The following is a 57,280-nucleotide window of genomic DNA, read 5'->3' as shown; positions in this document are numbered from 1 at the left end:
AACGCCGCCCTGCTCAACGACCTGCCCGGCGAGCGCAACGTCACGCTCGGCTGCCTGGCCATGGGCATGTCCCCCGCCGAGGTACGGCGCAAGCTCCCGGAGATCATCGCGTTCTCCGGGATCAACCAGCGTGGCGACTTCGCCTCGCTGCCGATGCGCACCTACTCCTCCGGCATGTCGGCCCGGCTGCGCTTCTCCATCGCCGCGGCGAAGCAGCACGACGTGCTGCTGATCGACGAGGCCCTCGCCACCGGCGACAAGGCGTTCCGTAAGCGCAGCGAGGGACGGGTGCGGGAGCTGCGGGAGAGCGCCGGCACCGTGTTCCTGGTCAGCCACCAGCTCTCCTCGGTACGGGACACCTGCGAAAGAACCATCTGGCTCGAATCGGGCGAAATAAGGATGGACGGTCCCACCGACGACGTCATACGCGCCTACAACGAATTCGCCAACGGCAAGTAGAGTCCCGGTGAACGTGCGGCGCCGCGCGGGCCGCGTCGCCCCGCGTGGGGCGACGCGGCCCGCGCGTTATGGTTCATCCCGTCGCCGTCTCGGCGGAACCCCCCGTTCACGTGCCCCACCGATGCCATTCACCACCGAGAGCGAGGACCGGCAATGACGCAGGACCAGACCACCGACCCGGGTACGACGGCACCGGAGACCCCGGTTCCTTGGCGGCCCTCGCGGACGGTGGCCGTGGTACTGGCCGGCGGCACCGGCACCCGGCTCGGCCTCGGCATCCCCAAGCAGCTGCTGAAGATCGCCGGCAAGCCGATCATCGAGCACACGCTGGCTGTCTTCGAGGCGGCGCCGGAGATCGACGAGATCATCGTGCTGATGGCCACCGGCCACGTCGCCGAGGCGCAGCAGATCGTCGACAAGGCCGGTTTCCGCAAGGTCACCAAGGTGATCGAGGGCGGCGACACCCGCAACGCCACCACCCGGGTCGCCCTGGACGCGGTGGGCGAGGCGGACTGCAACATCCTCTTCCACGACGCGGTACGGCCCCTGCTCAGCGGCCGGATCGTCCGGGAGTGCGTGAACGCCCTGTGGACGTACTCGGCGGTCGACGTGGCGATCCCGTCGGCCGACACGATCATCCAGGTCGACGAGAACGAGTGCATCACCGACATCCCCGTCCGGGCCACGCTGCGCCGGGGCCAGACCCCGCAGGCGTTCCGCTCCAGCACCATCCGGGAGGCGTACCGCCGGGCCGAGGGCGACCCGAACTTCGCCGCCACCGACGACTGTGGCGTGGTGCTGCGGTACCTGCCCGAGACCCCGATCAAGGTGATCGACGGCTCGGACGAGAACATCAAGGTCACCCACCCGGTCGACGTGCACCTCGCCGACAAGTTGTTCCAGCTGGCCGCCGCCCAGGTGCCCCGGCTGACCCAGCACCGCTCCTACAGCGACGAGGTCTCCGGCCGCACCATCGTCGTCTTCGGCGGCAGTTACGGCATCGGTCACGACCTCACCGAGCTGGCCCGCCGCCACGGCGCCCAGGTCTTCCCGTTCAGCCGCTCCAGCACCGGCACCCACGTGGAGCGTCCCGAGGACGTCGAGGCCGCGCTGAAGACCGCCTTCGACGCCACCGGCCGGATCGACCACGTCGTGGTCACCGCCGGGATCCTGGAGAAGGGCGCGCTGGCGGAGATGGACCAGGAGACCATCGACCGGGTACTCCAGGTCAACTTCGTCGGCCCGGTGACCGTCGCCCGGCAGTCGCTGCCCTACCTGCAGCACACCAAGGGCCAGCTGCTGCTCTACACCTCCAGCTCGTACACCCGTGGACGGGCGGACTACGCGCTCTACTCGGCGACCAAGGCCGCCCTGGTCAATCTCACCCAGGCGCTCTCCGACGAGTGGGCGGAGTTCGGCGTACGGGTCAACGTGATCAACCCGGAGCGCACCGCGACCCCCATGCGGGCCAAGGCCTTCGGCGCGGAGCCCGAGAACACGCTGCTCGCCGCCGAGACCGTCGCCCAGGCCTCGCTGGACGTGCTGATCTCGGATCTCACCGGCCAGGTGATCGACGTGCGCCGCTCGCCGGGTGAGGCGCCGACCGCCGCGGTGCCGACCCAGGCCAACCGGTCGGCCAGCACCGTTCCCGCCAGCTGACCGACCGACGACCGCGAAGGCGACACCGAGATGCGTGGTGACCTGGTCCGGAAGTTGACCGCACGGGGCCTGGCCACCGGCGGTGCGGTGCTGGCGTTCCTGGTGGTCGCCCTCACCGAGGCGACCGCCTGGGGGCTCTGGCTGGCAATGGCCGCGCTCGCCGCCACGGTCTGGGAGCGCCGGGTACGCCCCGGCGCCGACGGCCTCGCGGAGACCACGCTGCTCGCGGCCGGGGTCCTGGTCGGCTATGCCCGCCAACTGGACGCGGGCTTCGACCCGGCCCTGGCCGCGACCGCGCTGGTACTGCTGGGACTGGTACTGCTCGCCGGTCCGCTGCGCGAGGCGGGGAATCTGGAGATCCGCGCCGCCAACCTGCCGGTACGCACCTGGGTGCCGCAGGTCGCCGCGCGCGGCGCCGACATCGTGGCGGCGTTCCTCGCCGTGCTGGCCGTGGCCGCCCTCGCGGTCCTGCCCAGCGCAGTCGTGTTGGTGGCGAGCCTGCTGATGGCTACCGCCGTCGGTGCGGCCGCCCTCGACCTCGCCCGGCGGCGGCTACGCCCGGGTGCCGGCGGGTCCGCGGTCACCCGGGCGCTCCGCCGGCACCAGCCCGAGTTCGTGCTCCACTTCTCCGCCCCGCCCGGTTCCGAGTACCAGGTCACCATGTGGCTGCCGTACCTGGAACGGATCGGCCGGCCCTTCGTGGTGATGCTCCGGGAACCGGAGTTCCTGGCCACCATCGCGGCGGCCACCACCGCTCCCGTGGTCTACTGCCCCACCCTGCGCACCATGGACGAGGTGCTGGTGCCGAGCCTGCGGGTGGCGTTCTACGTCAACCACGGCGCGAAGAACAGCCACTGCATCCGCTTCACCCACCTCACCCACGTGCAGTTGCATCACGGCGACAGCGACAAGGCCCCCAGCGCCAACCCGGTCTCGGCGATCTTCGACCGGATCTTCGTCGCCGGCGAGGCGGCCGTCGACCGGTACGCCCGGGCCGGGGTCGACATCCCGGCCGAGAAGTTCGTGGTGGTCGGACGACCCCAGGTCGAGGCGATCGAGGTACGCCCGCAGCCGACCCGCGGGCTGACGAACCCGACGGTGCTCTACACCCCCACCTGGACGGGGCACCACGCCGACGCCGACTACTGCTCGCTGCCGGTGGCCGAGACGCTGCTGCGACGGCTGCTGGACCGCGGTGCCACGGTCATCCTGCGGGCCCACCCCTACACCGCGCAGAACCCGGCCTCGGCCCGGCAGTTGGGGCGGCTGCACGATCTGCTCACCGCCGACCGGGCCGCCACCGGCCGGCAGCACCTCTTCGACACCGCAGCGAGCCGGCTGAGCCTGGCCGAGTCGGTCAACCGGGCCGACGCGCTGGTCTCCGACGTCTCCGGAGTCGTCTCCGACTGGCTCTACTCGGGCAAGCCGTACGCGGTCACCGACATGGGCACCGACGGTGACCGGTTCGTCGAGCGGTTCCCGCTGGCCGCCACCGGCTACGTGCTGCGTCGGGACATGGCCGACGTGGACGACGTACTGGATCGGCTGCTCGACAGCGACCCACTCGCCGAGGCCCGCTGGGCGACCCGGCGGCGCTACCTGGGCGACTTCCCCGCCGACTCGTACGCCGAGGTCTTCCTGGCCGCCGCGCGACGCGAGCTGGACCCGGCGGGTTGGACCGCACCGGCGCCCCGCGCCGCCACCGAGGCACCCCTGTCCCCCACCACCTGAGGTCCTGCTGTCGACGCTGATGTGATGATCCTCGTGGTCGGTTATGACAGACGGGTCTCGTAGGCTCCGACCGTGGCAACCAGTCGAGGGCGGATCATGGCGCAGATGCTGGACGCGGCGGAGAACGCTTCGCCGGTCGAGGCGGTCGAGGCGGTCACCCGGAAGCTCGGTGCGGCGCTCGGGGCACGCAGCGTCGCGTTCCTGATCGCGGACCTCAGCGGTCGGGCGCTGGTCCGGCTGGCCCACGTGCCGCTCGACGGCACCGGTGCTGGGCGCCGCCACGGTGACGAGGTCGCCACGGTGATGCCCTTCGACGGCGGCCCCGCCGAGCAGACGCTACGCAGCCAGACGGTGCAGGTCGTCGCGCAGCCTGACGGGTGGCTGGTGTTGGCGCCGGTGACCGACCGGGGTGAGGCGATCGGCCTGCTGGAGATGATCCTGCCGGACGAGCCTCTGCCGCGCACCCTTGATGAGATCGCCCGTACGGCGCACGTGCTGGCGTTCGTGGTGATCGCCAACCGGCGCTACACCGACCTTTTCGAGTGGGGGCAACGCACCACTCCGTTCACCCTGTCTGCGGAGATCCAACGCCGCCTGCTGCCCGGCTCGTTCACCTGTGAGGGCAGTTCGTTCACCCTGTCCGGCTGGCTCGAACCGGCCGCCAGCGTCGGCGGGGACACCTTCGACTTCAGCCTCGCCCGCGACCTGCTGCACTTCAGCGTCACCGACGCGATGGGCCACGGGGTGGCCAGCGCGCTGACGGCCACCCTGGGCGTGGGCAGCCTGCGCAACAGCCGCCGCCGCGCGGCCGGCCTGGTGGAGCAGGCCGACGCCGCGAATGCCGCCGTGGCCGAGCACTCCGCCGTGCCCGGCACGTTCATCACCGCGGTCCTCGGCCGCCTCGACCTGCACACCGGGGTGTGCGCACTGCTCAACGCCGGGCACGTGCCGCCGCTGCTGGTCCGCGACGGAGATACTCGGCCGCTGCCGCTACCGGCCAACTTCCCCCTGGGCATGTTCGCCGGCTCCGAGTACCAGGCCGGCGAGATCGCGTTGCAGCCAGGCGACCGTCTGGTGGTGGTCACCGACGGCATGCGGGAGCGCAACGCCGCCAGCCTGGATCTGCCGGCCGTGTTGCGGTCGATCACCGGTCTGCACCCGCGTGAGGCTGTTCGGGCGTTGGCCGATGCCGTCCTCGAAGTCAGCGGACCGACCCTGGCCGACGATGCCACCCTGCTCATCCTCGACTGGCACGACGGGCACAGCGAGCAACGGCGGACCAGCGCCGGCGCCGACCAGGCGCGGGCCAGCAACCCGCCGCCCGACTGACTACCGGCCTTTAGCGTCGTCGGTGGACGGCACATCCGCTTCGGCGGCCTGCACGGTGTCGTAGACCCGGATCACCCGGTCCACCGAGGTGACCGTCAGGACGCTGTGCACGGCGGGCTGCACCGCGGCGAGACACAACCGACCGTCGACGTCCTGCAAAGCCTTGAACATCACCACCAGCGCGCCCAGCGCGCTGGAATCCATGAACCCCACCCCGGCCAGGTCCACCACGACCTGACGGTCACCGGCGTCAACCAGCCGTTGCAGAGCCTCGCGTAGCTGCGAGGACGTCGCCATGTCCAGCTCGCCGCGCACCTCGAGCACGGTGCACCCCCGGCCGGGCCGGACCGACAACAGCAGATCCACAACAGCCTCCCCACGCCGATGATCCCCGCTCACCCTATTCTGCTGGCGGCGGACCGTCTCGCTGGCGTACGCCGCGTCGATTGACCGTTTCAGCTCAGCAGCCCCGGGTAGTGCTGATCGCAACGGCACCATCGCGCCGTAGGGTGTGACGCAGCAGTCCGGCGGGTGGGCACGGGCCGGGGAGGGGCTACACGATGCGGATGAGCATGACGCTGTCGCTCCCGCGGCAACCGTCCTCGGTGACCCGCGCCCGCCATGTGCTCACCACCGTGCTGAGCCTCACCGACGCCAGCGAGGACTGCCGTGGCCACCTCGCCGTGCTGATCACCGAGGCGTGCGCCAACGCGGTGGTGCACGCCGATCCGGACAGCACCGTCGACATCATCATCATCATCGACGAGGACGTCTGTCTGCTCGAGGTCGGCAACCGCGGCAGTACCCCCAACGGCGGCGGACTCGAAGCCGATCTCCCCGCCCCGCTCACCATCGGTGGCCGGGGACTGCCCCTGATCGCCGCACTCGCCGACACCGCCGCCTTCGTCACCGGGCAACCGGGGCAGGTGCTGCTACGGATGACCAAGCACCTCGCGGACGTACCGGCTGCACCGCTCCGATGAGCGGAGACGGCACGCCGGTTCGGCGCGGCGAGTCGGGGATCAGCTGATCCGGCGGGCGATCTGGAGCATGTTCAGGTAGTGCTTGCGTACCGTCGCCGACGGGCGGGAGTCGATCATGTCCCGGATGCCGGTGAACAACGTCCTGCGTTGCCACGGTGTCGCGGCGATGTGCCCGGAGTAGGTGGAGAGCAGCGCCAGATACTCCTCGGCGGTGTACTCGCGGCTCCAGACGTAGCGGTGCACGGTCGGCGGTGCGAAGAATCCGCTCTCGTCGATCGCGGCCACGTCCGGGGCGGCGATCGCCTCGGGCGGCTTCGGGCCGCCCTGGCCGTCGCCCATGCCGACCTCGTCGTAGATCCGTTCGACCTGGCGGAAGAACTCGTCGCCGCCCGGCGGTGACACATGCTCGGTGGCGACGATCGCGAGGTGCCCGCCGGGACGCAGCAGTTCGGCGGCCCGACCATAGGAGACCTGCGGATCGAGCCAGTGCCACGATGTCGCCGCGAAGACGAGGTCGAACGGCTCCTGGTCACCGGCCGCCCACCGCTCGAAGGGCGACACCACGACGTGTACGTCACCCCGCCCGGCGAGCATGCGACGCGCCACCGCCGCCAGTTCCCGCCCCGGCTCCAGGGAGACGACGCACCAACCGCGCGCCAGCAGCCCACGGGTGGCCTGCCCGGTGCCCGTGCCAACCTCCAGCACCCTGGCTTGCGCGGTTCGCAGACCCGTCGAATCCGCCAGGTCTGCGAACAACCGCTCCGGGTAGCCCGGGCGGGCCCGCTCGTACAGCTCCGCCGCCGTGTCGAAGGTCGTGGCCAGCCCCACGTACGGTTCCTGCGTCATCGCCCAAGTATCGGCGGCGGGTCAGTCGTCGCGGAGGTCGGTGCAGTGGGCGATCGTCGCGTCGTCGGCCGCCACCGCCGCGCGCGCCTCCGCCCCGCGGACCCGATGGATGATCTCGGCGGGTCCGTGCGACGCCAGCACGGCCAGCACCGCTGGCCAGTCGGCGAGCCGGAACCGGTCGACGAGGCGGCTGGCCCCGTTGCTGAGCAGCACGGCACCGGTCAGCTCGGAGATCGGGCACCTTCCGGTGACCGCCTCGTCCGCCGCTCGCGGGTCGTCCTTGGCCACCCAGAAGCCGCCCCGCCGGTTCCGGTTGGCGCGCAGGTCGCGGAGGATCCGACGGTGTTCGTCGCTGCCCTCGGCGACGGCCTGGAGCGCCGGCAGGTAGGACCGGCTGACGACCACCTCCCGGGGGTCGGACACGACGAGCGGTGCGGCGTCCGTCCGGTCGAGCACGAGGACCGAGTCGCCGAGCACCAGGTGATCGACGATCCCGCCGGACACCCGCAGGATGGCCACGGTCGCCGACGGACTGATCGGGTCGGCGACGTCGCAGGTGTCCCGATGCTCGTCCGTCACCTGCTCGATGGCCTCGGCGAGCAGCGCCGGAAGGCTGCGGCCCTGGGCGAGTGGCAGGAGACCGAGGAGGGTGCCGCCCAGGCGGTGGGCGTACCAGGTCACCCCGTGCCGGCAGACCGCGTCAGCGCCGGCGAAACCGCCGGCACCGTCGATCACCACCGCTGCCGTCGGCACGGCACCGACGAAGTCCTCGTTCACCCGGCCGGGCCGGGCCGGGACACTCGTCATCGTCACCCGCATACCCGCTCGCCGCCCTCTCGCCGATCGAGGCGTCGACCGTAACAACCACCGCCCGCCACCGCAGGGCGTACCCGTGCGGCGGTGTTGACCCCTGGCGGTCCGCGAGGGTGGCCGGCGTCGCCGACCACCCTCCTGAGCTGCACGGGTGCGGATTTCAGGTCACGGGCAGGGCTGCCACGCGAGGTGGTACATCGTTTGGATGCTGCCGTCGGTCGAGTCCATGGTGAGGAAGCTGGTCCCCGACGAGCTTCCCCGGCTCAGGCGCAGCTCGGTGTTCATGTTGAGGTTGCGCAACTCGCCGCAGGGGTGCCAGACCACGGAGGCGATCGGCACCTCGTCGGTCACCATCCAGTTGTCGTCGAGCGGCGCGGGGATCGCATGGTTGCTGAAGGTGCTTTGCGACATGCCCTGGAAATAGTAGTTCGCCCGCGTCGAGGCGATGGCGCCCCGGTTGAGCAGCCCGTACCCGCGGTAGTCCACCTTGACGATCGCGAAGGTGTAGCCGGCCGGGGCATGGACCAGCACGTTGAGTTGGCAGTTCCGGCGACCGTCGGTGACCGGAATGCCCGGGCCCGCCTGGACCAGGTAGTCGCTGTAGATGGTGGTGAAGGCGGTGTTGTCCGGGGAGACCGCGACATCGGCGGTGCCCGGCCGGCAGCCGGAGCCGGCCATCGCGACAAGGTCGATCACGACCTTGTCGGTGGGCGGGTCGTCCATGATTCCCTTAGCGGACGCTGGCGCCCCAACGACCAACGATGAAGCGAGTAGCGCAAGCACCACGCCGCCACGCGTCAGCAGTTTTTGCATGAATCCTCCTCCGATACAGGAAACGACGCAACCTGCCGCACAAGCTACGTAAAAACATAGACGCATGTCAACGTAATCTCATTCTCGCCAGATCAAACGCGAGCCGCTTTCAATTCTGCCGAATCTGGCCACCCCGAGCCAACCGGGAGGGACGAAGATCGCACAGTCACCTTGATCAATGCATGGACGGATCACACTCAAAACCCCTACGTAGCAAGGCTTCTGGACCCTGATCTCAACTTACGGCAATCCGATCAAGAGTTCGTAAGCTATTGATCACATAGAAGTGTGCCGATGCTTGCAGATTTTCTTCCCCGTCGCTACCATCCTCTCGCAGAACGCTACCGGAAGCTCCCAACCAACATCCTCGATCCACTGCAATGAGGCAGCAAGCGAAGAGCATCAGGGGCTAAACGGCGATCATGCACGAGTTGAATTCGATGAACATCAACTGCATCCGAGAGGAACGGAATGACAAAGAACCTCGTCGGCGCGAGACACGGGATCTTCGCCTTACTCGGCACGGTTCTCGCGTTGTCCCTGTCCGCGCCGGCCCACGCCGCACCGGCCGGATCCGCCGCACCGCCGGCGAGCGAGATCACCGTCGAGGTGATAGCAGCCAATGGCTCGGGCTGTGCGCCCGGCACCGCCCGGGTGGTCGCCCACCCCGACAACACCGGCTTCCGGATCCGGTACTACGACTTCGTCGCTACGGCCGGCCGGGGCATCGACGCGCCGGCCAGCCGGAAGAACTGCCAGCTCGGCGTGCTCGTCAGCGTGCCGGCGGGCTGGACCATCGCCATCGCCGCGGCCGACTACCGTGGCCGGGCCCGGATCCCCACCGGGGCGACAGGCCGACAGCGCACAAGCTACTACTGGCAGGGTTCGTCCGAGACCAGCCACACAGACGCGACGTTCACCGGGCCGTACAACGGCTTCTGGGGAACCTCGGACGTCGCCCCCGTGCTGGTCTACGTACCCTGCGGACAGCAACGGGTGCTGAACGTCAACACCGAGCTGAGGGTGGACGCCGGCACCGCAAGCTCGAACGTCAGCATGTCGATGACGACGACCGAGGGCGACGTCGACACCCTGTTCAACCTCAATTGGGAGCGGTGCTGATCCCCTGGTCCGGCTCCGGCCTGATGTCACCTGGACATGATCATGTCCAGGTGACATCACAGTTCGAGGAACACTGCCCCCTCGGCGCCGCATCAGCTCGCCGACCGGCGAGCTTCGTCGGCCTGGCGAAGCAGCACGGCCCGCGCGCCTGACGTACCCGACACGGAAGCCCTCGGCCGGTCGGCCGAGGGCTTCCGTGCGTTACGCGTCAATCAGGCCGAGTAGCCGCGGGTCGCGGCCCAGTTGGCGAGATCGATGGTGCTCACCCAGTACGACGGGTACGAGGCGTCGGCCGAGTCGGCGATCCGGACCAGCCGGCCGCCGTCCTCGTAGCCGACCACGGCGACGTAGTGGCCGCCGGGGAAGGAGTGCCAACGACCGGCGGTGTCGGTGACGCTGCCGGCCACGTTCACCACGACGCCCCGCCCGTCGGTGACTGCGGCGACGACGTCCGCCTGGAGCTGGTCCATCTGGGCCGGGGTGGCCGCACCGCCACGGATCATCGTGGTCTCGTAGGGGCTGCCCTCGACGGTGGCGTTCAGGACACGGGTGGTGTCCTCGGCCGAGTTGGTGCCGGCGTACGTGGTGCCGAGCTGGCCCGCCAGGGCATCCTGGCCGCGCTCGACGCCGGCGGCGCTGAGCGCGTTGCGTACGGCGGCGGGGCCGCAGTAGTACCCGTTGATCTGGGCCTGGTGGTCGTACTTGAGGATTTTCGACGCGGGCGGCTTCGGCGCCGCCTTCTTGCTGGTCACATCGGGGTCGGGCGCTGCCGAGGTGGGCTTCGGCGAGGGGGAGGCGGTGGTGCTGGCCGGCGCTGCGCTGCTCGGCGCGGCGCTGCTCGGCGCGGTGGTCGACGGGGTGGCCTCGGCCGGACTCTGGTTGCGCGACGCCGCGGTGTCACCGCGCAGCTCGGCGACGGCGGTCGTGGTGTGCGCGGCGGCCGGGGTCTCCTCGGTGCCGGCGAGCGCGGCACCGATGCCGGTCGCCAGCACGAGCGCGGCGGCTGACGCGGCGGCGATCTGGTACGGACGTTCCGTGGCCAGCCGGCGGAGCTGGCGGGAGAGGGTGTGCTTCACGGGTTCCTCCACAGGACTGAGGGGAGAGCGGCGCACCGGCTCCGGCGGTCGGGTCGGCATCGAGGTACCGACGACCGCCCGGGGTGAGCGGGATGGGCCGTTCCAGGGGTGCGCCCGGGGACACCGGGCGGCGACGGTGACCGGTGGTCAGCTCGCGGCGGCCAGGCCGGCGAGCGCGGACACCGTGGTGCCGTGGAGGCGGGGGAACAACGGGGGGATCACAACGGACTGCACGAGGTTGGAACTCCTTCCGACACCGCCGACCGGGTTAGCTGACGGATTCGGGCGGGAAGTCGCCCTACCGCGAGGATTCGCGGATTCACCCCAGTGGTGCAGTGGGTCCCCGGTTCGTGAGATCACGATTGAGCGGGTCGGTGCGGCGTCGCCTCTTGCGATCGGTTACCGCACCGGACGCGCTGACACTACTGGCCGGTCACGTCGAAGCCAACCTGGCCTGAGCTGCTTAAACATGATCCAGTGGCGCAATTTTCGGGTATCCAGGAACTGGCGTCACTCAATGGCGATCATGGCATTCCAGGCCCATTCGGCGACAACCGGACAAGGTCCGGACAATGCCGACGGAGATTGCTGCGGTAATCGGCCCGACTACGCGTACTGACCGGATTCGACGGCGATGTGACCCGGCTCACTGAATCTCAGCCGAGTCGGGCGGGCCGCCAGCGAGGAACCGCCGTCGGACGACCGACGGTGGCCGGCCGGGGAGCGGGCATCCGGTTCGGCCGGAGCCGCGCCACGGCCGCGTACGCCTCGGCCGACAGGGCACGGGACGCCTCGGTGGCGAACTCCGCCGCCCGCCACAGGTCGCGCTCCCGCTCGGCGGCGGCCCGGTAGGCGGCCAGGCGGCTGTCGCGTACCACCCGGGCGAGGATGACCTCCTGCTCGGCCGGGTGACGCCGGGGGTCCCAGCCGGCCCGGCGCGCCAGCACGTCGCTCAACTGCCGGGCGGTCAGGTCACCGCGCCAGTGGGCGGCCATCGCGGCGCGGTGCAGCCAGCGCTCCCGGGCCGCGTACTCGGCGGGGGTGCGCGACGTGCGCGGGGTGGGCAGCCCGGCGGTGCCGGCCAGCCGGCGAGCCGTGGACTCCGCCTCGTCGTACGCGGCCCAGGCTCGGTCCAACTCCGTCTGGGCGGTCCGCCACGCCGTACGCCGCCGATCGGCGTTCTGCGCGGCGCCGGTCGCCGCCACCGCCACCTCGCCCGCGTAGCGGCGCAGATCGGCCGCCTCGGTCGCGGCGCGCTCCTCGGCCCGGCCGGCGGGCTCCTCGGCCGACCCGGCCGGCTCGGTCGGCTCGGTCGGCTCGGGGCGCGCGACCAGTGCCGTGAGCACGCCGAGCGCGAGCACGAGCAGCACCGACCAGATGGCGGCGGCCCGGGGCACCTCGATCAGGAACTGGTAGAGAACGGTCTTCTCCATGTGGTACCTCGCGGAGGATCGGAACGGCGACGGCGCCGTCCGGCAGCGGATCGTCGTGGCGCGACCACGACAGGGAAGTCGAGCCACCGGCGGGACCGCGCCAGCTGTGGGCGGGCCGGCTCAACGGCTCAGGACGGGTGCGGTGTCCGGATGTCCGGACCTCGACGCGACGGTCGTCGGAATCAGGCGTGCGGAGGGCCGCGAGCCGCCTGGGCATCCAGCACGACAGCGGCCCGGACCGACACGATCTCGGTGCTGGCCGTCCCGAGCACCCTCAGCCCGGGTCGACCGGGAGCCACCGGCGGCGTCGTGGGCGCGCCGGTCTGGTCGGCGCGCGCACCGGCGTCCAGCACGATCGGTGTCGTGGCGCCGGTCAGCTCGTCGGGCGCGGCGGCGTCCCGTCCGGCGCGGGCCGATGGCGGGGTGGTGTCGGCCGCCGACCGGACGGTCCCGGCAACGCCGCGCTGATCGGCGGGCACGGCCCAGGCTGGCCCCGCACTGGCAGGCTCGGCACTGGCGGGCGCGGCCCAGGCTGGCCCAGCGCTGGCGGGCGCGGCCCAGGCGCCGAGGGTGAAGGCAGCAGCGACCGCGAACCCGGTCAGCACCCGCGCGGCCCAGCGCGCCAGCCACCACAGGGGACAGGCGAGCGCGACGGGAAGCACATCGTCACGCTACCGCCACGACCGCCCGATCGCACCGTGCGCGGGCGTGTCGCGCCGTTCGGCGCGCCGTCCACGTCGACGCCGATCTTCGCAGGTCACGCCGCCTGCGGCTCACCGTCCGGGATGGACGGTCCGGTCCTGCTCGGCGTACGTCGTCGGGTCCGCGTCGCCCTGCGGCGCCCGCTGCAGCGGGAGGGCTCCGGCCGGCGATCCAACCGACGCCAGCGGTCGCGGTGCACCACCCGGCGCCGCCCGGGGTGGCGCCAGCCGGCGCATCATCGGCTGTTCCACGTACCGGTGCAGCAGCCCGGCCAGCGCCAGGGTGAGCAGGAGGAACCCGATCACGGCGAGCGGACCCCACCAGCCGGGCAGGCCAGTCCCCCAGTCGCCGGTCAGCCGCAGGATCGTCATGATCACGAAGACGTGCACCAGGTAGAAGGCGAAGGAGACCTCGCCGAGCCAGACCATCGGGCGGGAGCGCAGCGGTGAGCGCCGCCCGTGCACGTCGGCGTCCGCCGCCGCGGCGATGACCAGGACGTACGCCACCGACAGCAGCGCCGACCAGAATTCGGCCCGGATCCAGAGGGAGGCCGCCACCCAGGTCGCGACGAAGATCAGACTGGCCAGGGGCAGCCGAGGGCCCCGCCAGCGCCCGCGCAGCATGAGTTCGGCCGCAGCCACCCCCAGCCAGAACTCCAGCGACCGGACCAGCGGAAACACCTGGGCGAACCACCAGCGGCTCTGCTCCGGCACCAGCGTCTGCCCGGGCCAGAGCGCCACGATCAGCAGCGGCACCGCGATCACCACGGCCCACAGCATCCATGGCCGGGCCCTGCGCACCGCCGGCAGCGCCAGCGGCAGGCACAGGTAGAAGAACAGTTCGCAGGAGAGCGACCAGCTCACGTTGTTGACACTGTAGAAGTAGCCGGGCCGAGGATCCCAGGCCTGCACCAGGAAGAGGTTCTCCAGTGCGGCCACCGGGTTGATCGGGTCGGCGAACCACAGCATCGCCAGCATGGCCAGCACCCAGAGCACCAGGTGGTTCGGGTAGATCTTGGCCAACCGGCGTCGCCAGAACCGTCGCCGGGAGTCACCCGGCCGGGCCGACCAGACCAGCACGAAACCGCTGAGGATGAAGAAGAACTGCACCCCGGACAGGCCGAGGGTGAAGATCTCGCCGACCACCGCCTGGTGGCCCGGCTCGGCGATGATCCGCATGGTGCCGGCATGGAAACCGAAGACCAGCAGCGCGGCGACCCACCGCAGGCCGGTCAGCGACGGCAGGCGGTCGGCGTCCGTACGCCCGGGCGGGGTGGTCGCCGGCGCCGCGAGGGAAGTGCTCGTCATGCCCACCTCCCGGTTCTCGACCACGTCACACGCACGCCCATCTCCTCCCGGCCGCCCGAACGGCAGCCGGATGCGATCTTTCGCGTAACCGGCCTGGTGCGGCCCGCCGGGCACCCTACCCCGGGTAGCCGGCGCACAACCGCTGCCTCTGCCGTCCCTGCCGCACTCCAGAGACGACTGCCGCGGCGTTTGCCCAGTTCAGCCTGACGGGGCGTTCCAGCCATTAAGATCAATGTAAAGTGCGCACCCTCTGACACCGCCCACAGGTACGCCGTACCTTCGTCGAAGGAATGCGCCTTGCGTCTGAAGCATCGACCACGTTCCGCAATCGTCGCCCTCGCTGTAGTGCTGCTCACCCTCCCGGGTTCCGCCTCGGCTGCGGCCGGAAAGACAGACGTCAATTCGACAGCCGCCGCAGCCGGGGTTCTTCGGGTCTACAACAACAACATCGAGAACCTCGTGGTGAACAACTCCGACGGGACGTGCACGCGTATCTCCGGGCCGGATCACCTCACCTCGATACTCGTCGACGACAACGGTCAGAAGGGCACCGCCGGGGTCGTCGCGCCCGACATTCTCATCGTGCAGCAGCTACGCGGCACCGGCCAGACCGAGGCGTACGCGAACCAACTGGCGGCCAAGTTCGGTTACCCTGCGGGCACGTACGGCTCGATCGTGGTCTGGACCGACCCGGAGCCCTGGGGCAGTACGCACAAGTGCAGCGACCAGTCTCTGGGTGACCTCAAGAAGAAGCAGACCAACGCCATCATCTGGAACACCCGGACGCTGAGTCTGTCATCGGGCGACATCTCGAAGTACTGGAGCGCCGGCTGGCTGAAGCCGGGCACGGCCTACAACAACGGCGCGGGTTGCACCTTGTACAAGCCGCCGAGCAACGACGACGGCGCCACCAACGAGCACAAGTGGAAGCGGACCAGCGCCATCGCCGCCCGGTTCACCATCAAGGCGACCGGGACCACGGTCTTCGCCGCCACCATGCACCTTCCGGAGCAGAACCGGCAGAATGCCTGCGGTGGTGCCGGCCACACCGGCATCGCGGGCAGCGGCATCCACATCGGTGCCGACGCGACCAGCCTGATGAATGCTTCGACGATCCGGATCGTCGGTGTCGACGCGAACCGCACGGGCATCGCCGCGAACACCCTGAGCGGATTCGGCATGACCGGTTACGGTGCGAAGCCGACGATGAACTCCAGCAAAATCGACTACCTGTTCATCCGAGGTGACGTGCGGCAGTCCAGCATCGACCACACGGTCTCCGGCACCAAGTCGAATCACCTGGCGCTCTACGGCTTCGTCAACTACTGAGCCTTCGGGCGAGGCGCCCTGGGTGCCCCGACCTTTATCGTCCGGGCACCCAGGGCGAGCGTCAGACCGTCGCGATGACGTTCAGGATCCAGGCCCGACTGTCCGGCACCGTCGCCCAGTTGTCGCCGTTGCCCTCGCAGAGCGTGTCACCGTTTGAAAGCACCCCCACCTGATAGCGCAGTCCGTCCACCAGTTTGAAGAGTGGTCCGCCCGAGTCGCCGAAGCAGACGTTCCCGTTCAGGCCGAGGGTTCGGACCGCCCGGCCGCCCTCTGCGTCAACCGCGTTGATCGACTCGACCCGCTGGGTCGCTCGCCTTACCCGAGACGACGGGTCGCAGATCAGGCACGTCACCCCCCACCCGAAGGCATAGGTGGTGGCGCCCACGGTCGTCGTCGCGGTGGGTAGGCGGACCGTCTGCGCGTTCGCGGATCGCTCGAGCTTCAGCATCGCGATGTCGTGGTTCGTGCGCACCCGGGACGTGGCGACTCTCACCACTCCCCCGCCCGAGTTCCAGTAGATGCTCTTGACCCGCACCGCCAACTCGTCGTTCGGGATCCGGTTGCCATCGTCGTCCTCGATACAGTGCCGGGCGGTGAGCACCCAGTAGTTGTCGACGATAGACCCAGTACAGGCGTAGGTACGATGATCAGGCAGGCCGACGAGCAACGCCGCCAGACCGTCGGCGTCGGTCTGGATCTCGCCGCCGACGATCAGCGGCGCGACACCCGGGTCGGAGTCCGGTTTGGCCCGTGCCGGGCTCGCGCCCAGCGGGATGGCGACCAGCAGGGCGGCGAGCATGACGGCCGCGCGTACGACGCGCTTGCTGGCTTTGCCTGCTCCCCCCGTGGCCTTACACACTGCTGACAATCCCACCATGGACCCTCCATCGATTGAGGTAATTGTTGAGATCCTCGCTCGACACGTTCCGTATCCGCCGCCCTACCCGCTGTCAACATCCCGCAGAAGGGTCACCTCACCCTCCTTGACCGGTACGAACAACAACCTGCACCGTTCCCAGATCGTAGGAACGGCGCTTCACCGTCGTTAACTCGGCACTCATCGGCTGTTCAAAAACTCCACCGCGCCCGGCCACGTCAGGTTCCAGGTTCGTCAACCCGGGTGGCCGAAGGTTTCCGGGTGGTCACAGAGCCGACGCCAACGCCGCTGCTGAGCATCGTCGTGCCGGTGTACGGCGTGGAGGCGTACCTGGGGCAGTGCCTGGACTCCATCCACGCCGACATCCCGGCCGACGAGGCCACGGCGGTCGAAGTGATCGCCGTGGACGACGCCTCGCCGGACCGGTGCGGGCAACTGCTGCGCGAGTACGCCGCCGAGCACCCGAGGCTGCGGGTGCTGCACCTGAGCACGAACGTCGGCCTCGGTCCGGCCCGCAACGCCGGCCTGGACGTGGCCACCGGGCGGTACGTCTGGTTCGTCGACAGCGACGACTGGCTGCCCCCCGGCACGATCGCCGCGGTGCTGAACCGGCTGCGGGCGGACCGCCCCGACGTGATGATGGTCGACCACCTGCGGATGCACGACTGCGGGCGGCAGGAGGTGGACGCCAGCAGCCGACTGCTGCGCGGCACCCCCGGCGTGGCCCGGCTGACCGACCGGCCGCAGCTGCTGCGGGTGCAGCACACCGCCTGGAACAAGGTGGTACGCCGGGCGTTCATGGCCGAGCTGGGCCTGCGCTTCCACCCCGGCTGGTACGAGGACATCCCGTTCAGCCACCCGTTGCTGATCGGCGCGGAACGGATCTCCGTGTTGGACCGGATCTGCTACCTGTACCGCCAGGGCCGTCAGGGTGCCATCACCTCGACCCGCAGCGGCCGGCACTTCGACGCCTTCGAGCAGTACGACCGACTGTTCGCCTGGCTGCGCCAGCGGTATCCCGAGGGGCGCTGGCACGCCGAGCTGTTCGACCTGATGGTTAACCACTTCCTGGTCGTGACAGGCAACGACGATCGGCTGCACCCGCACCTGCGGCGGGACTTCTTCCGCCGGGTCGCCGCGCACTACCGCCGGTACCTGCCGAACGGCGGCTATCCCCGCCCGGGCGGGGTGGCCGGGCTCAAGCACCGGCTGGTCGGCCGGGACAGCTACCTGGCGTACGCGGCGCTGCGGCGGGCCCACCGGATGGCCGGGCGGCTGCGCGGGCCGGACGACACCCCGACGACCGCTGCCGGCACCGCACCGGAGACCCCCACCCAGCACCAGTCATTGGTACGGACGCACGGAAACGGATCGTGATGACGACGCTCAAGATCGGGCCGCACCTGGTCGGCACCGGGGAACGCCCCTTGGTGGTGGCCGAGATGTCCGGCAACCACAACGGTGACCTCGACCGCGCACTGTCCATCGTGGATGCCGTCGCCGCCAGCGGGGCGCACGCGTTGAAGCTCCAGACGTACCGGCCGGACACCATCACGATCGACGTGGACAGCCCGGCCTTCCGCATCTCCGGCGAGCACGAGCTGTGGGGTGGCGAGAACCTCTACCGGCTCTACGAGCGGGCCCACACCCCGTACGAGTGGCACCGACCGATCTTCGAGCGGGCCCGCGACCAGGGGTTGACGGTCTTCTCCTCCCCGTTCGACGCCTCGGCCGTGGCGCTGTTGGAGGAGTTGGACGCGCCCGCGTACAAGATCGCATCGTCGGAGCTGGTCGACCTGCCGCTGATCCGGCTGGTCGCCGCCACCGGCAAGCCGATGGTCATCTCCACCGGGATGGCCACGCTGGCCGAGATCGACGCCGCCGTACGCACCGCCCGTGACGGCGGGGCGGGCGGGATCGTGCTGCTCGCCTGCACCGCCTCCTACCCGGCGCCGCCGGCCGACAGCAACCTGCGCCGCATCCCGGTGCTCTCCGCCGCGTTCGACCTGCCCGTCGGCCTCTCCGACCACACCCCGGGCATCGGCGTGCCGGTCGCCTCGGTGGCGCTCGGGGCCTGCTTCATCGAGAAGCACGTCACCCTGGACCGCGCCGACGGCGGCGTGGACTCCGACTTCTCCCTCAACCCCACCGAGCTGGCGGCCCTGGTGGTCGAGTCGGAGCGGGCGTACGCGGCGCTCGGCGGCCCGGCCGTCGGGCCGACCCCGGCCGAGCGGGAGGGCCTGCGCTTCCGGCGTTCGCTCTACGTGGTGGCGGACGTGCGGGCTGGCGACGAGGTCACCGCCGACAACGTCCGCTCGATCCGCCCGGCCGGCGGTCTCCCCCCAGCCGAGATCGACCAGGTCCTGGGTCGCCACTTCACCGCCGACACGCCTCGCGGCACCCCGCTGAGCTGGAACCTGATCTAACCCCCCTCCCCCTCCCCCTCCCCCTCCCCCCTCCGCGCCGATCTAGGGCTTATCGCCGTTGCTGGAGATCGACTAGCGACGATTCTCCCTAGATCGGCGTCCAGAAGGCGTGGCGACGGCGTGGCGACGGCGGCCGGGACGCGGCGGGGTGGTGGCGTCAGGGAAGGTGTGGGCGGGCGGCGAAGGCGACGGTGACCACCAGGTCGGGCAGGGTCAGGGTGCGCCACAGCCACGAGGAGTCGGGCGGCACCTCCAGGCCGTGCCGCTGCCACCAGGTCGCCACCGGGACGTCGGCGAGCTTGGCCAGGCACTCGGTGCGGGTCCAGCGGGCCCAGAAGTCGGTGCTGCCGAAGCGCCGGGCCAACGCCGGGGGCACCGGTTCGTCCGTGCGTTCGGCGTCGATCGCCACCTGCCAGCCGGGCACCGGCGGGGCGTACCAGCCGACGCAACGTCCGTCGCCCAGGTGGCTGCGGGTGACCGCATCACCCGACTCGGCGGCCGACGCCACCCGCAGATGTCGCGGCGCGGCGGCGAGCAGGACGGACACCGATGGCCCCGCACCACCGTCGGCGCGGGACCATCGCTGCGCCGGCTCAGATCGAAGCGGCACCGTCGACCACGATGACCTGGCCGTTGATGTTGGTCTGCTCGCGCAGCAGCATCCGCACCACCGGCACCACCTCCTCCGGCTCGGTCAGGTGGCCGGTCGGGGTACGGCGCACGATCTGGTCCAGTTGGGTCTGGCCGAGCACCGCCGACATCTCCGAGGCGAAGAAGCCGGGCGCGACGGCGTTGACCAGTACCCGCCCGCCCAACTCGCGCGCCAACGAGCGGGTCGCCGCGTCCATCCCGCCCTTGGTGGCGGAGTACGCGACCAGGCCCGGGAACCCACGCTGCGCACAGATCGAGGTGATGTTGACGATCCGACCGCGCAGTCCCTGGCCCAGCATCCGCCGCACGATCAGCCGGGTGAGCTGCAACGGCGCGGTCAGGTTGGTCTCGATGATCCGGGCGATGTCGCCGGTGGCGGTGTGCACGTGCAGCGAGTCCTGCCCGACAGCGGCGTTGTTGACCAGGCCGTCGATCGGACCGAGGCGTTCCTCCGCCGCCCGGACGAACGCCTGCGCGGCGGCGAGGTCGGTGACGTCGACCGAGCCGACGTGGCACCGGTCCGGCTGGGCCTCGGCGAGCTTGGCCAGCTCGGAGGTGACGGTACGGGCGAAGGCCGCCACCTTGACGCCCGATTCGAGCAGGTCGGTGACGATGGCGAGGCCGAGGCCGCGGGAGCCGCCGGAGACGAGCACCACGGAGGACGGCGGTACGGACAGGGCAGAGGTGGCGAGGTCAGACATCGCTCTTCAGGGTCTCCTTGACGGGAATCTCGGTCAGTAGGCGGATTCGACGCGGCACCGCGTACTCGGGCAGTCGGTCGGCGCACCAGCGCACCAGCGCCGCCTCGTCCGGCCCGTCCCCCGGCGCTACGGGTGCGGCCCCGCCGGTCGGCGGGGGGCCGGCCGGGACGGGCACCACCTCGGCGACGACCATCTGGCCGAGCAGCGGTGCCCTACGGCCGGTGACCCGTGCCCAGGCCACCTGCGGATGGGCCGTGAGCACGTCACGGACTCCGCCGGCGGAGACCTTGCTGCCGCCGACGTTGATCTCGTCCGAGTCGAGTCGCCCGGTGATCAGCACCCGGTCGCCGAGGATCTGCGCCCGGTCACCGGTGCGGACCGGGCCGGCCAACCCGGCGCCGTGGTACGGCGAGGTGATCACCAGTTCTCCGTCGAGCACCCCGATGGTGGGGCGGCCCGGCGTGACCCGGTCCAGCCACCGCACCGGGAACCCGGCCCGCCCGTCGTGCACCACGATGGCCGCGCCGACCTCGGAGGAGGCGTAGATCCAGGAGATCCGGGCCGCCGGGAACAGCTCCCGCAGCCGGTCCAGGATCGCCTGGTCGACCGGCTCACCACCGAGGGTCACCTGGCGCAGCGGTACCCGGGCGAGCCCGGCCGGGTCACGGTGCAGGGCCCGACGCCAGAAGGTCGGCGTGCCGGAGGCGGCGTCCACGCCGTGCGTGGCGGCCAGCGCCGGCCAGTCGTCGAGCTGCTCCGGCTCGACGACCACCAGATGCTGCCCCGCCTGGGTCAGCGACAACGTCACCACCTGCCACCAGGCGTACGTGCCGGGGGCGTACGGGCAGAGCCAGGTCCGGCCGGGTTGGTGGCCGCGGACCGTGGTCAACGATTCGAGGGTGTGCCCGACCCGCTTGGGGCGGCCGGTGGAGCCGGAGGTGAGCAGCCACAGGCGGCCGGGTTCGGCCGGACGCGGCCGGGTGGCCGCCGTCAGCCCAGCCGCCGTCAGCCCAGCCGCCGTCAGCCCAGCCGCCGTCAGCCCAGCCGCCGTCAGCCCAGCCGCCGTCAGCCCAGCCGCCGCCGGGTCGGCCGCCTCGGCGCCGAACTCCGCCACCGTGAACCCGGCGGCGCGCAGCTCGTCACGCATCCCCGTGTCGACCCGGCTGGCGGTGCTGACCAGCAGCTCGGTGCCGTGCACCGCGTGGTGGTGGGCGGCGGCGAGCGCGTGCCGCGCCGAGTGGGCGAGCACCGCGGCGGGGCCGGGCAGGGCCAGCTCCGGCAGATCGCGCCAGGTCAACGTCGCACCAGCGACCACGATCCGGTTGTCGGCGCCCGCCGGGTGGACGGCGGCCTGCCGGGCGGTTCCGACGCTCACTGCCGCTGCAGCTCGACGAGGAAGTCGAGTACGTCGCCGACGGTGGCGATCCGCCGCAACCCGGGAGCGTCGAAGTTCAGCTCCTCCCCCGTCTCGTCCTCCACCCGCAGCGCCAACTCGGAGAAGTCCAGCGACCGGAAGCCGACCTCCCGCAGATCCGCGGCGTCGTCGGCGGGCAGCACCTTGCCCTGGTTCTTCAGCACCTGGGCCATGAGGTCGCGAATCTGCGCACGACTCAATTCTTTCATGCGGCGGAGTGTACAGCCAGGTGAATGGTGATTAGGGTGCCCGGTGACCATGGAAACAGATCCGAAAGCGAGCGGTACGTGCTGCGTGACGCCACCGAGGACGACGTTAACCTGATGTTGTCCTGGCGCAATCAGGAAATCAACCGGCAGGTCAGCAAGACCAGTCACGTCATCACCGTGCAGGAGCACGGACGGTGGTGGTCGGCGGTGCGTGCCGACCCGACCCGCCAACTGCTGACCTACCTCCGCGACGGCGTGCCGAGCGGCGCGGTGACCTTCTTCGACCTGCGGTTGGACGGTCCACGGACCGGCTCCTGGGGGTTCTACCTGGACGGCGACGGCCTGGCCGAGCGGGGCGAGACGTTGCCCGCCTGGCTGGAGGTCATGCGGGAGGCGGTCGACCACGCCTTCGACGTGCTGGAACTGGACCGACTCGACGGCGAGGTGCTCGCCCACAACACGGTGGTACGCCAGATGAACCGGCGGTTCCGTTTCGTCGAGGGAGCTGAGCGGCGAGAGGTACACGACGGCCGGGAAATCACTGTCCTACCCATTTCCCTGGAGCGCGCGAACCGCCGCCGGCGCTGATTGTTCCGATTCCGTCCACGCATTGTTCACGCGATGTTCCGATAATCCGACGCCGCCGACTCGACGCCGCCGACCTGCCGACTCCGTGACCGGAAATGCGGGTCACTGGCGGCGCCACGCGGCCCATTTCCGCGCCGGGTCGCCGCCGAGCCGGACGAAGCCGTGCCGGGTGCCGTCCCAGTCGCCGGGCTCGCCGGGCGCCCACCGCGCGAGGACCACGTCGGCCGTGGCCGGCGGCCGGTCGGCGAACCACGGCACCTCGGTCCAGGTGACCTGGTGGCCGAGGTTGTACCGGACCTGATAGGGCACGCCGGTGGAGACTGCGACCCGATCCACCGGCCGGATGCCGAGGTCGGCCACGGCGGGCACGGGCGTGCCGACGTCGGCCATCGGGCGGATCAGCCGCTCCGCGATCACCTGCGTGGTCGCCACATTGACCACGACCAGGGCGGCCAGCAGGACCGTCCGCGCCCGCCGACGCCGGGCCACCAGCACCAGCAGCAGGCAGCCGACGACCCCGATCGCCGCCCCGACCAGCGGTCGCATCCCCTGCCAGCCGCCAGTCAACGCCGCGAGGTCCGGCGCACTGAAGTCGCCGTGGCGCAGCGCAGCGCCGCCCGCCAGGGCGCGCGCGAGCCGGAGGTGGACCAACGCGCCGCCGACAGCGAGCAGTGCCACCGTGACGGCCGCTGTGCGCAGCAGCGATCGGTACGCCACAGTGAACAGCACGCCGACGCCGACGAGCAGCCAGAACGGGGCGAGCATCTGCACGTACCGGGCGTAGATGGCGTCCGCCACCCGATCCGGCACGCCCGCGAGGACCACCTCCGCGCCGACGGCCACCCCGACGGTGACCACCAGCGCCACCCCGGTCGTCCACCGGCCGGGTTCGTCACCCGGGCGGCGCAGCCTCAGCACCGCGTCGGCACCGCCCAGTCCGGCCAGCCCGAACGTGACGACCATCAGATACCACAGCTGCGTGCCGGTCGAGGCCAGCACCTGTGCCAGTCCCGGGCCGGAGATGACGGCCCACAGGTCATTCCCGGCGGGCGGGTTGCCGAGCAGGTGGACCGTGTCGCCGAGCAGCCGGACCCCGATCTCGTTGGCGAGGGCGGCGACGAACACCGGCAGGACGGCGACCAGTAGCCCGGCCGACCCGAGCCGGCGGCGAACGACCAGCGCCAGCACCAGTCCGGCGTACGCGGCGACGACCACCAGCCCGCGCGAGTGCACCAGGTGGCACGCGCCGGCCAGCGCACCGCCCAGCGCGGCGGCGGCCGGACCGGGCCGCTCGACCAGCCGATGCACCGCCAGCAGCCAGGCCAGCAGCAGCGGGGCGAGCACCGCGTCGGTCATGGCCGCCGCCGAGTGGAACACCGCCGCCGGCACTGTCGCCGCGACCGTGGCCGCCGCCAGGGCGGGCCCCCGCCGAAGCCCCGGCAGCCGGCGGCCGAGCAGGTAGGCCAGTGGCAGGAGCGTCGCGTTCACCGCCGCGTTGACGATCCGGACGATCAGGTAGGTGTCGGCGAAGTCGCGGTCGGGCAGGAAGACCGGAGCGATCAGCAACGGGTAGCCGATTCGGCGCAGCGTCTCGTTCTCGCTGCTGAAACCGCCGGGACCGCCGGCCAGGGCCCGTGCGGTGTGGAGATAGCCGTCCTCGTCGGTGTGCGCGAACGGCATGCCGGCGTGCCGCGCCAGCCAGACCCGCCAGGCCACCCCGAGCAGCCAGCCGAGCACCAGCAGCAGCGGCAGTACCCGTCCCCGGCGCGCCGGCGGCGCGGACCTGCCCGCGTCCGCGGCCCGGATCGCCTCGGCTTCGGCGGTCATCGTCCCTCCCCTGGACCGAGACGGTTCGCGGTCGTGCACGGTCGTGCACGGCGCCGCCGTTCCGGTCGGGTCGAGACCCTAACGGCCTGCTCAGAGCCGCCGGGCCGGCACACCGCAGGACGGTGCGGTGTTCGCCGTACTGCTGCCGGCCATTCACCACCGCACGTGTCGCGGTTAACCCGAGGGCGTGAGCCCGTTAACCCGCCGGGTCTAACGTTCGCACCCGGCCGGCCAAGGCCAGCCGGACAACCGACGAACACGGGAGCAGCAGTTGAGCGAGCTGAGCGGATCGTCCATCCTCGTCACGGGGGGCACGGGTTCCTTCGGCAGGACCTTCCTGCGACACCTCCTCGCCGAGACCGATCCGGCCCGGGTGGTGATCTTCTCCCGTGACGAACTCAAGCAGTACGAGCTGCGCCAGCAGCTCGGCGACGACCCGCGGCTGCGCTGGTTCATCGGCGACATCCGGGACCGGCACCGGCTGACCCGGGCCATGCACGGGGTGGACCACGTCGTGCACGCCGCCGCCCTCAAGCAGGTGGACACGGCCGAGTACAACCCGTCGGAGTTCATCGCCACCAACATCACCGGCTCGCAGCACGTCGTCGACGCCGCGATCGAGGCCGGGGTGAAGAAGGTCGTCGCCCTCTCCACCGACAAGGCGTCCAGCCCGATCAACCTGTACGGCGCGACCAAGCTGGTCGGCGACAAACTGTTCATCTCGGCGAACCACTACGCCGCGCACCACCCGACCCGGTTCGCGGTGGTGCGCTACGGCAACGTGGTCGGCAGTCGTGGTTCGGTGGTGCCGCTGTTCCGTCGACTCGCCACCGAGGGCAAGAGCCTGCCGATCACGGACAAGCGGATGACCCGCTTCTGGATCACCCTGGAGCAGGCGGTGCAGTTCGTCATCGACTCGTTCGACCAGATGCAGGGTGGCGAGCTGTTCGTGCCACGCATCCCCAGCATGCGCATCCTCGATCTGGTCGAGGCGGTCGCCCCGGAGGCCACCACGCACGAGATCGGCATCCGGCCGGGCGAAAAGCTGCACGAGGAGATGATCGCGCCGGACGACAGCCGACGGACCCTGATCGCCAAGGACCGCTTCATCGTGCAGCCGACCATCGCCACCTGGGGTTACCAGCCGCCCGCCGACTGCGAGCCGGTGCCGGACGGCTTCGCCTACCAGTCGGACTCCAACGACGAGTGGCTCAGCGTGGCGCAGTTGCGCGACATGCTCGGCATCGCGGCATGAGCGAGCGCAGCGAGCGAATCATCCGGCTCAGTGCCACGGTGCCTCATGGCGGCACGCAGCGCAGCGGAGTGCCGACATGAGCGCCTTGCTGCCGTACGGCCGACAGTCGGTGACCGACGACGACGTCGCCGCGGTGGTCGCCGCCCTGCGCAGCGACTGGCTCACCACCGGCCCGGAGGTCGCCGCCTTCGAGGCGGACCTGTCCGGCTGGGCCGGCGGTGCCGGGGTGGCCACCGTCTCCAACGGCACGGCCGCGCTGCACGTGGCGTACGCGGCGGCCGGCGTCGGCCCGGGCGACGAGGTGATCGTGCCACCGATGACGTTCGTCGCGACGGCGAGCAGCGCGGTGGCGCTCGGCGCCCGGATCGTCTTCGCCGACGTGGAGGAGGAGACCTTCACTCTCGATCCGGCGGCGGTGGCCGCCGCGACCACCGGCCGGACGAAGGTCGTCGCGGCGGTGGACTACGCCGGCCATCCGGCCGACTACGACGCGCTGCGCACCGCGCTCGACGGCACCGACGCGCTGCTGCTCGCCGACGCCGCGCACTCCATCGGCGGCACCTACCGGGGCCGCCCGGTCGGCACGCTCGCCGACCTGACCACGTTCTCGTTCTTCCCCACCAAGAACCTGACCACCGCCGAGGGTGGTGCGGTCGCCACGACCGATCCGGAGTTGCTCAAGCGGGCCCGCCGGTTCCGCAACATCGGGCTGGTCCGGGAGCGCGACGAGCAGCGCTGGTCCGACGAGGGTGGCTGGCATCAGGAGGTGCACACCTTCGGACTGAACTACCGGCTGCCCGACGTGCTCTGCGCGCTCGGCCGCAGCCAGCTGCGTCGCCTCGGTGACTTTCTGGCCCGCCGGGCCGAGTTGGTGGCCCGCTACGACGCGGCCCTCGCCGACCTGCCCGGCGTGCTCACCCCGGGGCGGCGGGACTGGGCCGCTCCGGCCTGGCACCTGTACCCGATCCGGGTGCTCGACGGCCGTCGCCGCGAGATCTACGACCGGATGCGGGCCGCCGGCATCGGGGTGCAGGTCAACTACATCCCGGCCCACTGGCATCCGGCCTTCGCCGACCTCGGCTACCGGCGCGGCAGCTGCCCCGTGTCGGAGGCCTTCTACGCCCAGCAGCTGTCGCTGCCGCTCTACCCCGGACTGCGCCACGCCGACCAGGATCGCGTCATCGACGCGCTGGCCACGGCTCTGCGCGGCGCCTCGGTACGCTCCGCCGCCTGAGGGGACGCCGATGCACCACGCGAACCACTTCTACGGCCACGCCCACGTGCTGGCCCGTTACGCGGGGCTGGGCGACGGGCATCCGCCCCGGATCAACGGGTACATCCAGCACGGCTGGAACATCGGCGACGGTCTCGCCCCCGGGCACCCGTACGCCGAGCGGACGCCGAGCCTGCTCTGGTCGGAGCAGACCCGGCGGCGGGCCTGGTCGGTCGGGCGGCGCAACGTGACGGTGATCGGGGCTCCGTTCGTCTACCTGCTGGCCACGGCGAGGCAGCCGGGACCGGCGCAGCCGGAGCGGGCGGGCACCATCTGGTACCCGTTCCACGGCTGGGAGGGCCAGCACGTCAAGGGCGACCACCGGGAACTGATCGCCCGGATCCGGGACACCGAACCGGGCCCGGTCACCGTCTGTCTCTACTGGCACGAGCACCGGATGCGCCGGGTGCGCCGGCTCTACGAGAACGCCGGTTTCCGGGTCGTCTGCCACGGCTACCGCGGCCACTGGTGGAAGGACACCGACCCCGAGTTCCTGCACCGCCAGCTCGCCGAGCTGCGCCGGCACGCCCGGGTCGCCTCCAACCGGCTGACCAGTGCCATCTTCTACGGCATCGCCGCCGGCTGCGAGCCGGCCGTGTACGGCGACCCGATGGTGCTGGCCGCCGAGGACCCGACGTTCGGCGGTACCGCCCGGATCCGCCGACAGTGGCCCGAACTGCACGGCGAGCAGGTGCACCTGCCGACCGCCGTCGAGATCGCCCGCGCCGAACTGGGCACCGACCACCGCCACCCGCCCGCCGCGCTGCGGGAGCTGCTGGGTTGGGCGGACCCGCAGGAGGAGACGACGTGACGACCGAGACGGCGCCGACGGTGGCGCTGCCCGGCGGCGAGATGCTCGCCTGGTCCGACCGGCGCGACGGCGCCGGCGACCGGCCGCTCGCGGCGCTGGCGGCACGCCTGGTGCCGGCCGGCGCCCGGGTGCTGGTGGCCGGCCCGCACGACCCGGTGCTGCTCGACGCGCTGGCCCACGCCCGGCTCACCTGCCTGCTGCGGGGCTACCCGGACGCGGCGGCGATCGCCGACCGGGTGGACCGGGTGCTGGTGGCCGGGCCGCACGGCCTGCCCACCGGCGAGGAGTACGACGTGGTGATCGCCGGCGCGGGGCTGGACGCCGTCGAGTCGGTCGAGGGCGAGCGGCTGGGCTGGGACGGGCTGCTGGCGCGCCTGGTGGCGGCCCTGCGACCCGGCGGTGACCTGCTGTTGCGGGTGGACAATCCACTCGGCGTGCACCGGCTGGTCACCGCGACAAGCTGGTACGCCGGCCGGGGCGACGCCGAATGGACGGTCGGCGGGGTGCTCGACACCTCCCTCCCGGCCAACCTTGACCAGGCACGGGCCCGGTTGGCCACGGCGGGCGTGCCGGCCGGCTCCTGCTACGCCGCGTACCCGCGCCCCGACCTGACCACCGCGTTGCTCTCGGCCGACCAGCTGTCCCGGCCGACCGCCTCCGGGCTGTTCGACGCGGTGCTGCACGACGCCTGCACCGAGGGTTTCGCCGGTCAGTTCGTGCTGGCCGACCCGGCCCGGTTGGCCGTGGACGCGCTGCACGCCGGCCGCGCGGCCGAGCTGGCCCCGTCCTGGCTGCTACTCGCGCGCCGGGCGACCGACGGGCCGCAGAGCACCCGCAGCGAGCAGCCGGACAGCCCGCTCGGGGGGCCGGACGGGTTGCCGGTGGCGCTGGTGCGGGCCGCTGCGGGCGGCGGCGTGGTCGAGGTGCTCGACGAAGCGCACGGCTGGTGCTGGCGCCGTACCGACCTGGGCGACCGCAGCGGGCCGACGCCGACGGCGTACGACGGCCGGCCGGCCGCCCACCGCGACCCGCGGGGACCGCAGGGGCCGGTGCCCGACGGGCGTCTGCTGCGCAGCCTGCTGCTCGACGGCTGCCTGCGCCGCGACACCGCCCGGCTGCGCCGGCTGCTGCGCGGGTATGCCGAGTGGCTCGACGGCCAGGCGGAGCGCGGACAGCTCACCGGGGCGGTCGCGCTGGCCGGGGCGGACAACCTGGTCGTCGCGGGTGACCGCTTCGCGGTGCTCGATCCGAGCTGGCGGGCCGGCGTCGGATTACCGGTCGACGTGGTGCTGGCCCGGACCCTGTGGCGCTTCGCCACCGAGCTGCTCGCCGGCGGGTACGCCCACCCGTGGACCTCCACTCTGGACGTCGCGGGGCTGACCGTGGTGCTCGGTGGGGTCGCCGGACGGGACTTCGACCGGGCGGTGGTCGCCACAGCGGTGCAGACGGACGCCACGGTCAGCGTCGCGCTACGCGGGCCGGAGTCCGACCGGCGGGTCGACCCGGACACCGAGACGCGGCCCGTCCCGCCGACCGGCCCACGCAGCTACCAGCAGATGTACGAGACCTGGCTGCGCGAACGGGAGGAGAACACCCGGCTGGCCGCGCTGCTCAGGTGGACCGAGGAGCTGCTCAACGCACGCGAGCGGGCCCTGCGCCGGGCCGAAGCGAAGATCAACCTTCTCAGCGGCTCGCTGAGCTACAAGGTCGGCCGACTGGCCATCACCCCGGCCCGGATGGCCAAGCGGGGCGCCGGAGCCGCCAAGCGCCGTGCCCGCGAGGCGATCGCCGCCAAACGGCAGGAACAGACGAAACGGGAGCAGAAGTGACCGAACGAATTGTCGGGGTCGTGCAGGCCCGGATGGGCTCGTCCCGGCTGCCCGGCAAGGTGCTGCGGCCCCTGGCCGGCCGCAGCGTGCTCGGCCGGGTGGTCCGGGCCGCCCAGGACAGCGGGGTCCTCGCCGACCTGGTCGTGGCGACCAGCACCGACACCGGCGACGACGCGGTGGTCGCCGAGTGCGCCCGGCTCGGCGTCGCCTGCCACCGGGGGCCGATCGACGACGTGCTGAGCCGGTTCATCGGCGCGCTCGACACCCACCCCGCCGACGCGGTCATGCGGTTCACCGCCGACTGCCCGCTGCTGGACCCGGAGATCGTCGCGCTGGTCGCCTCGGTGTACCGCGCCGTGCCAGGCTTGGACTACGCCAGCACGTCGATCGCCCGTACCCTGCCGCGCGGGCTGGACGTCGAGATCATCCGGGGGGACGCTCTGCGCACCGTCGACCGGCTCGCCACCGGCCACCACCGGGTGCACGTCACCTCGTACGCGTACGCCCATCCGGAGCTGTTCCGGGTGCTCGGCGTGACCCTCACACCGGACCGCTCGCAGCTGCGGCTCACCCTGGACACCGAGCCGGACTGGGACCTGGTCCGCACGGTGGCCGAGCATTTCGGTGACGTCAGCGTGCCGCTGGCCAAGCTCGCCGACTGGCTCGACGGGCAGCCGGCGCTGCGCGCGCTCAACGCCGACGTACGGCAGAAGCGGTTGGAGGAGTGCTGAGCCCGGTACGCGTCGGGTTGCGCTGCGACGCCGGGCCGCAGCGTGGCGTCGGGCACCTGGTCCGTTGTCTCGCCCTCGGCGAGGAGTTCCTGGCCCGGGGCGCCACGGTCGAGGTGTTCGGCGCCGTCGACGGCATCGACTGGGCGGCCGGGCAACTCGCCGCCCGGGGCATCCCGCTGCACCCCGGTCCGGACACCCCCGACGGGCTGGTCGCGACGGCCCGCAGGCACTCCCTGGACGTGCTGGTGCTCGACTCCTACGAGCTGGATCCCGCCGGAGCGGGCGCGCTACGCGCCGCCGGCGTGGTGACCCTCGCCATCGTCGACGGCGACACCCGGGGCCAGGACGCCGACCTCTACCTCGACCAGAACTTCGGCACCGACCTGGCGGTGCCGGCGGGGCGGCTGCTGGCCGGCAGCGGCTACGCCCTGCTGCGCGACACCGTGCTGGCGGCCCGGCCGCCGGCGTCGGCCCGGCCGGCGCCGGACCCTCTGGTGACGGACGGGCCGGTGGCAAACCATCCGGCGGCGGTGGAGCGGCCGGCGGTGCTGGCCTTCTTCGGCGGTACCGACGCGGCCGGCGCGGCACCGGTGCTGACCGAGGTGCTGCTGTCGACCGGCTTACCGATGGAGCTCACCGTCGTCGTCGGCCGACCCGGGATAGCCGCGCGACTGGACCGGCTGGCACCCGGGCCGGGACAGTCGCTGCTGCCGGTGCCACCAACCGACGGGCTGCCCACCCTGATCACCGCCGCTGACCTGGTGGTCAGTGCGGCCGGCACCTCGACCTGGGAGCTGTGCTGCCTGGGGGCCGCGTCGGCTCTGGTCTGTGTGGTGGACAACCAGCGCGAGTCGTACCACCGGGTGGTCGCGGCGGGGCTCGTCGCCGGGCTCGGCGAGCTGCCGGAGCTGGCTGCCGCCGGCCCGGCCGGTGCGGCGGCCCGGTTGACGGCGGCGCGCACCCTTGGCGGGCTGCTCGGCGACGGCGCGCAGCGGGCGGCGCTGTCCGCGCGGGCGCAAGCGGCGGTGGACGGGCGCGGACGGGAACGGGTGGTCGACGCGGTACTCGACACACTCGCCCGCCGACCAGAGGTCATACACGTGTACTAATCGGCTGCTAGGGTGGCCGCATGTCGCAGGCCGCGTACCAGCCGTCGATGCTGGACGTCACCGACGCCGCACCCACCCTCGGGCCGCTGCGCGGCCAACTGCGCCGACACACCCTCACCCAGGGCGCCTGGGTCGATCACCTGCCAGGCTGGGTGCACGGCTCCGACCAGGTGCTCGACCTGCTGCTGCGAGACGTGCCGTGGCGAGCCGAGCGGCGCACCATGTACGACGCCGAGGTCGACGTGCCTCGGCTGCTCTGCTGGTACGGTGCCGGCCGGCCGCTGCCGCACGAGGTGCTGGCGGCCGCCCGGGAGACGCTGACCCGGCACTACGCCGACGAGTTGGGCGAGCCGTTCGTCACCGCCGGAATGTGTCTCTACCGCGACGGCCGCGACAGCGTCGCCTGGCACGGCGACACCCAAGGCCGTTCCGCGCACACCGACACGTTGGTCGCCATCGTCTCGTTCGGCTCGCCCCGCCAACTCCTGCTCCGCCCGCGCGGCGGCGGCGGCGGTGCCAGCCTGCGCTTCCCGCTGGGCCACGGCGACCTGGTGGTGATGGGCGGCTCCTGCCAGCGCACCTGGGAACATGCCGTGCCCAAGACCGCCCGCCCGGTCGGCCCCCGGGTCAGCGTCCAGTTCCGCCCGGCCGGCGTCGCCTGAACCCCGTCACCACTGTCGATCATGAGGTCAGCGGCGCTGTTGATCTCGGGAAGAACCGCCAACCTCATGATCAATAGTTGGGTTGCGTGCCGGGCGGTTAGTTGCGGTCGATCTGGTGGCCTACGACGGTTGGGCCGAGCATCACGGCGAAACCCGAGCCGTCGCGGCGTGGGTCGGCGGCCGGCAGCTCCACCGGATCGCCGGTGGCGGTGGCGCCGACCGGGCGGGGGCCGATCCAACCGACGACCACGTCGGTCTCACCCTTGAGGAACCGCTGGGCGCGCACCCCGCCGGTCGCCCGCCCCTTCGCCGGGTACGCCGCCAGCGGCGTCACCTTGACCGTCGCGCCGGTCGAGGTGACCACCATCGGCTCGCCGTGCTGCGGATCGTCGGTGCGGATCGCGCCGAAGAAGACCACCTGAGCCCCGGCCGGCAGGGCGATGCCCGCCATGCCGCCGCCCTTGAGGCCCTGCGGACGGATAGTGCCGGCGGGGAACCGCAGCAGCGACGCCGCGCTGGTCAGGAAGGCCAACGTCTCGGTGCCGTCGGCCAGCCAGGTCGCGCCGACCACCTCGTCGTCGTCGCGCAGCCCGATCACCTCGAACTCGTCCGAGCGCACCGGCCAGTCGGGGGCACACACCTTCACCACACCCTGCCGGGTACCCAGCGCCAGGCCCGGCGATCCGCCGGCGGTGGAGCCGAGCGGCGCGAGACCCACCACCGTCTCCCCCGGCTCCAGCGGCACCAGCTCGGCTGCGGACATCCCGCCGCGCAACGACACCGTGCCGGCCTGCTCGGGCAGCACCGGCAGCGGCAGCACATCCACCTTGAACGCCCGACCCGCACTTGTCACCAGCAGCACCCGGCCCCGTGCGGTCGAGTGCACCACGGCGCGTACCGCGTCGTGCTTGACCCGGCCGTGCCGGCGACGCCCCTCGGCGGCCTCCTCCGACTCGGCGGCGGTACGGGCGACCAGCCCGGTGGCCGACAGGATGACCTGGCAGGGGTCGTCGGCCACCTCCAGCGGCCCGGCCGGCGCGGACGCGGCGAGCACCTCCTTGAGGTCACCGTCGACCAGCGTCGTCCGTCGGGGCGCGGCGAACTGCTTGACCACTGCGGCCAGCTCGTCCGAGACGACCTTCTTCAGCACGTTCTCGTCGTCGAGGATGGTGGACAGCTCGGCGATCTCGCCGCGCAGCTTCGTCTGCTCCGCCTCCAGCTCCAGCCGGTCGTACCTGGTCAGCCGACGCAGCGGAGTGTCCAGGATGTAGGTCGCCTGGATCTCGGAGAGCTTGAACTGGCGCATCAGGCCGCTCTTGGCCGCCTGGGCGTCCTCGCTGGCCCGGATCAGCTTGACCACCTTGTCGATGTCGAGCAGGGCGATCAGCAGGCCGTCGACCAGGTGCAGCCGCTCCTCCCGCTTACGCTTGCGGTGGGCGCTGCGCCGGGTCACCACCTCGTACCGGTGGGCCAGGAACACCTCCAGCAGCTCCTTGAGCCCGAGGGTGCGCGGCTGCCCGTCGACCAGCACCAGGTTGTTGACGCCGAAGGACTGCTCCAGCGGGGTGAGCCGGTACAGGTCGGCGAGCAGCGCCTGCGGATTCACCCCGACCTTGCACTCGATGACCAGCCGGGTACCGCTCTCCCGGTCGGTGAGGTCCTTGACGTCGGCGATCCCGGTGAGCCGCTTGGTCTTGGTGACCTCGTTGGTGATCGCGGCGATGACCTTCTCCGCGCCGATGCCGTAGGGCAGCTCGACCACGGTGATGGCCTGCCGGCCCCTGCTGCCCTCCAGCGGGCCGATCTCCACCTTGCCGCGCATCCGCACCACGCCGCGGCCGGTCTCGTAGGCCCGGCGCACCTCGTCGAGGCCGAGCAGCAGACCGCCGGTGGGCAGGTCGGGGCCGGGCACGAACTCCATGAGCTTGTCCAGGGTGGCGCTCGGGTGCCGGATCAGCCAACGGGCCGCCGAGACGACCTCGCCCAGGTTGTGCGGGATCATGTTGGTCGCCATCCCGACCGCGATCCCGGAGGTGCCGTTGACCAGCAGGTTCGGGAAGGCCGCCGGCAGCACGGTCGGCTGGGTCAGTGAGCCGTCGTAGTTGGGCTCGACGTCGACGGTGTCCTCGCCCAGCTCACCGACGAGCAGCATCGCCTCCCGCGACATCCGGGCTTCCGTGTATCTCGCCGCTGCCGGTCCATCGTCCGGGCTCCCATAATTTCCATGCCCGTCGATGAGCGGCACGTTGAGCGAGAAGTCCTGCGCCAACCGGACCATCGCGTCGTAGATCGCGGTGTCACCGTGCGGGTGGTAGCGACCCATCACATCGCCGACCACCCGGGCCGACTTGACGTACGGCCGGTCCGGGCGGAAACCCAACTCGTACATCGAGTAGAGGATGCGGCGGTGCACCGGCTTGAGGCCGTCGCGGGCGTCGGGCAGGGCACGGGAGTGGATGACCGAGAAGGCGTACTCCAGGTAGGAGTCGGAGACCTCGGTGGTCAGCGGGTTGTCGATGATCCGCGCGCCGGCCCGGTCGAACGCGGAGTGGTCGACCTTCGTTTCCTTGCGCCGTGCCATGGTTCAGCTTTCCTTCCGAGAAGGCCGGTGGTCAGGCGTCGATGGCGTCGCGGTCGACGCGGTCAGCGGAGTTGATCAGCCAGTTGCGACGTGGCTCGACCTTCTCCCCCATCAGCAGTTCGAGGATCCGCTCGGCGGCCTCGACGTCGTCCAGCGTGATCCGGCGTACCGCCCGAGTGGCCGGGTTCATCGTGGTCTCCCACAACTCGTCTGCGTCCATCTCGCCCAGCCCCTTGAAGCGCGGGATGGGAGTGACGATCTGTTTGCCGGCCTTCTCCAGCCTGCGCACCGTCGTCTCCATCTCCACCTGCGTGTAGGTGTAGACCGTCTCCGGATTGCGCCCCTTCGTGGTGATCTTGTGCAGCGGCGGCATCGCGGCGTAGAGCCGGCCCGCCTCGATCAGCGGCCGCATGTAGCGGGCGAAGAGGGTGATCAGCAGCGTCCGGATGTGGGCGCCGTCGACATCGGCGTCGGCCATGATGAGCACCCGGCCGTAGCGCAGTGCCGAGAGGTCGAAGGTGCGCCCGGAGCCAGCGCCGAGCACCTGCACGATCGCCGCGCACTCGGCGTTGTCGAGCACCTGCTGGAGGTTGGCCTTCTGCACATTCAGGATCTTGCCGCGAATGGGAAGGAGCGCCTGGTACTCCGAGGATCGGGCAAGTCGGCCCGTGCCGAGGGCGCTGTCCCCTTCAACGATGAACAGCTCACTTCTCTCGATGCCTGCCGCGCGGCAGTCGACCAGCTTGGCGGGCATCGACGCGCCCTCCAGGGCGGTCTTGCGGCGGGCCGCGTCCTTCTGCTGCTTCTGGGTGAGCCGTACCCGGGCCGCGTCGACGATCTTCTGTAGGACCGTGCGGGCCTCGGTCTTCGTCTTGCGGTCCTCCAGCCAGGACTTGACGTGCTGCTCCACCAGCCCCTGCACCACCTTGGTGACGCCGGCGGTGGAGAGCTCGTCCTTGGTCTGGGAGGTGAACTGCGGCTCGGGCACCCGCACGTGCACCACCGCCGTCATGCCCTCCAGGACGTCGTCCAGGGTGGGGGCTTCCTCCTTGGCCTTGAGCAGGCCGCGGGTGTTGCGCACGGCGTCGGCGAGGGTACGTGCCAGCGCCCGCTCGAAACCCTTGCGGTGGGTGCCGCCGTGGGCGTTACGGATGGTGTTGGTGAAGCACTCGACGGTGCGCTCGTAGCCGGTGCCCCAGCGGAACGCCACCTCGACCTCGGCCCGCCGCTGCACGTTGGACTGCATGACGCCGTTGGCGTCGGCGGCGTTCTCCCGGTAGGTCCCCTCGCCGATGACCAGCAACATGCCGGAGACGGGCCGTTCGCCGGCCGGCGCGAGGAACTCCACCATGTCGGTGAGCCCGTCGGGGTAGTGGAAGCTCTCCTCGGTCGGCTCGTCGGCCGTGTGGTCGCGCAGCGTGTAGCTGACGCCCGGCACCAGGAAGGCGGTGTGCCGCAGCTTGGCCCGCACCGCGTCGTGGTCGAGCGTGGCACCGGTCTCGAAGTAGCGGGGGTCGTACCAGTAACGGATCGAGGTTCCGGTGCGGTGGCCGCGCTTCATGGCGCCGACGACCTGGAGCCCGGGGCCGGGGGTGAACGGCGCGTCGGGGCCGTCTCCGTCGAAGATGCCGGGCACACCGTGCCGGAAGGACATGGCGTGGACCTTGCCGGCGCGGCGGACCGTGACGTCGAACCGGCGGGACAACGCGTTGACCGCCGAGGCGCCCACACCGTGCAGTCCGCCGGAGGTCTTGTAGCCGGAGCCGCCGAACTTGCCACCGGCGTGCAGGCGGGTGAGCACCAACTCGACGCCGGAGATGCCGGAGCGGGCGTGCACGTCGGTGGGAATGCCCCGGCCGTCGTCGTCGACCTGCACCGAGCCGTCGGCGTGCAGGATTATCTCGATCTTCTTGGCGTGACCGGCGACACCCTCGTCGGTGGAGTTGTCGAGGATCTCGTTGACGAGGTGACCCACGCCACGGCTGTCGGTGGAGCCGATGTACATGCCGGGCCGCTTGCGGACGGCGTCCAGCCCCTCGAGGTGCGTGAGGTCATCGGCCCCGTACAGGGTCTCAGGCTCTGCGGTCAACTGGTCGTACTCCCCGGTCTCGGCGATGTGCTGCCCCGCACCGTCGGCGGTCGGCCCGGCGCGGGCACGCCGCAGCGAGCGTAGCCGTACGCCCCGACAACCCGTGCGGACACCCGTACGGCACGCCGTGGGCCGCTGCTGGCGGACCTGCCGCGATCAACGCCCCGACGCCTGACCTTATGCCCGGTGCCCGAGGTCGACCGCGAGCGGCGGGGCACCCTCGAGACGCGCCGGCCCCGTCAACCCCAGGCGTCACAGATGTTTCCCACTGTTGACGTTCGTCACACCTGCGTGATCTCATCACGGCACCAGAGGATCTTTCACATTTCCATTAACGGATGGGATGCCCATGTCCGCGTTGCGTCGTACCGCCGCCGCGATGGCCCTGGCCGTCGCCACAGCGACCCTCGCCACCGCCGTCGCCACACCCGCCCCCGCCTCGGCGGCGCTGCCCACCGCCGCGATCGCCCTCGGCGACAGCTTCATCAGTGGTGAAGGCGCCGGCGCCTACCAACCGGTGGTCGACGCGACCGGCGTGGCGCGGGACTTCCCCGGATGGACAGCACCGAACAGCAACGCGTTCTTCTGCCACCGGTCGGCCAACGCGTCGCTGCACAAGGCGTCCCTGCCCGGCATCCAGGACCGCTTCAACCTGGCCTGCTCGGGCGGCCAGCCGCACGACATCGCCGCCGCGTCCTCCGCACGGGCCAGCGGGCGGCAGGTCTCCGCCCAACTCGACCAGCTGCGCGCGGTCGCCCAGACCCACGACATCGACCTGGTGCTGATCGGGCTCGGCTCCAACAACAGCTCGTTCACCTTCGGCGGGGTCGCCGAGAAGTGCGCCAACCGGTTCATCGCCGACGCCTGGACCGGCTGGTGGGAGTTCTGGGCGTACCTGAACGGTCCGGTGGAGCAGAAGCCCTGCTCCGACGCCGACCTGGCCACCGCCGCCCAGATCACCGCCGCCACGGCGGAGACCACCGCGGCCGTACGCCAGATCCTGAACACCCTGCGTGAGGTGGACGCCGACGGGCAGCACCGGGTGGTGTTGCAGGACTACACCAACCCGCTGCCGCTGGAGCTGGCCCCGACCTACCACTCGGAGGACAACCGCGACGACACCCGGGACAAGTTCCGCGCGCTCGGCGCCGAGCGGTACGCGGCCGGCTGCCCGATCCACCGGGCCAGCCTCGCTCCCGGGCACCGCTTCTCGCAGGGCCTCGGCAGCATCGTGAACTCGACCCGGACCACCCTGGCGGCCGAGTTCCCCAGCACCGACCTGGTCTACCTCAACGTGCAGCGGGCCTTCGACGGCGCCCGGCTCTGCGAGAGCGCGAACAGCCCGACCGGCACGCTGGCCACCCCGATCCGGCTGATGGACAACCCGCCCAACGGCACCTTCGTGACCAGCCTCTCCGGCAAGGACAAGATCGCCATCCAGCGGATCGCCAACACCTGCGTGACCTACTTCCAGACCTGTCAGGAGTCGTGGCACCCGAACGCCGCCGGGCACCAGGTGCTGGGCCAGTGCCTCTCCGGCGCGGCCGGTACCGCCGCCCGCTCCGTCGCCTGCGTACGCGCCGCAAACGGCGCGATCACCGTCTCCTGAGGTCACGCCCAGGGGCCGTCCCGGCACGTACGCCGGGGCGGCCCCCGGGCCGTTGGCTACTCGCCGGTAGCCTGGCGGGGTGAGCGCGATGGTGGAGTACCAGCAGGAGTTCGTCCAGGTCGACGGTGCCCGTCTCGGCATCCAGGTCTACCCGGAGCCCGACGGCGTGGCCGAGGCCCCGGTGGTGCTGATCGCGCCGGCGATGGGTGTCCGGGCCCGCTACTACCGGCCGTTCGCCGCCGCGCTGCGCGACGCCGGGCTGGCCGTGGTCGTGGCGGACCTGCGCGGCACCGGCGAGAGCACCCCCCGGCCGAGCCGGGCCTGCCGGTACGGCTACGCGGAGCTGGCCGCCGACATCGGGGCGGCGCGGGCAGCGCTCAAGCCACGGCTCGACGGCCGCCGCACCCTGCTGCTGGGGCACTCGCTCGGCGGGCAGGCCGCCGTGCTGCACCTGGCCCTGCACGGCGGCCACGAGGTGGACGGGCTGGCGCTGATCGCCGTCGGCATCCCCTACTGGCGCGACTTCGCCGGCCCCCGTCGCTACGGCGTACTGCCCTACACCCAGGGCATCGCCGCCACGTCCCGGATGCTCGGCGTCTGGCCCGGGTGGGGATTCGGAGGCCGGCAGGCCAACGGGGTGATCCGCGACTGGGCGCACACCGCCCGCACCGGCCGCTTCCCGCACATCGGCGGGGTCGACGCCGAGTCGGCGGTGGGCCGGATCCACACTCCCGTGCTGGCGATCAGCGTCGACGGCGACCAGTACACCCCGCACCCCACGCTGGACCGGCTCTGCGCCAAGCTCACCGCGGCCCCCGTCGAGCGCGAGCGCTACCACGCCCCGGGTACCGCGCTGGACCACTTCACCTGGGTACGCGCCGCCAGGCCGCTGGCCGCGCGGGTCGCCGACTTCGCCACCGGCCTGCCGCCGCGCTGACCCGGGCGGTGCCGGGTCTGCCCTGGCGACGTCGGGAGTTCACCCGTGGCACCGTTGCGCACCGTGACCTCGGCGATTAGCCGTCCCGGACCTGGGTAAGCCGCTGCGCCCAACACGGCGGAAGGGGACCTCATGTCTGACAGTCACACCGCGCTACGTTCGATGCACGATCTGGGCCTGGCGGCCTGGTTCGGCGGATCTCTGATGGGGGCCTTCGGCGTCAACGGCGCCGCGGCCCGGATCGGCGACTCGACCCAGCGGCTGCAAACGGCCTCGACCGGCTGGACCCGCTGGACCCCGGTCAACGCGGCCGCCATCGGCGCCCACCTCGCCGGTGCGGTCGGCGAACTGGTGACGGAGAGCCCGCGGATGGTCACCCAGGCCGGCGTCGGCCGGGCGAGCACCGTGAAGACGGCGCTGACCGTCGGCGCCCTGGCGGTGACCGGCTACAGCCGGCTGCTCGGTATGCGCCTGGCCAAGGCCGGTCGGCCGTCGGTCGAGGGGGTCACCGAACCGAACGGACAGACACCGGCGAACGTGGCGTCCTGCCAGCGCCAGTTGAAGATGTTGCAGTGGGCGATTCCGGCGCTGACCGGTGCGCTGATCGTGGTCACCGCGTACATGGGTGAGCAGCAGAAGCCGGGGCAGGTCCTGCGCGGCATGTTCGGCCGGGCGAACGGCCTGATGCACGGGTCGAAGACGATGGGCAAGGGCGCCGGCGGGATGGCGGCGATGCACGCGGTCCGGCGGCAGATGGCGATGTCCGGCCGCTGACGGCAGGGCAGCGTTGCCGGCCGGCAGCCCGCCGGCACGGCAGCTTCCACGGCAGGACCGCGACCGCCGGCCCGCGACCCGCACCGGCGCACCGAATCAGCGAGGTGGCCATGAGCGCCAAGGACAGGCAGGACCGGGGGCCGGAGAACGTCGCGCCCTGGGGAACCACGGACGGCTTCGACGCGGACCCGCCGTGGGGCGCCGATGAGCACTCGCCGATGAACGAGGGTAGCGAGGAGACCGCGGTGTCCGAGGGACGGCGCGGTGAGCGGCGGGCCGGCGACGCGGCTGCGGGCGACGCGGCGAACCGGCCCGCCGGCCGGCACGGGTTCGGCTCCGTGGAGCCGACCCGTACGCCGGCGGCCGGGCCGGGCGCGCCGCCGGACCCGGCGCCGTCGCGGCGCAGCTTCCCCGACGACGAGGCCGGCGGGGACCTGCCGGACAACGCGCTGGAGGAGGCGACCGGCATGCGTCCGGAAGGGACCTGGCACGGCTGAACCGGGACCGACGGTGGCATCGCGCCCACCGCGTCGGGCCGACCGCGTCACGCCTACCGCGTCGCCGCCGCTGGTCCCGGGCGGCCGGTCAGGACGGTACGGTCCGTCCGGTGCCGACACCGAGCAGGCCGGCCAGCCGTTCCGCGTCGCGCTGTGCCTGACCGGCGCAGCAGTTGTTGAACAGCACGTGCAGCTCGTCGGCCTGCCCGCCGAGTTCGACCAGCAGTTCGGACCAGCGGCGCAGCTCCTCGTCACCGTAGGCGTAGCGGAACCGGTCCTCCTTGTCGCCGCCGGCCCAGGCGCTGCTGTGGCCGTGGAACCGGATCATCGCCAGGTCGGCGGTGGCGACCGGGATCGGCGGCACCGAGTCGGGGTGGCCCTGCGGCATGTCCACGCAGCAGTAGGTCAACCCCTGCTCACGCAGGAAGGCCAGCGTCTCCAGCGCGGCCGCCGGGTCGAACCAGGAGGCGTGCCGTAACTCCACCGCGACCCGCCAGGGCCGGCAGCGCGACGCCAGCTCCGCGATCCGCCGGCGGGCCGCGTCACCGCGCGCCAGCCACGGCGGAAACTGCAACAGCACCGCGCCGAGCCGGTCGGCCGCCGCGATCGGTGCCAGCGCCGCCCGGAAGCGGCTCCACAGCTCGTCGTACGCCGCCGACGGCAGGTCACGCCGCCGGATCCGGTCCGGCCCGCCGCTCGGACGCAGGTCGGCGGGGAGCGTGGTGACCGGCGTCGGATGCCCGGTGAAGAGGCTGAACGCCTTGACGTTGAAGGTGAACCCGTCGGGTGTGGCGTCGACCCAGCCCTGCGCCGTCTCCGGCGCGGGCACCGCGTAGTACGACGTGTCCACCTCGACCAGCCCGAACCGTTCGGCGTAGTGGCCCAGCCGGCCGGCCGGGGTGTTCACCTCGCGCGGGTACCAGCCGGAGCGCAGCAGCGTCCGGTCGGCCCACGAGGACGTACCCACCTTGATTACACCCATGTAGTTCAGTGCACCGCCGACTGGGCGGTTCGGCAACCGCTGGGGTGGTGACCACGGGCCGCACCCGTTGGTAACGTGCCGCGATGACTGTGCGGCAGGCCTCCGCGGCGGTGGTGCTCCGCCTGGCGATCGTGATCAGCGTGCTGGCCGGTGTGGTGCTCACCGCGCTCGGCCCGGCCACGGTGACCGGCCTGCTGCCGTACTTCACCATCCAGAGCAATCTCGCCGTCGGCCTGGTCGCCGGGTACGCGCTATGGCAGACCGGCCGGGGTCGGCCGGACCCGCCGGCCGCGCTCACCGGGGCCGTGACCCTCTACATCGCCATCACCGCCGTGGTGTACCACCTGGTGCTCGCCAACCCGGCCAGTCCGTTCGCCATGCCCCAGCCCGACCGGGCCCTCGGTGAGTCGCTCGGCAACCAGTTCCTGCACACCGTGGTGCCGCTGCTCGCCATCGTCGACTGGGCGTGGCTCGGCCGGCAGAGCCGGCTGGGTCTGCGGCACGCGCTGTGGTGGTTGGCGTTTCCGTTGGGTTACCTCGGCTTCGCGCTGGTACGCGGGCTGGTGGTGCACCGCTACCCGTACCCCTTCCTCGATGCCGGAGAGCTCGGCTACCCGGGGGTGGGGATCGTCGCGGCCTGCCTCGCCGTGGTGTTCTGGCTGCTCGGTCTGCTGCTCGTCGGCGTCGATCGGGCGCTGGCCCGGTTCCGGCCCGCACCCCTGGCCGAACCGGCACAGCCCGCCGCCGCTCCGCCACGACCGGGGGACTACGCGGGCACCGCGAACGGCTCCACGACCGGCGCACCGGCCGCTACGCCGCCCGCTGGGACGACCGCCGGCAGCGGCTGACCCATCCGCAGCGTTGGGGACCGGAAACGGTTGGGGGGTCAGCGGGGCACCGGAGGTCACCGCGCCGGGAGCAGGGATCCCGTCCGGCCTGCGGGAGGCGTGAGACGGCAGCGGGCGGAGTTGGTTTGGACCGGCGTCCAGCGGGGAGGCCGTGCCGCAGGTGACACCGATACCGGAGGCAAGGATGCGCGCGCTGCGGCTGCCCCGCTGGAAGACCGAACCGGAGCTGGTCGAGGTCGACGAGCCGACGCCCGGCCCGGGCCAGGTGGTGGTCCGGATCGGTGCTGCCGGCGCCTGCCACTCCGACCTGCACCTGATGCACGATTTCGAGGCGGGCGCGGTGCCGTGGAATCCGCCGTTCACGCTCGGTCACGAGAACGCCGGCTGGGTGCACTCCCTCGGTGACGGCGTGACCGGCTTGGAGGTGGGCCAGGCTGTCGCGGTCTACGGCCCCTGGGGCTGCGGGAGCTGCGCCCGCTGCCGGGTCGGCGCAGACAACTACTGCGAGGACCTGGCCGCCGCGCCGGTGCCGGGCGGTGGCGGTGGCCTCGGCATGGACGGCGGGATGGCCGGTTACGAGCTGGTGCCGGCGGCCCGGCACGTGGTGCCGCTGCCGGAGGGTCTGGATCCGGTGCAGGCCGCACCGCTGACCGATGCGGGCCTCACCCCGTACCACGCGATCCGCCGGTCCTGGCCGAAGCTGCCGCCCAGCAGCACCGCGGTCGTGATCGGCGTCGGCGGGCTCGGGCACGTCGGCGTGCAGATTCTCAAGGCCACCACCGCGGCGCGGGTCATCGCGGTGGACAACCGGGACGAGGCGTTGCTACTCGCCGAGGAGTGCGGCGCGGACCTGACGCTGCGCAGCGACGGGAGCACCGCCGAGGAGATCCGCAAGGCCACCGGCGGCAAGGGCGCCGACGTGGTGCTCGACTTCGTCGGCGTCGACGCCACCTTGAAGATCGGCGTCGCCGCCGCGCGGACCGTCGGTGACCTGACCATCGTGGGCATCGGGGGCGGCTCGCTGTCGGTCGGCTTCTTCTCGGTGCCGTACGAGGTCAGCGTCCAGACCACGTACTGGGGCAGCCGGCCGGAGCTGATCGAGGTACTCGACCTCGGCGCGCGCGGGTTGGTGCGACCGAAGACGACCACGTTCGGCCTGGACGACGCGGTGCGCGCGTACCGGATGATGCAGGACGGCACGCTGGAGGGTCGGGCCGTGGTCGTGCCGTGACCGCTGGCCTAGAATGATCATGTGGTTGCCGCGCTGGAGCTCTACCTGGACACCGCCGCCACCCGCCGGATCCGGGTGCTCTGGGATGCCCTGGAGGCCGAGGGGGTGCAGAGCCTGCGTTCCCTGCTGGAGCAGCGGCACCGGCCGCACGTCTCGCTCGCGGTCGCGCCGAGCCTCGACCCGCAACGGGTGGCGGCGGCGTTGGCCGGCACCACGTTGGCCGTACCGCTGCGGCTGTCGTTCCAGCACGCCGGCCAGTTCGTCGGCCGGGTCCTCTGGCTCGGCCCGGCCCCCACGCCGGAGTTGCTGGAGCATCACCGGCGGGTGCACGACCAGCTCACCGCGGCCGGCGTCGGGCTGGTCGAGCACTACCGGCCGGGCCGCTGGGTACCGCACTGCACGCTGTCCATGCGGGTACCGAACACGCTGATGGCCGCCGCCGTCCGGCGCTGCCTGGAGGTCCTGCCGCTGGAGGCCACCGTCGTCGCCGCCGCGCTGACCGACCACGCCCGCGGCATCTCCTACCCCCTCCCCTAACCGCTCGGGGTCAGGAGGGGTCGGGGCGGCCGTGGCGCCAGTAGCCCATGAAGGCCACGGCGCGGCGGTCCAGGCCACGTTCGGCGACCAGGTGACGGCGGAGGGTACGGATGACCCCGGCCTCGCCGGCCAGCCACGCGTAGAGCGGGGCCGACGGGAGCGCGTCGGGTACCTCCCAGAGAATCTCGTGGTCCACGTCCACGTCGTCGACCAGCGCAGCGCCGGGCGTGCTCGCCGCGTACGGCGTGCCCGCAGCGCCGGAGAGCAACTCCTCCGCGGCGGCGGCGACGGCAGCGACCAGCCGGCTGCCGTACGCGCCGGTGCCCCGGGGCAGCCAGGTCACCTCGATCCCGGGCGGGGTGACCAGCCGTAGCGCATCCGCCGCGTCGGGCACCTCCAGCAGCACCCGGCCGCGTGCGTCCAGTGGTAGCCGTTCGCAGATTCCGCTGATCGCCGGCACCGCCGTCTCGTCCCCGGCCAGCAGCAGGCACCCGGTCGACGGGGGCCGGAACTCGACCCCGCCGTGGTCACCGCCGTACCCGGAGTCCGGGCCCACGATGGTGATCTCGTCGCCGGGGTGGACCCGCCGCGCCCACCGGGTCGCCGGCCCACCGTCGCCGTGCAGCACCAGGTCGACGTCGACCTCGCTGAGCTGCGGCCGGACCGCGCGGACGGTATAGGTCCGGATCGGGTTGCGCTGCTCGTCCGGCAGCGCCCGCCACCGGGTGTACCAGTCCGGCCCCTGCGGCAGGCGCACGCCGAACTGCCCGGGCAGCGGCAGCGCCAACTTGATTCGCTGGTCGTAGCCGTTGTCGGCGAAACGGTCCAGGTCCGGGCCGGTGAAGGTGACCCGGACGAAGGACGGGCTGAGCCGGCGTACCGCCCGGACCTCGACGGCGAACAGCCGCCACGGCGCGATGGGCAGGGTGTTGGTCATGGTGTCTCCCTGTGCGGTCGGGGCGCTTACCGGGGCTGCGCGGCCACGGCGCGCGAGCGCCACAGCAGCCAGACGAAGTACGGGGTGCCGATCATGGCCGTGACCAGCCCGGCGGGGATCTGGGCCGGAGCGATCACGGTGCGGCCGAGGGTGTCGGCGAGGCTGACCAGCGCCGCGCCGAGCAGTGCGGCGACCGGGAGCACCCGGGCGTGCCGGCCGCCGACGAGGGCGCGGGCGGCGTGTGGGGCCACCAGGCCGACGAAGCCGATCACGCCGACGGCGGAGACCGCGGTCGAGGTGAGCAGCGCCGCCGCACCGAGCGCGATCAGGCGGGTCCGCTCCAACCGCACGCCGAGCACCCGCGGGGTGTCGTCGTCGAGCGTCATCAGGTCCAGCTCACGCCGGGCGGCTACCACGGCCGGGGTGAGCACCAGCAGGGCGATCGCCACCGGCAGCACCTGGGTGGCGGTGCGGCCGTAGGTGGAGCCGGAGAGCCAGGTGAGGGCCTTGCCGGTGTTCCACGGATCGAACGCGACGATCATGAAAGTGATCATCGCCATGCCGCCCTGCCAGGCGCCGAATCCGATCAGGACCAGCCGGTCGGAGCTCAGCCCGCCGCGCCAGGCCGCGCCGTAGACGAGGCCGAAGGCGAGCATCGCGCCGAGCCCGGCCACGCCGGAGACGGCCCAGACGCCGGCCAGTGGCACGAAGGTGAGCAGTGAGACCGCGCCGAGGCCGGCGCCGGCGGTGATGCCGAGAATGCCGGGCTCCGCGAGCGGGTTGCGGCAGACCGCCTGCACGGTGGTGCCGGCGATCGCGAGGGCCGCGCCGGCCAGCATCGCCGCGGCGACGCGCGGCCACCGCTGGTCCAGCACGAAGGTGTACGCCGGCCCGGTGCTGCCGTTGACCCAGTTGACGATGTCGCCGAGCAGCACCCAGGTGTCCCCGGCGAGCATGCCGACCAGCACCGCGACGGCGGTGACCGTGGCCGCCACGGCCACGATGGTGCGGTGGAAGGCGGCGGAGCGGATCGCCGCGTGGCCGCCCGGTGGTCGGCGGGTGGGACCGGCGTCGCGGTGTCGCCGGGCCAGCCAGATCAGGATCGCCGCGCCGAGCAGGGTGGTCACCACCCCGGTGGGGATGTCGACGCCGGCCTGGCCGCCCATCAGGGCCCGCAGCAGCACGTCGGAGCCGAGCACGATGAGCACGCCGGCGATGCCGGACAGCGGCAGCAGGATCCGGTGCCGGTGCACCCCGGGCACCAGCGGGCCGAGCAGCCGGACGATCACCGGGGCGCCCAGGCCGACGAAGCCGACCGGCCCGGTGAGGGTGACCGCCGCGGCGGACAGCAGCACGGCCAGCACGGTGACCACCAGCCGGGTACGCCGTACGTCGATGCCGAGCACGGTGGCGGTGTCGTCGCCCAGGGCGAGGATGTCGAGGCGGTGGCCGAGCAGCATCAGTATCGCGATGGCCGCGACGATCACCGGGGCGAGTTGGGTGAGCGCGTCCAGGTCGCTCTGCACCAGTGAACCGTTGCCCCAGGCGAACAGCCCGATGGTGGCCTGTTCGAAGAGCAGGAGCAGCAGCATGGTCACCGAGCTGAGCGCCATCGCGGTGGCCGAACCGGCGAGGATCAGCCGGGTGGTTCCGGCCTGCCCGCCGGCCGACAACGCCATCACCAGGCCGGCGGCGGCGAGCCCACCGCAGAAGGCGAGGCCCCCGGCAGGCAGCGCGGGCAGCGCGATACCGAACGCGGCGACCGAGACGATGGCCAGGTGTGCGCCGGCGTTGACGGCGAGCGTGTCCGGCGAGGCGAGCGGGTTGCGGGCGATCGACTGCAGCGCCGCACCGGCGAAGCCGAGGGCGACGCCGATGGTCAGCCCGGCGAGCAGCCGGGGCAGCCGGGAGGCGATCAGTACCCGGGTGGTCTCGTCGTCGCCACCGGTGAGCAGCCGCAGCAGGTCCAGCGCACCCACCGCGGAGGTGCCCTGGGTGAGGTGTACCGCGACGACCACCAGCAGCAGCGCGATGGCGACGACGAAGGCCCCGACGACCCGGGGGGCCGAGAGGCGCCCGGCCGGAGCCGGCTGGAGAGCCGGCTCCGGACGCGGTGGCGCGGTCAGCACGGTCACACCGCGTAGGTGTTGACGAACTGGTCGATGTACTGCTTGCCGGAGAGCGGCCCGCCGAAGGTCCAGATACCGTCGGGCATCCGGTGCAGGTTGCCCTGCTTGACGAAGGGCAGCGACTTCCAGATGGCGTTGCTGTTAAGGCCGTCGGCGAAGACGTCGGTGCCGTCCGAGGCGTTGTAGAAGAAGTGCAGGTCCGGACTCTTGAGCACGGTCATGCCCTCGACGTCGGTCTGGCCCAGGCCCCAGGCCGGGTCGGTCTCGCCCTCCCAGGCGTTGGTCAGGCCGAGCTGGATTCCGATCTGGGAGACCAGCGCGCCCTGTCCGAACATCCGGATGCTGACCGTGCTGCCTTCCTTCCAGCCGTCGGCGATGGCGAACGGCTTGCCGGCCGCGCCGGCGTCGGCGATCTTCTGCTTGCCGTCGGCGAGGGCGGCGTCGAAGTCGGCGAGCAGCTTCTCCGCCTCCGCGGTCTTGCCGACCGCCGTGGCGATCATCTTGAGGTCGGTGCGCATCCGGCCGAGGTTGTCCGAGGCGTCGCTGCCCTTGGCGACGACGACCGGGACGTACTTCTCCAGCTGAGTGATCAGGTTGGCGCCACGGTCGTCCTCCATGACCACCAGGTCGGGCTCGAGCGCGACGATGGAGTCGACGCTCGGCTCGCCTCGGGTGCCGACGTCCTTGACGCCGGCGTCGAGCTTGGCGGCGGTCACCCAGGTGGCGTACCCCTTGGGGTCGGCGACGCCGACCGGCATGACGCCGAGGCTGACGAGCATCTCGACCTCGCCCCACTCCAGGCCGACGACCTTGGTGGCGGGGGCGTCGAGCTTGACCTCCTTGCCCCGGCTGTCGGTCACGGTGACCGGTCCACCGGCGGCGGAGGGGGAGGCGGCGGGCTCGGTGGTGTTCTCGGTGGTGCCGCAGGCGGCCAGCAGCACCGCGGTGGCGGCGGCCACCAGGGCGGTTACACGGGTACGGGACATGATGTTCTTTCTCGGGTGGGTTTCGTGGTGGGTCTGGGTTCAGACCGGGATACGTGTCAGGTGCCGGCCGACCGGGCGGGTGGTCACCAGTCCGCTGAACGGATCGGTGGCGACCTCGATTCGGATCCCGTAGGTCTCGGTCAGGTCCTGCTCGGTGAAGACCTCGACGGGGGTGCCGGTGGCGCGGACCCGGCCGCGGTCGAGCAGGACCACCTCGTCGGCCACCGCGGCTGCCTGGTTCAGGTCGTGCAGCACGACGCCGACGGCGACACCGTGGTCGTCGGCCAGGTCGCGCATCAGGTCGAGGATCTCCACCTGGTAACGCAGGTCGAGGAAGGTGGTGGGTTCGTCGAGCAACAGCACCGGGGTGTCCTGGGCCAGGCAGGTTGCCAGCCAGACCCGCTGCAGTTCGCCGCCGGACAACTCGTCCACCGGCCGGTCGGCCATCGTGGTGACCCCGGTGACCGCCATCGCCCGGGCGATGGCGGCGGGCCCGTCGGGGTCCTCCGCCCGCCACCGTCCCCGGTAGGGGTGGCGACCGTAGCCGACCACGTCCCGCACGGTGACGCCACTGGGGATCGGGCGGCTCTGGGCGAGCAGGGTGACCCGGCGGGCGTACTCCTTGGCCGGCAGACCGGCCGCGGCGCTCCCATCGGCGAAGAGCACCGTGCCGCTGTCGATCGGGTGCAGTCGGGCGAGCGCTCGAAGCAGGGTGGACTTACCACTGCCGTTCGGGCCGACGAGGGCGGTCACCGCGCCGGGGCGCAGGGTGATGGCCGCACCGTGTACCACTGTTGTGCCGTGGTAACCCAGGCGGAGGTCGCTTCCGCGTAGGCTCTGCTCGGCGTCGTCCGACGCCAGTCCGCTCGACATGCGGTTAGGTTAACCTAACCTAAGTAGCTGTCAAGACGCGGGTTTGCTCGCGTCCACCGGGCTCCCGGACGACGTCCCCACTGGTAGACGCGGTTCGATACGCAGGCACGGCACGGCGCGACCCGACTCCGATCCGGAACCAGCGACGACCACAACGGCCAGGCGCGCCAGCCGAACCCGGCACCATCCGTCAGGCGGCGGGAAAACGGTACCGGGGTGGGAGGACAGACCAGTCGGAGCAGCGGTAACGTTGCGCGTCATCGCCGCCGGCCGGCCGGTGTGGCGCTGCCGATCGTATGGAGGATGGGGCATGTCCATCGGCGAGGAACCGTTCGCTACCCGCGACGACCTGGCCTCGCGGCCTAACTTCGAGGTCGCTATGCGCGGGTACGACAAACGGCAGGTCGAACGCTACGTCGAGCAGATGGACAGCCGACTCGCCATGGTTTCGGCGGAGCGCGACCGGGTCCTCACGCACGTGCGGGACCTGACCGGCAAGCTGCAGGCGGTCCAGGGTGAGGTGACCGAGCTGCGCCAACGACCGGCGCAGTTGGACAAGGCCACCTTCCAGGACGTCGGCCCGATGGTCGGCCAGATCCTGGACCTGGCCGAGAAGCAGGCCGCGGCGATCATCGAGACCCACACCCAGCGGGCCAGCAAGCTTCAGGCCGAGGCGGAGAAGACGCTCGCCAACGCGCGGGATCGCACCGTCAAGGCACTGGCCGACCTCGACGAGGAGCTGGCCGGCCGGCGCGCCGAGCACGAGAAGACGTACGAGGAGCTGCGGGCGGCAGCCGACGCGGAGCTGGTTGAGGCCCGCGAGCGGGCCGACAGGCTGCGCTCCGAGGGTGAGGCCGCGCACGAACGCGCCCAACAGGAGGCGCAGCGCATCGGCGAGCAGTGCCGCCAGCAGATCGAGCAGGCCCGGGCCGCGTCCGAGGCGCTGACCACCTCCGCACGCACCCAGATCCATCAGGAGATCCAGGCGGCCCGGTCGCAGAGCCAGCAGGAGCTGGCCCAGTGGCGGTCCACCGTGGAGGAGGAGCTGGCGGAGCGGCGGGCCGCCGCCGAGGAGGACCTGGCCGAGCAGCGGGCGACGGTCGAGCGCGAGTTGGCCGCCCAGCGGGCCGCCGCGGAGCAGCGGGTCAGTTCGATGATCGCGGACGCCCAGCAGTACTCCGCCGAGATCCGCAAGCGCGCCGACGAGCAGGCGGCCGAGGTACGCAAGCTCAGCGACGAGCAGGCCGAGGCCGCCGAGGAGCAGCTGCACGCCGTACAGCTGGCGGTCGGCGAGCAGCAGGAGGCAATGGCTGAGCTGGGCCAGGAGCTGGACGAGGCCCGGCAGCAGCTCGACGAGTCGTCCCGCGCCAAGGAAGCCACGGAGGCCGAGTTGACCCGGCTGCGGCAGCAGTTGGAGGAGACCAGCCGCGACCTGGTGGCGGAGAGCCGGCGGTTGGAGGAGGCACGTCGAGCCGCCGAGGCCGCCGAGCGACACGCCAAGGAGATCCGGGCCCGGGTGCAGCGGGAGGCCAAGCGGGTCGCCGACCTGGCGGCCGCAGCAGTGATGGCCGCCGCAGCCGGCGGGACCGAGACCGCCGAGTACCCGATGGTGTCGTCCCGCACGGGGTCCGGCCGCGCCGGCGGCGAGCCGGCCGTGGTGTCCGGCGGTGACTCCGAGAGCACCGCCGGCCGGGATGACGCGACCCCACCCGGGGACACCGGCCGCGACGGGTCAGAGGTGGACCGGGCGGCGGCCGACGGCGTCGACCCGTCCGCCCAGCAGCGCAACGGCGCCGTGGCCGGCCGGCCGGGCCCCCCGCAGTCGGAGAACAGCACGCACCCACCGGCTGACCCGGTGGCTCGCGCGGCGGCGGCGCTGGCGGCCGCCGGGCCGGGCGGTATCAACTGGTTCGCCGGCCAGGCGGCTACCGCTGCACCCGACGAGACCGAGGGCCCGGCGGCCACCTCGACCGGTGCGGACCGGGCACCGGAGCCCGCGGCGAACTGACCTCGGCCGCGCCAGGTTGCCGCGCCATCAGAACGGACGGCGCGGCAACCAACCGAGGAACCGGTTGCGCGCCCGGGCCAGCGGTAGGCCCGGCAGGTCGCGGGCGGCGGCCAGCAGGCACGAGCCCAGATAGACCGCGAGGGCGGCGCGGGCGCCGCCGAACTCCGCGAGCAGCTGGCTCTGCTTGACCGCGCACGGCCACTCCCGGCCACAGCCGGTGCAGGTCCAGGCCGGCGGCGAGGGCAGGTGCTCCGGCGGCTTCGTCGACCGGTAGCGGGTCGCGGCGTTGTTGCGGATGCCGGCACGGGTCGGCACCCGCACTGCATCGCCGGGCGCCGATGTCCGGGGGGTGAACAGTTCCCGGCGAGCCAGGCCGAGTGCACCACCCACCCGCACCAGGGCGTCGGGCCCTGGGCGGTAGCCGACCAGCGCGCCCAGCACGTGGTGTCCCAACAGGTCGAAGGCGTCGGGCCCGAGGTCGAGGGTGCGGCACAGCGCGATCAGTCGCGTGGGTGTCGCCACCTGCTGCGCCACCAGCGCGGCGCGCAGCACCTCCCGTACGCCGCCCGAGAGGGCGGACAGCCGGGTTCCCATGATGCCGGTCAGAAGTGCCTCCCCGGCGATCCGCCGGAGCGCTTCAGCCGTCGCCAGGCGGACGATGTCGATCGGATCCTTGGTCTCCAACACCCCATCCCTTCATCCGTTCAGGTCGATCAGCTACCTCTCTCTAGACACTCTTCGCATGATCACGGCCACGTTCGGTCGTCGGCTAGCCCGGCGTGCGCACGGGAACCGCTCCGGCTAGCCCGAAAACGAACTCCCGCCCGATGTCGACAACGAGCGACCGCTCACCGGCGAGACGCGGATGCCACGAAAAGGCCACGGGATTCCCTCCTTTGTGGATACCATCTATGGGAATCCTGACTTCGAGTCGACCCGCACCGGATCCACCACCCCGCGCACCGGGCCTCGCCCGGCGCGCGGCAGCGCCCTCCGTCCGCGCTGATGGAGACGTATGAAGACGAAGGTTCCGACGGCACACCGGTTCGACAGCCACGACCCGGACACCATCCGTGACTTCCTGGTGCACGCCTACGGCACCAGGATGACGATCCGGGCGGCCGGCCACCGCTACCGGTTCCGCCATCACCGGGTGGACGCGGGCCCCTTCTGGCTCGAGGCGGTGGATCAGTCCACCCAACTCGATATCGATGTCGAACCACCCACCGCACTGGTGATCTGTCAGGTCGTCAGCGGCCGCATCGACCGCACCTGCGGCGGCGTGGACGGTCGGTTCGGGCCGGGCGACGTCTTCCTGGCCGCCGCTCCCGGGCTGCCCTACTCGGTGCGCTGGCTGCCCGGCAAGGTGACGACCTGCCTGCTCAGCCTCTCCATGCTGGCCAGGGTGACCGGTGGCGAGCCGACCGACCGGGCGGCAACCGTCCAGTTCACCGGACTGACCCCCACCTCGCCGGCGCTTGCCCGGTTGTGGCGGCACACCACCATCTACCTCAACCAGGTCGTCCTGGGGAACCCGTCCGCGTACCGGCAGCCACTGGTCATCGCCAACGCCGCCCGGATGCTCGCCGCCTCGGCCCTCGCCGTCTTCCCCAACACCACCGCCGGAGAACCGACCACGACGGACCGGCTCGCCGCGACCAACGCCACGCTGCGCCGGGCGACGGCGTTCATCGACGAGCACGCCGACCGCGACATCGGGGCGGCGGACATCGCCGCTGCGGCCCAGGTATCGCTTCGGGCCCTGCAACTGGCCTTCCGCCGGCACCTGGACACCACCCCGATGGCGCATCTGCGCCGGGTCCGACTCGACCGCGCACACCTCGACCTGCTACAGGCCGACCCACGGCAGGAGACGGTGTCGGCGATCGCCTCGCGATGGGGTTTTCTCAGCCACAGCAGGTTCACCGCCCGCTACCACGCCACCTACGGATTCCCACCCAGCCGGACGCTGCACGCGTGAGGATCCACCAGGACGACGGTGGCCGGGCGGCTCTGCACCGGCCGGGCCGGGCGGGTGGTCACGAGCGGTCGGGCTCGGCGGAGTATTCGTCGGAGTGGACGGCACGCCGTCGCTCGAACCGCTCCCGGATCACGCTGACGGCCTCCTCGTCCTGGCAGCCGATGCTGCGCAGCAGGTCGGTGGCGACGGTACGGATCTGGGCCACCACCACGCCGCCGGAGAAGCCGACCCCGTCGTCGAATGCCTCGGCGGCCCGGTCCACCGCCTTCAGGATCAGCTGTTCGGACCGTTGGGTGCGGTGCCCGCTCTCGACCTCGACCTGGAGCAGCGCGAGGGCGTCTCCGAAGTAGTGCACCGCGGCCGGCAGCCCGGGTGGGACGGTTTCGCCGTCGTGGACGGCGGTGGCCGCTCGGCGCAGCATCTCCTGACCGCCCCGGACGGCCAGTTCGAGGTAGCGCGTGCCGCGCTGGTAGTGCTCGAACTCGGCCCGGCGGTGCCAGCGGGCCGGCGAGACCGCCACCGCCTCCTGGGCACCGGAGATGGCGTCCTTGAGCAGCCCGAGCTGGGGGCTCAGTCCGTTCATTCCGTCCCGGGCCGCGGCCACCATTGCGGCATCACCGGTGGTCAGCCCCTCCGCGGCGGTGTGCAGGTGGTCGATCAGGGCGGCGAAGAGTGGCCGGGCGGCCCGCTGGATGATCCGCACCGGGTTGACCGGCAGCAGAGCCACCACCAGCACGGCGGAGAGCCCACCGATGATGGCGTCGATGACCCGGGGTAGCTCCAGGCCACGTTGCACCGGCGCGAGCGTGGCGATCAGCACCGCCGTACCGCCGGCCTGGCTGACGACCGCCCCGCCCCGACTCATGGTCAGGGCGAGCAGGATCGCCAGGGTGACCACGGTGGCGATCTGCCAGGGACCGGTGCCGATGACCGCGATCAGGGCGTCACCGACCAGGAGGCCGGCCAGCACGCCGAGCAGCAGTTCGACGGTACGACGGGTCCGCCGGCCGATCGCGGCGGCGATGGTGCCGACGGCGGCGGTGGGCGCGAAGACCGGCGACGGGTGGTGCAGCACCTCGTGCGCCACCACCCAGGCGAGCGCGGCGGCCACCCCGGCCTGCACGGCGAGGATGGCGTACAGCTCCAGGGTCCGGCGCCGCTCCTGCCAGCCGGCCCGCCGGCCGATCCTACGGACGAACAGCGCGACCCCGTCCCGTGCCCGGCCGGCGGCACCACGCCCGCCACCCTGGCCCCGCTCGTCCGCCGCCGTCACGCCGCCGACTACCCCGCCGGGCGGCTCTCATTCGCTGCCGACCTACCCGGTGTCACCGACGCATCCGCCGAGCCAACGGCTGGGGCTGCCGCACCTGGCGCGACCTGCACCGAAGCACTTCATATCGCGGTACGTCGATTGACAAAGTTCATGATCCCAACTTATGGTGCGAGCCGGCCGGTCGTTTCCGGTGGTCCGGCGACACCCGGCCAGCCACCCGTCGACACCATCACCACACGAGGAGCGTCATGGCCGGGCTGAGGGGCACACTACGCAGGACACGCTGGCGATTCGGCCTGGTGGCCAGCGGCATCGCGGCACTGCTGGCCGGGGTCGGCCTGGTCAACGCCGGCGCCGCCCAGGCGGCTGCCGGTTGCCGGGTGGTGTACTCCGCCCCCAGCCAGTGGCAGGGTGGGTTCACCGCCAACGTGGCCGTCACCAACCTCGGCGACCCGCTCAACGGCTGGCGGCTGACCTGGACGTTCCCCTCCGGCCAGCGGGTGACCCAGGCGTGGAACGCCACGGTCACCTCGGCCGGCAACGACGTCACCGCCGCCAACGTCAGCTACAACGCCGCCCTGGGCACCAACCAGACGGTGTCGTTCGGCTTCAACGGGTCGTGGTCCGGCAGCAACACCGCTCCGACCACCTTCGCCCTCAACGGGGTCACCTGCACCGGCAGCGTCGGCCCCACCACACCGCCGCCGACGACCACACCGCCACCGACCACCCCGCCACCGACCACGCCGCCGCCCACGAGCCCGCCGCCGGTCGGCGATCCGATGGCCTACGTGGCGGCCATGCAGCCCGGCTGGAACCTCGGCAACACCTTCGACGCAATCGGCGCCGACGAGACCGCATGGGGCAACCCCCGCGTCACCCAGGCACAGCTGGACGCCGTCCGGGCGCAGGGCTTCAACAGCATCCGGATCCCGGTCACCTGGAGCAACCACCACGGGCCCGCGCCGTCGTACACCATCGACGCCGCCTGGCTGAACCGCGTCAAGGAGGTGGTCGGTTGGGCGCTGGAGGACGGCTTCTACGTGATGATCAATATTCACCACGACTCGTGGCAGTGGATCCACGAGATGCCGACGAACCGGACCACCGTCCTGAACCGCTACAACGCGCTCTGGACCCAGATCGCCGCCGCGTTCCGGGACGCCTCGCCGAAGCTGCATTTCGAGAGCGTCAACGAGCCGCAGTTCGCCAACAGCTCCGGCGACGCCCAGAATGCGCAACTGCTCAACGAGCTGAACGTCAACTTCCACCGCATCGTGCGGGCCTCCGGCGGTAACAACGCCACCCGGATGCTGGTCCTGCCGACCCTGCACACCTCCTCCGACCAGGCCCGCATCGACGAGCTGACCGCCACCTTCAGCCAGCTCGGCGACCGCAACCTGATCGCCACCGTGCACTTCTACGGATACTGGCCGTTCAGCGTCAACGTCGCCGGCGGCACCCGGTTCGACGCCGCAACCCAGCAGGACCTCACCGACGCGTTCGACCGGGTGCACAACGCCTTCGTCGCCCGGGGCATCCCGGTAGTCATCGGCGAGTACGGGCTGCTCGGCTTCGACCGGCACACCGGCACCATCCAGCAGGGCGAGAAGCTCAAGTTCTTCGAGTTCTTCGGCCACTACGCCCGCACCAAGCGACTCACCACCCAGCTCTGGGACAACGGCCAGCACTTCAACCGGACCACCTTCCAGTGGCGGGACGCGGAGCTGTTCGCGCAGATCAGGTCGAGCTGGACGACCCGTTCCGGCACCGCCTCCGCCGACCAGGTGTACGTCCCGCGTACCGGTGCGATCACCGCCAAGTCGCTGACCCTGAACCTGAACGGCACCACCTTCTCCGGGCTGCGCCAGGGCAGCACCGAACTGGTCCGGGGCACCGACTACACCATCTCCGGCAGCCAGCTCACCATCACCGCCAGCGCACTGACCCGGCTGGTCGGCAGCCGGGCGTACGGCGTCAACGCCACCCTGCACGCGCGGTTCTCCGGCGGTGTCCCCTGGCGGATCGACGTGATCACCTACGACACCCCGGTGCTGTCCAACGCGACCGGATCGACCGGCTCGTTCGCCATCCCGACCCAGTTCCGGGGCGACCAGCTCGCCACCATGGAGGCGAGGTACGCCGACGGCAGCAACGCCGGCCCGCACGACTGGACGTCGTTCAAGGAGTTCGACGTCACGTTCGCACCCGACTACACCGGCAACCGCATCACGTTGACCGACACCTTCTTCGGTGAGGTACGCGACGGTGCTCAGGTCACCCTCACCTTCCACTTCTGGAGCGGTGCGCAGGTGACCTACCGCGTCACGAAGTCCGGCAGCAACGTCACCGGCGTCACCGGCTGATGCGCCCCGCGTGCCACCGGTCGCCCGCGCGGTGGCCGGTGGCACGCGGCGGTCATCATGGATTCATGATCCGATTCGTGCTGAACGTGCTCTGGCTCATCTTCGGAGGCGGGCTGGTACTGGCGATCGGCTACGGCATCGCCGCCCTGATCTGCTTCGTACTCGTTGTCACCATCCCGTTCGGCGTCGCCTCGCTGCGCCTGGCGTCGTACTCGCTGTGGCCCTTCGGCCGCACCCTGGTGCCCAAGCCGGGCGTCGGTGTGGCCTCGGGCATCGCCAACGTCATCTGGGTGGTCCTGGCCGGTTGGTGGCTGGCCCTGACCCACATCGTCGCCGGCGTCAGCCTCTGCCTCACCATCATCGGGATCCCGTTCGGCGTGGCCAACTTCAAGCTCGTCCCGGCCGCGATCTGGCCGCTGGGCCAGGAGGTCGTCCCCGCGCCGTAGGCCACCGCCGCCCGGCGGCCCGCGCTCGACCGGCGCGGGTCGCCTCACACGGTCGGCCCGCCGCCCCGGCACCCGTTGACCGCACGCCGAGGCGATACAGGTGGTCGGCAGTGATGTCACAGGGACATGTTCACTTCTGTGTGACATCACGCGCTCCGGGACATCTGGTTCCCAGGGGCCCCGTCAGAGCAGGCTGGACCAGTAGTCCCAGAAGCGGACCAGGATGGCCAG

At 71.8% G+C, this 57,280-nt stretch carries 52 protein-coding genes and 1 riboswitch (2 of these 53 cut by a window edge); of the genes, 28 read left to right on the top strand and 24 right to left on the bottom strand.

Features of this window, described 5'->3' with window-relative positions:
- The 4 genes from BMY89_RS03155 to BMY89_RS03140 all read left to right on the top strand — a co-directional run.
- Positions 1 to 459 carry the 3' portion of an ABC transporter ATP-binding protein gene (locus tag BMY89_RS03155; protein ID WP_092374449.1) on the top strand. The gene continues 342 nt to the left of window position 1, outside the view, so the window shows 459 of its 801 coding nt (coding positions 343–801); its start codon lies off the left edge, out of view; its stop codon occupies positions 457 to 459.
- A 153-nt stretch (positions 460 to 612) separates the two neighbouring features.
- Entirely contained in the window at positions 613 to 2,118 is a 1,506-nt protein-coding gene (locus BMY89_RS03150) for a bifunctional cytidylyltransferase/SDR family oxidoreductase (RefSeq protein ID WP_092374446.1), read from the top strand.
- Between the two features lie 30 nt (positions 2,119 to 2,148).
- Positions 2,149 to 3,849, top strand: a complete 1,701-nt coding sequence (locus tag BMY89_RS03145) for a CDP-glycerol glycerophosphotransferase family protein (RefSeq protein WP_092374443.1) — start codon at positions 2,149 to 2,151, stop codon at positions 3,847 to 3,849.
- Positions 3,850 to 3,921: 72 nt separating this feature from the next.
- The gene (locus BMY89_RS03140; protein ID WP_232521023.1) at positions 3,922 to 5,178 is read left to right on the top strand and encodes a PP2C family protein-serine/threonine phosphatase; all 1,257 of its coding nucleotides are present in this window, start codon (positions 3,922 to 3,924) and stop codon (positions 5,176 to 5,178) included.
- Here the strand turns inward: BMY89_RS03140 and BMY89_RS03135 are convergent, their stop codons facing one another.
- Positions 5,179 to 5,544, bottom strand: a complete 366-nt coding sequence (locus BMY89_RS03135) for an STAS domain-containing protein (protein ID WP_092374437.1) — start codon at positions 5,542 to 5,544, stop codon at positions 5,179 to 5,181.
- 200 nt (positions 5,545 to 5,744) lie between these two features.
- Between BMY89_RS03135 and BMY89_RS03130 the strand changes: the two genes are divergently transcribed.
- Positions 5,745 to 6,161, top strand: a complete 417-nt coding sequence (locus BMY89_RS03130) for an ATP-binding protein (protein WP_170147597.1) — start codon at positions 5,745 to 5,747, stop codon at positions 6,159 to 6,161.
- Positions 6,162 to 6,200: 39 nt separating this feature from the next.
- On the opposite strand, the gene BMY89_RS03125 is transcribed toward BMY89_RS03130, so the two are convergent.
- From BMY89_RS03125 to BMY89_RS03115, 3 genes are all read right to left on the bottom strand, one after another.
- Complete coding sequence (locus BMY89_RS03125) at positions 6,201 to 7,007, bottom strand: class I SAM-dependent methyltransferase (protein ID WP_092374431.1); 807 nt, start codon at positions 7,005 to 7,007, stop codon at positions 6,201 to 6,203.
- 21 nt (positions 7,008 to 7,028) lie between these two features.
- The gene (locus tag BMY89_RS03120; protein WP_092375484.1) at positions 7,029 to 7,814 is read right to left on the bottom strand and encodes a protein phosphatase 2C domain-containing protein; all 786 of its coding nucleotides are present in this window, start codon (positions 7,812 to 7,814) and stop codon (positions 7,029 to 7,031) included.
- A 171-nt stretch (positions 7,815 to 7,985) separates the two neighbouring features.
- The gene (locus BMY89_RS03115) at positions 7,986 to 8,633 is read right to left on the bottom strand and encodes a DUF4360 domain-containing protein (RefSeq protein ID WP_092374428.1); all 648 of its coding nucleotides are present in this window, start codon (positions 8,631 to 8,633) and stop codon (positions 7,986 to 7,988) included.
- Between the two features lie 471 nt (positions 8,634 to 9,104).
- Between BMY89_RS03115 and BMY89_RS03110 the strand changes: the two genes are divergently transcribed.
- Positions 9,105 to 9,755 (top strand): DUF4360 domain-containing protein, encoded by a 651-nt coding sequence (locus BMY89_RS03110; protein WP_092374424.1) that lies wholly within the window; start codon positions 9,105 to 9,107, stop codon positions 9,753 to 9,755.
- A gap of 212 nt (positions 9,756 to 9,967) precedes the next feature.
- Here BMY89_RS03110 and BMY89_RS03105 read toward each other — a convergent pair whose 3' ends face one another.
- The 4 genes from BMY89_RS03105 to BMY89_RS03095 all read right to left on the bottom strand — a co-directional run bounded on the left by BMY89_RS03105 (position 9,968) and on the right by BMY89_RS03095 (position 14,273).
- Entirely contained in the window at positions 9,968 to 10,843 is an 876-nt protein-coding gene (locus BMY89_RS03105; RefSeq protein ID WP_092374421.1) for a C39 family peptidase, read from the bottom strand.
- Between the two features lie 230 nt (positions 10,844 to 11,073).
- Positions 11,074 to 11,210: riboswitch (cyclic di-AMP (ydaO/yuaA leader) on the bottom strand.
- Between the two features lie 277 nt (positions 11,211 to 11,487).
- Positions 11,488 to 12,264: a hypothetical protein gene (locus BMY89_RS03100; protein ID WP_092374418.1), complete on the bottom strand. Its 777-nt coding sequence runs from the start codon at positions 12,262 to 12,264 to the stop codon at positions 11,488 to 11,490.
- 182 nt (positions 12,265 to 12,446) lie between these two features.
- Positions 12,447 to 12,926 carry a hypothetical protein gene (locus BMY89_RS29770; RefSeq protein WP_111313786.1) on the bottom strand — a complete coding sequence of 160 codons (480 nt, stop codon included), beginning with the start codon at positions 12,924 to 12,926 and terminating at the stop codon, positions 12,447 to 12,449.
- Between the two features lie 111 nt (positions 12,927 to 13,037).
- A complete protein-coding gene (locus BMY89_RS03095; protein ID WP_232521022.1) occupies positions 13,038 to 14,273 on the bottom strand; it encodes an acyltransferase family protein in 1,236 nt (411 codons plus the stop codon).
- Positions 14,274 to 14,618: 345 nt separating this feature from the next.
- Here BMY89_RS03095 and BMY89_RS03090 point away from each other — a divergent pair, with 345 nt between their 5' ends.
- Positions 14,619 to 15,602: a hypothetical protein gene (locus tag BMY89_RS03090; RefSeq protein ID WP_198413950.1), complete on the top strand. Its 984-nt coding sequence runs from the start codon at positions 14,619 to 14,621 to the stop codon at positions 15,600 to 15,602.
- A 61-nt stretch (positions 15,603 to 15,663) separates the two neighbouring features.
- On the opposite strand, the gene BMY89_RS03085 is transcribed toward BMY89_RS03090, so the two are convergent.
- The gene (locus tag BMY89_RS03085) at positions 15,664 to 16,401 is read right to left on the bottom strand and encodes a S1 family peptidase (protein ID WP_170147596.1); all 738 of its coding nucleotides are present in this window, start codon (positions 16,399 to 16,401) and stop codon (positions 15,664 to 15,666) included.
- A gap of 339 nt (positions 16,402 to 16,740) precedes the next feature.
- Between BMY89_RS03085 and BMY89_RS03080 the strand changes: the two genes are divergently transcribed.
- Complete coding sequence (locus tag BMY89_RS03080; RefSeq protein ID WP_092375481.1) at positions 16,741 to 17,856, top strand: glycosyltransferase family 2 protein; 1,116 nt, start codon at positions 16,741 to 16,743, stop codon at positions 17,854 to 17,856.
- Positions 17,853 to 18,905, top strand: a complete 1,053-nt coding sequence (gene pseI, locus BMY89_RS03075; RefSeq protein WP_175510269.1) for a pseudaminic acid synthase — start codon at positions 17,853 to 17,855, stop codon at positions 18,903 to 18,905. The genes BMY89_RS03080 and pseI overlap by 4 nt, the downstream gene beginning before the upstream one ends.
- Positions 18,906 to 19,062: 157 nt before the next feature.
- Here the strand turns inward: pseI and BMY89_RS03070 are convergent, their stop codons facing one another.
- The 4 genes from BMY89_RS03070 to BMY89_RS03055 are packed head-to-tail and all read right to left on the bottom strand — an operon-like array spanning position 19,063 to position 21,880.
- Positions 19,063 to 19,452, bottom strand: a complete 390-nt coding sequence (locus tag BMY89_RS03070; protein WP_092374409.1) for a hypothetical protein — start codon at positions 19,450 to 19,452, stop codon at positions 19,063 to 19,065.
- 46 nt (positions 19,453 to 19,498) lie between these two features.
- A complete protein-coding gene (locus BMY89_RS03065; protein ID WP_092374406.1) occupies positions 19,499 to 20,257 on the bottom strand; it encodes an SDR family NAD(P)-dependent oxidoreductase in 759 nt (252 codons plus the stop codon).
- Positions 20,250 to 21,632 carry an AMP-binding protein gene (locus BMY89_RS03060; protein ID WP_092374403.1) on the bottom strand — a complete coding sequence of 461 codons (1,383 nt, stop codon included), beginning with the start codon at positions 21,630 to 21,632 and terminating at the stop codon, positions 20,250 to 20,252. Before BMY89_RS03060 ends, BMY89_RS03065 begins: the two co-directional genes overlap by 8 nt.
- Positions 21,629 to 21,880 (bottom strand): acyl carrier protein, encoded by a 252-nt coding sequence (locus BMY89_RS03055; RefSeq protein WP_092374400.1) that lies wholly within the window; start codon positions 21,878 to 21,880, stop codon positions 21,629 to 21,631. The genes BMY89_RS03060 and BMY89_RS03055 overlap by 4 nt, the downstream gene beginning before the upstream one ends.
- Positions 21,881 to 21,904: 24 nt before the next feature.
- On the opposite strand from BMY89_RS03055, the gene BMY89_RS03050 reads away from it, so the two are divergent.
- Entirely contained in the window at positions 21,905 to 22,468 is a 564-nt protein-coding gene (locus tag BMY89_RS03050) for a GNAT family N-acetyltransferase (protein ID WP_232521021.1), read from the top strand.
- A gap of 102 nt (positions 22,469 to 22,570) precedes the next feature.
- Here BMY89_RS03050 and BMY89_RS03045 read toward each other — a convergent pair whose 3' ends face one another.
- Positions 22,571 to 24,295 (bottom strand): glycosyltransferase family 39 protein, encoded by a 1,725-nt coding sequence (locus BMY89_RS03045; RefSeq protein WP_092374394.1) that lies wholly within the window; start codon positions 24,293 to 24,295, stop codon positions 22,571 to 22,573.
- A 271-nt stretch (positions 24,296 to 24,566) separates the two neighbouring features.
- On the opposite strand from BMY89_RS03045, the gene pseB reads away from it, so the two are divergent.
- From pseB to BMY89_RS03010, 7 genes are all read left to right on the top strand, one after another.
- Positions 24,567 to 25,550, top strand: coding sequence for a UDP-N-acetylglucosamine 4,6-dehydratase (inverting) (pseB, locus tag BMY89_RS03040; protein ID WP_092374391.1), 984 nt, complete (start codon positions 24,567 to 24,569; stop codon positions 25,548 to 25,550).
- 76 nt (positions 25,551 to 25,626) lie between these two features.
- Positions 25,627 to 26,784, top strand: a complete 1,158-nt coding sequence (locus tag BMY89_RS03035) for a DegT/DnrJ/EryC1/StrS family aminotransferase (protein WP_092374388.1) — start codon at positions 25,627 to 25,629, stop codon at positions 26,782 to 26,784.
- Positions 26,785 to 26,794: 10 nt separating this feature from the next.
- Positions 26,795 to 27,634, top strand: coding sequence for a hypothetical protein (locus BMY89_RS03030; RefSeq protein WP_092374385.1), 840 nt, complete (start codon positions 26,795 to 26,797; stop codon positions 27,632 to 27,634).
- Complete coding sequence (locus BMY89_RS03025; RefSeq protein ID WP_092374383.1) at positions 27,631 to 29,463, top strand: hypothetical protein; 1,833 nt, start codon at positions 27,631 to 27,633, stop codon at positions 29,461 to 29,463. Before BMY89_RS03030 ends, BMY89_RS03025 begins: the two co-directional genes overlap by 4 nt.
- Positions 29,460 to 30,194, top strand: coding sequence for a cytidylyltransferase domain-containing protein (locus tag BMY89_RS03020; protein ID WP_092374380.1), 735 nt, complete (start codon positions 29,460 to 29,462; stop codon positions 30,192 to 30,194). Before BMY89_RS03025 ends, BMY89_RS03020 begins: the two co-directional genes overlap by 4 nt.
- Positions 30,191 to 31,303 (top strand): PseG/SpsG family protein, encoded by a 1,113-nt coding sequence (locus tag BMY89_RS03015; RefSeq protein ID WP_092375477.1) that lies wholly within the window; start codon positions 30,191 to 30,193, stop codon positions 31,301 to 31,303. Before BMY89_RS03020 ends, BMY89_RS03015 begins: the two co-directional genes overlap by 4 nt.
- Before the next feature lie 20 nt (positions 31,304 to 31,323).
- The gene (locus BMY89_RS03010; protein WP_092374377.1) at positions 31,324 to 31,965 is read left to right on the top strand and encodes an alpha-ketoglutarate-dependent dioxygenase AlkB; all 642 of its coding nucleotides are present in this window, start codon (positions 31,324 to 31,326) and stop codon (positions 31,963 to 31,965) included.
- Between the two features lie 97 nt (positions 31,966 to 32,062).
- On the opposite strand, the gene BMY89_RS03005 is transcribed toward BMY89_RS03010, so the two are convergent.
- Positions 32,063 to 34,546 (bottom strand): DNA gyrase/topoisomerase IV subunit A, encoded by a 2,484-nt coding sequence (locus tag BMY89_RS03005; RefSeq protein ID WP_092374374.1) that lies wholly within the window; start codon positions 34,544 to 34,546, stop codon positions 32,063 to 32,065.
- Positions 34,547 to 34,577: 31 nt separating this feature from the next.
- Complete coding sequence (locus tag BMY89_RS03000; RefSeq protein WP_092374371.1) at positions 34,578 to 36,635, bottom strand: DNA gyrase/topoisomerase IV subunit B; 2,058 nt, start codon at positions 36,633 to 36,635, stop codon at positions 34,578 to 34,580.
- 349 nt (positions 36,636 to 36,984) lie between these two features.
- Between BMY89_RS03000 and BMY89_RS02995 the strand changes: the two genes are divergently transcribed.
- The 4 genes from BMY89_RS02995 to BMY89_RS02980 all read left to right on the top strand — a co-directional run bounded on the left by BMY89_RS02995 (position 36,985) and on the right by BMY89_RS02980 (position 40,452).
- Entirely contained in the window at positions 36,985 to 38,244 is a 1,260-nt protein-coding gene (locus BMY89_RS02995) for an SGNH/GDSL hydrolase family protein (RefSeq protein WP_092374368.1), read from the top strand.
- Positions 38,245 to 38,332: 88 nt separating this feature from the next.
- The gene (locus BMY89_RS02990) at positions 38,333 to 39,181 is read left to right on the top strand and encodes an alpha/beta hydrolase family protein (RefSeq protein WP_092375474.1); all 849 of its coding nucleotides are present in this window, start codon (positions 38,333 to 38,335) and stop codon (positions 39,179 to 39,181) included.
- Positions 39,182 to 39,313: 132 nt separating this feature from the next.
- Entirely contained in the window at positions 39,314 to 39,955 is a 642-nt protein-coding gene (locus BMY89_RS02985) for a hypothetical protein (protein ID WP_092374365.1), read from the top strand.
- Positions 39,956 to 40,065: 110 nt separating this feature from the next.
- On the top strand, positions 40,066 to 40,452 hold the full coding sequence (locus BMY89_RS02980; protein WP_092374362.1) for a hypothetical protein: 387 nt from the start codon (positions 40,066 to 40,068) through the stop codon (positions 40,450 to 40,452).
- 88 nt (positions 40,453 to 40,540) lie between these two features.
- On the opposite strand, the gene BMY89_RS02975 is transcribed toward BMY89_RS02980, so the two are convergent.
- Positions 40,541 to 41,434: a DUF72 domain-containing protein gene (locus BMY89_RS02975; protein ID WP_092374359.1), complete on the bottom strand. Its 894-nt coding sequence runs from the start codon at positions 41,432 to 41,434 to the stop codon at positions 40,541 to 40,543.
- A gap of 83 nt (positions 41,435 to 41,517) precedes the next feature.
- On the opposite strand from BMY89_RS02975, the gene BMY89_RS02970 reads away from it, so the two are divergent.
- The 3 genes from BMY89_RS02970 to BMY89_RS02960 all read left to right on the top strand — a co-directional run bounded on the left by BMY89_RS02970 (position 41,518) and on the right by BMY89_RS02960 (position 44,050).
- Positions 41,518 to 42,282, top strand: a complete 765-nt coding sequence (locus BMY89_RS02970) for a Pr6Pr family membrane protein (protein WP_170147595.1) — start codon at positions 41,518 to 41,520, stop codon at positions 42,280 to 42,282.
- A 184-nt stretch (positions 42,283 to 42,466) separates the two neighbouring features.
- Positions 42,467 to 43,513, top strand: coding sequence for an NAD(P)-dependent alcohol dehydrogenase (locus BMY89_RS02965; RefSeq protein WP_092374356.1), 1,047 nt, complete (start codon positions 42,467 to 42,469; stop codon positions 43,511 to 43,513).
- A gap of 21 nt (positions 43,514 to 43,534) precedes the next feature.
- The gene (locus BMY89_RS02960; protein WP_092374353.1) at positions 43,535 to 44,050 is read left to right on the top strand and encodes a 2'-5' RNA ligase family protein; all 516 of its coding nucleotides are present in this window, start codon (positions 43,535 to 43,537) and stop codon (positions 44,048 to 44,050) included.
- Between the two features lie 10 nt (positions 44,051 to 44,060).
- On the opposite strand, the gene BMY89_RS02955 is transcribed toward BMY89_RS02960, so the two are convergent.
- Genes BMY89_RS02955 through BMY89_RS02940 form a run of 4 tightly spaced genes read right to left on the bottom strand, consistent with a single transcriptional unit; the run spans position 44,061 to position 48,975 of the window.
- Complete coding sequence (locus tag BMY89_RS02955) at positions 44,061 to 44,987, bottom strand: siderophore-interacting protein (protein WP_092375471.1); 927 nt, start codon at positions 44,985 to 44,987, stop codon at positions 44,061 to 44,063.
- Positions 44,988 to 45,013: 26 nt separating this feature from the next.
- Complete coding sequence (locus BMY89_RS02950) at positions 45,014 to 47,113, bottom strand: iron ABC transporter permease (protein WP_092375469.1); 2,100 nt, start codon at positions 47,111 to 47,113, stop codon at positions 45,014 to 45,016.
- 5 nt (positions 47,114 to 47,118) lie between these two features.
- Complete coding sequence (locus tag BMY89_RS02945) at positions 47,119 to 48,102, bottom strand: ABC transporter substrate-binding protein (protein WP_092374350.1); 984 nt, start codon at positions 48,100 to 48,102, stop codon at positions 47,119 to 47,121.
- Between the two features lie 39 nt (positions 48,103 to 48,141).
- Entirely contained in the window at positions 48,142 to 48,975 is an 834-nt protein-coding gene (locus BMY89_RS02940) for an ABC transporter ATP-binding protein (protein ID WP_092374347.1), read from the bottom strand.
- Positions 48,976 to 49,285: 310 nt separating this feature from the next.
- Here BMY89_RS02940 and BMY89_RS02935 point away from each other — a divergent pair, with 310 nt between their 5' ends.
- Entirely contained in the window at positions 49,286 to 50,983 is a 1,698-nt protein-coding gene (locus BMY89_RS02935) for a DivIVA domain-containing protein (RefSeq protein WP_111313785.1), read from the top strand.
- A 27-nt stretch (positions 50,984 to 51,010) separates the two neighbouring features.
- Here BMY89_RS02935 and BMY89_RS30785 read toward each other — a convergent pair whose 3' ends face one another.
- Positions 51,011 to 51,670: a hypothetical protein gene (locus BMY89_RS30785; RefSeq protein ID WP_232521020.1), complete on the bottom strand. Its 660-nt coding sequence runs from the start codon at positions 51,668 to 51,670 to the stop codon at positions 51,011 to 51,013.
- A gap of 328 nt (positions 51,671 to 51,998) precedes the next feature.
- On the opposite strand from BMY89_RS30785, the gene BMY89_RS02925 reads away from it, so the two are divergent.
- Positions 51,999 to 52,964, top strand: a complete 966-nt coding sequence (locus BMY89_RS02925) for an AraC family transcriptional regulator (protein ID WP_092374344.1) — start codon at positions 51,999 to 52,001, stop codon at positions 52,962 to 52,964.
- A 58-nt stretch (positions 52,965 to 53,022) separates the two neighbouring features.
- On the opposite strand, the gene BMY89_RS02920 is transcribed toward BMY89_RS02925, so the two are convergent.
- The gene (locus BMY89_RS02920) at positions 53,023 to 54,237 is read right to left on the bottom strand and encodes an FUSC family protein (RefSeq protein WP_092374341.1); all 1,215 of its coding nucleotides are present in this window, start codon (positions 54,235 to 54,237) and stop codon (positions 53,023 to 53,025) included.
- Positions 54,238 to 54,485: 248 nt separating this feature from the next.
- Between BMY89_RS02920 and BMY89_RS02915 the strand changes: the two genes are divergently transcribed.
- Positions 54,486 to 56,603: a cellulase family glycosylhydrolase gene (locus tag BMY89_RS02915; RefSeq protein ID WP_092374338.1), complete on the top strand. Its 2,118-nt coding sequence runs from the start codon at positions 54,486 to 54,488 to the stop codon at positions 56,601 to 56,603.
- Positions 56,604 to 56,668: 65 nt separating this feature from the next.
- A complete protein-coding gene (locus BMY89_RS02910) occupies positions 56,669 to 57,049 on the top strand; it encodes a YccF domain-containing protein (protein ID WP_092374335.1) in 381 nt (126 codons plus the stop codon).
- Positions 57,050 to 57,232: 183 nt separating this feature from the next.
- Here the strand turns inward: BMY89_RS02910 and BMY89_RS02905 are convergent, their stop codons facing one another.
- Positions 57,233 to 57,280, bottom strand: the 3' portion of a protein-coding gene (locus BMY89_RS02905) for a vitamin K epoxide reductase family protein (protein WP_092374332.1). The gene runs 576 nt beyond the window's last position; 48 of the gene's 624 nt are visible here — the last part of the coding sequence; the start codon falls outside the window, past its right edge; its stop codon occupies positions 57,233 to 57,235.

The sequence above is a fragment of the Micromonospora phaseoli genome (genome assembly GCF_900109115.1).
In the GTDB taxonomy this organism is placed as follows: domain Bacteria; phylum Actinomycetota; class Actinomycetes; order Mycobacteriales; family Micromonosporaceae; genus Micromonospora; species Micromonospora phaseoli.
Note: the sequence above shows the minus strand (reverse complement) of the source record. Positions and strands in the feature narration are given on the sequence as shown.

Coding starts and splice junctions, on each gene's coding strand:
- BMY89_RS03100 (WP_092374418.1), bottom strand. CDS start 12,264: ATGGAGAAGACCGTTCTCTACCAGTTCCTGATCGAGGTGCCCCGGGCC.
- BMY89_RS03030 (WP_092374385.1), top strand. CDS start 26,795: ATGCACCACGCGAACCACTTCTACGGCCACGCCCACGTGCTGGCCCGT.
- BMY89_RS03130 (WP_170147597.1), top strand. CDS start 5,745: ATGAGCATGACGCTGTCGCTCCCGCGGCAACCGTCCTCGGTGACCCGC.
- BMY89_RS03065 (WP_092374406.1), bottom strand. CDS start 20,257: ATGTCTGACCTCGCCACCTCTGCCCTGTCCGTACCGCCGTCCTCCGTG.
- BMY89_RS02970 (WP_170147595.1), top strand. CDS start 41,518: ATGACTGTGCGGCAGGCCTCCGCGGCGGTGGTGCTCCGCCTGGCGATC.
- BMY89_RS03050 (WP_232521021.1), top strand. CDS start 21,905: ATGGTGATTAGGGTGCCCGGTGACCATGGAAACAGATCCGAAAGCGAG.
- BMY89_RS02985 (WP_092374365.1), top strand. CDS start 39,314: ATGTCTGACAGTCACACCGCGCTACGTTCGATGCACGATCTGGGCCTG.
- BMY89_RS02955 (WP_092375471.1), bottom strand. CDS start 44,987: ATGACCAACACCCTGCCCATCGCGCCGTGGCGGCTGTTCGCCGTCGAG.
- BMY89_RS02935 (WP_111313785.1), top strand. CDS start 49,286: ATGTCCATCGGCGAGGAACCGTTCGCTACCCGCGACGACCTGGCCTCG.
- BMY89_RS03055 (WP_092374400.1), bottom strand. CDS start 21,880: ATGAAAGAATTGAGTCGTGCGCAGATTCGCGACCTCATGGCCCAGGTG.
- BMY89_RS03115 (WP_092374428.1), bottom strand. CDS start 8,633: ATGCAAAAACTGCTGACGCGTGGCGGCGTGGTGCTTGCGCTACTCGCT.
- BMY89_RS03150 (WP_092374446.1), top strand. CDS start 613: ATGACGCAGGACCAGACCACCGACCCGGGTACGACGGCACCGGAGACC.
- BMY89_RS02975 (WP_092374359.1), bottom strand. CDS start 41,434: ATGGGTGTAATCAAGGTGGGTACGTCCTCGTGGGCCGACCGGACGCTG.
- BMY89_RS03035 (WP_092374388.1), top strand. CDS start 25,627: ATGAGCGCCTTGCTGCCGTACGGCCGACAGTCGGTGACCGACGACGAC.
- BMY89_RS03045 (WP_092374394.1), bottom strand. CDS start 24,295: ATGACCGCCGAAGCCGAGGCGATCCGGGCCGCGGACGCGGGCAGGTCC.
- BMY89_RS02995 (WP_092374368.1), top strand. CDS start 36,985: ATGTCCGCGTTGCGTCGTACCGCCGCCGCGATGGCCCTGGCCGTCGCC.
- BMY89_RS02910 (WP_092374335.1), top strand. CDS start 56,669: ATGATCCGATTCGTGCTGAACGTGCTCTGGCTCATCTTCGGAGGCGGG.
- BMY89_RS03085 (WP_170147596.1), bottom strand. CDS start 16,401: ATGCTCGCCGCCCTGCTGGTCGCCATCCCGCTGGGCGCGAGCCCGGCA.
- BMY89_RS03110 (WP_092374424.1), top strand. CDS start 9,105: ATGACAAAGAACCTCGTCGGCGCGAGACACGGGATCTTCGCCTTACTC.
- BMY89_RS03120 (WP_092375484.1), bottom strand. CDS start 7,814: ATGACGAGTGTCCCGGCCCGGCCCGGCCGGGTGAACGAGGACTTCGTC.
- BMY89_RS03010 (WP_092374377.1), top strand. CDS start 31,324: ATGTCGCAGGCCGCGTACCAGCCGTCGATGCTGGACGTCACCGACGCC.
- BMY89_RS02940 (WP_092374347.1), bottom strand. CDS start 48,975: ATGTCGAGCGGACTGGCGTCGGACGACGCCGAGCAGAGCCTACGCGGA.
- BMY89_RS02925 (WP_092374344.1), top strand. CDS start 51,999: ATGAAGACGAAGGTTCCGACGGCACACCGGTTCGACAGCCACGACCCG.
- BMY89_RS03125 (WP_092374431.1), bottom strand. CDS start 7,007: ATGACGCAGGAACCGTACGTGGGGCTGGCCACGACCTTCGACACGGCG.
- BMY89_RS03145 (WP_092374443.1), top strand. CDS start 2,149: ATGCGTGGTGACCTGGTCCGGAAGTTGACCGCACGGGGCCTGGCCACC.
- BMY89_RS03005 (WP_092374374.1), bottom strand. CDS start 34,546: ATGGCACGGCGCAAGGAAACGAAGGTCGACCACTCCGCGTTCGACCGG.
- BMY89_RS02990 (WP_092375474.1), top strand. CDS start 38,333: ATGGTGGAGTACCAGCAGGAGTTCGTCCAGGTCGACGGTGCCCGTCTC.
- BMY89_RS02915 (WP_092374338.1), top strand. CDS start 54,486: ATGGCCGGGCTGAGGGGCACACTACGCAGGACACGCTGGCGATTCGGC.
- BMY89_RS02965 (WP_092374356.1), top strand. CDS start 42,467: ATGCGCGCGCTGCGGCTGCCCCGCTGGAAGACCGAACCGGAGCTGGTC.
- BMY89_RS03095 (WP_232521022.1), bottom strand. CDS start 14,273: ATGACGAGCACTTCCCTCGCGGCGCCGGCGACCACCCCGCCCGGGCGT.
- BMY89_RS02980 (WP_092374362.1), top strand. CDS start 40,066: ATGAGCGCCAAGGACAGGCAGGACCGGGGGCCGGAGAACGTCGCGCCC.
- BMY89_RS02945 (WP_092374350.1), bottom strand. CDS start 48,102: ATGTCCCGTACCCGTGTAACCGCCCTGGTGGCCGCCGCCACCGCGGTG.